Origin of the sequence: Streptomyces sp. NPDC092369, from assembly GCF_044755245.1 — a bacterium.
GTDB lineage: Bacteria > Actinomycetota > Actinomycetes > Streptomycetales > Streptomycetaceae > Streptomyces.
In genome coordinates, this window is the sequence record NZ_JBIVQP010000002.1 from 1 (window position 1) to 55,521 (window position 55,521).

55 protein-coding genes and 2 pseudogenes (1 of these 57 only partly in view) are annotated in these 55,521 nt (G+C 71.0%); 25 read left to right on the forward strand and 32 right to left on the reverse strand.

Features of this window, described 5'->3' with window-relative positions; translation table 11 throughout:
• Positions 1–475: 475 nt before the first annotated feature.
• A complete protein-coding gene (locus ACIQI8_RS09625; RefSeq protein WP_402346787.1) occupies positions 476–1,117 on the reverse strand; it encodes a DNA-3-methyladenine glycosylase in 642 nt (213 codons plus the stop codon).
• A 140-nt stretch (positions 1,118–1,257) separates the two neighbouring features.
• Here ACIQI8_RS09625 and ACIQI8_RS09630 point away from each other — a divergent pair, with 140 nt between their 5' ends.
• From ACIQI8_RS09630 to ACIQI8_RS09640, 3 genes are all read left to right on the forward strand, one after another.
• Entirely contained in the window at positions 1,258–2,040 is a 783-nt protein-coding gene (locus tag ACIQI8_RS09630) for a sporulation protein (RefSeq protein ID WP_402346789.1), read from the forward strand.
• 44 nt (positions 2,041–2,084) lie between these two features.
• A complete protein-coding gene (locus tag ACIQI8_RS09635; protein ID WP_402346791.1) occupies positions 2,085–2,624 on the forward strand; it encodes a YbhB/YbcL family Raf kinase inhibitor-like protein in 540 nt (179 codons plus the stop codon).
• Positions 2,625–2,769: 145 nt separating this feature from the next.
• Entirely contained in the window at positions 2,770–3,282 is a 513-nt protein-coding gene (locus ACIQI8_RS09640) for an HNH endonuclease (protein WP_124002456.1), read from the forward strand.
• A gap of 81 nt (positions 3,283–3,363) precedes the next feature.
• On the opposite strand, the gene ACIQI8_RS09645 is transcribed toward ACIQI8_RS09640, so the two are convergent.
• From ACIQI8_RS09645 to ACIQI8_RS09655, 3 genes are all read right to left on the reverse strand, one after another.
• On the reverse strand, positions 3,364–4,308 hold the full coding sequence (locus ACIQI8_RS09645; RefSeq protein WP_402346793.1) for an SPFH domain-containing protein: 945 nt from the start codon (positions 4,306–4,308) through the stop codon (positions 3,364–3,366).
• Between the two features lie 131 nt (positions 4,309–4,439).
• The gene (locus ACIQI8_RS09650) at positions 4,440–4,871 is read right to left on the reverse strand and encodes an NfeD family protein (protein ID WP_124002454.1); all 432 of its coding nucleotides are present in this window, start codon (positions 4,869–4,871) and stop codon (positions 4,440–4,442) included.
• A gap of 51 nt (positions 4,872–4,922) precedes the next feature.
• Positions 4,923–5,720 (reverse strand): ABC transporter ATP-binding protein, encoded by a 798-nt coding sequence (locus ACIQI8_RS09655; RefSeq protein WP_124002453.1) that lies wholly within the window; start codon positions 5,718–5,720, stop codon positions 4,923–4,925.
• Between the two features lie 142 nt (positions 5,721–5,862).
• Here ACIQI8_RS09655 and ACIQI8_RS09660 point away from each other — a divergent pair, with 142 nt between their 5' ends.
• The gene (locus tag ACIQI8_RS09660) at positions 5,863–6,645 is read left to right on the forward strand and encodes a hypothetical protein (RefSeq protein ID WP_402346795.1); all 783 of its coding nucleotides are present in this window, start codon (positions 5,863–5,865) and stop codon (positions 6,643–6,645) included.
• Positions 6,646–6,848: 203 nt separating this feature from the next.
• Here the strand turns inward: ACIQI8_RS09660 and ACIQI8_RS09665 are convergent, their stop codons facing one another.
• The 5 genes and pseudogenes from ACIQI8_RS09665 to ACIQI8_RS09685 all read right to left on the reverse strand — a co-directional run.
• Positions 6,849–7,088 carry a chaplin gene (locus ACIQI8_RS09665; protein WP_124002451.1) on the reverse strand — a complete coding sequence of 80 codons (240 nt, stop codon included), beginning with the start codon at positions 7,086–7,088 and terminating at the stop codon, positions 6,849–6,851.
• A gap of 188 nt (positions 7,089–7,276) precedes the next feature.
• A complete protein-coding gene (gene chpE, locus ACIQI8_RS09670) occupies positions 7,277–7,522 on the reverse strand; it encodes a chaplin ChpE (protein WP_402346798.1) in 246 nt (81 codons plus the stop codon).
• A 166-nt stretch (positions 7,523–7,688) separates the two neighbouring features.
• Positions 7,689–8,330: a response regulator gene (locus tag ACIQI8_RS09675; RefSeq protein WP_402346800.1), complete on the reverse strand. Its 642-nt coding sequence runs from the start codon at positions 8,328–8,330 to the stop codon at positions 7,689–7,691.
• Positions 8,323–9,042 (reverse strand): annotated as a pseudogene (locus ACIQI8_RS09680) (sensor histidine kinase); the annotation flags it as partial. The gene ACIQI8_RS09675 and the pseudogene ACIQI8_RS09680, both read right to left, overlap by 8 nt.
• A gap of 96 nt (positions 9,043–9,138) precedes the next feature.
• A pseudogene (locus tag ACIQI8_RS09685) lies at positions 9,139–9,546 on the reverse strand (GAF domain-containing protein); the annotation flags it as partial.
• A 214-nt stretch (positions 9,547–9,760) separates the two neighbouring features.
• Here ACIQI8_RS09685 and ACIQI8_RS09690 point away from each other — a divergent pair.
• The 3 genes from ACIQI8_RS09690 to ACIQI8_RS09700 all read left to right on the forward strand — a co-directional run bounded on the left by ACIQI8_RS09690 (position 9,761) and on the right by ACIQI8_RS09700 (position 12,646).
• Positions 9,761–10,462 (forward strand): SDR family NAD(P)-dependent oxidoreductase, encoded by a 702-nt coding sequence (locus ACIQI8_RS09690; protein WP_402346802.1) that lies wholly within the window; start codon positions 9,761–9,763, stop codon positions 10,460–10,462.
• On the forward strand, positions 10,459–11,595 hold the full coding sequence (locus ACIQI8_RS09695) for an S-adenosylmethionine:tRNA ribosyltransferase-isomerase (protein WP_402346804.1): 1,137 nt from the start codon (positions 10,459–10,461) through the stop codon (positions 11,593–11,595). Before ACIQI8_RS09690 ends, ACIQI8_RS09695 begins: the two co-directional genes overlap by 4 nt.
• 304 nt (positions 11,596–11,899) lie before the next feature.
• Positions 11,900–12,646 (forward strand): transglycosylase SLT domain-containing protein, encoded by a 747-nt coding sequence (locus ACIQI8_RS09700; protein WP_402346806.1) that lies wholly within the window; start codon positions 11,900–11,902, stop codon positions 12,644–12,646.
• A gap of 81 nt (positions 12,647–12,727) precedes the next feature.
• Here ACIQI8_RS09700 and ACIQI8_RS09705 read toward each other — a convergent pair whose 3' ends face one another.
• Positions 12,728–15,232, reverse strand: coding sequence for an FHA domain-containing protein (locus tag ACIQI8_RS09705; RefSeq protein ID WP_402346808.1), 2,505 nt, complete (start codon positions 15,230–15,232; stop codon positions 12,728–12,730).
• A gap of 244 nt (positions 15,233–15,476) precedes the next feature.
• Between ACIQI8_RS09705 and ACIQI8_RS09710 the strand changes: the two genes are divergently transcribed.
• Entirely contained in the window at positions 15,477–17,969 is a 2,493-nt protein-coding gene (locus ACIQI8_RS09710) for a streptophobe family protein (protein ID WP_402346810.1), read from the forward strand.
• A 627-nt stretch (positions 17,970–18,596) separates the two neighbouring features.
• Positions 18,597–19,823 (forward strand): phosphoserine phosphatase SerB, encoded by a 1,227-nt coding sequence (gene serB / locus ACIQI8_RS09715; protein ID WP_402346812.1) that lies wholly within the window; start codon positions 18,597–18,599, stop codon positions 19,821–19,823.
• Positions 19,824–19,971: 148 nt separating this feature from the next.
• Here the strand turns inward: serB and ACIQI8_RS09720 are convergent, their stop codons facing one another.
• From ACIQI8_RS09720 to ACIQI8_RS09735, 4 genes are all read right to left on the reverse strand, one after another.
• Positions 19,972–20,490 carry a SixA phosphatase family protein gene (locus ACIQI8_RS09720; protein ID WP_402346814.1) on the reverse strand — a complete coding sequence of 173 codons (519 nt, stop codon included), beginning with the start codon at positions 20,488–20,490 and terminating at the stop codon, positions 19,972–19,974.
• Between the two features lie 91 nt (positions 20,491–20,581).
• Complete coding sequence (locus ACIQI8_RS09725) at positions 20,582–20,788, reverse strand: hypothetical protein (RefSeq protein WP_402346816.1); 207 nt, start codon at positions 20,786–20,788, stop codon at positions 20,582–20,584.
• Between the two features lie 219 nt (positions 20,789–21,007).
• On the reverse strand, positions 21,008–21,124 hold the full coding sequence (locus ACIQI8_RS09730) for an SGM_5486 family transporter-associated protein (RefSeq protein WP_124002440.1): 117 nt from the start codon (positions 21,122–21,124) through the stop codon (positions 21,008–21,010).
• A gap of 68 nt (positions 21,125–21,192) precedes the next feature.
• Positions 21,193–22,533, reverse strand: coding sequence for a CynX/NimT family MFS transporter (locus ACIQI8_RS09735; RefSeq protein WP_402346817.1), 1,341 nt, complete (start codon positions 22,531–22,533; stop codon positions 21,193–21,195).
• A gap of 181 nt (positions 22,534–22,714) precedes the next feature.
• On the opposite strand from ACIQI8_RS09735, the gene ACIQI8_RS09740 reads away from it, so the two are divergent.
• Positions 22,715–23,404: a FadR/GntR family transcriptional regulator gene (locus tag ACIQI8_RS09740; protein ID WP_402346819.1), complete on the forward strand. Its 690-nt coding sequence runs from the start codon at positions 22,715–22,717 to the stop codon at positions 23,402–23,404.
• Here ACIQI8_RS09740 and ACIQI8_RS09745 read toward each other — a convergent pair.
• The 3 genes from ACIQI8_RS09745 to fabG form a co-directional block, all read right to left on the reverse strand.
• Entirely contained in the window at positions 23,385–23,726 is a 342-nt protein-coding gene (locus ACIQI8_RS09745) for a hypothetical protein (RefSeq protein WP_402346821.1), read from the reverse strand. The two genes, ACIQI8_RS09740 and ACIQI8_RS09745, sit on opposite strands and share 20 nt — an antisense overlap.
• Positions 23,727–23,900: 174 nt before the next feature.
• Positions 23,901–24,668, reverse strand: coding sequence for an enoyl-ACP reductase FabI (fabI, locus tag ACIQI8_RS09750; RefSeq protein ID WP_124002436.1), 768 nt, complete (start codon positions 24,666–24,668; stop codon positions 23,901–23,903).
• A gap of 5 nt (positions 24,669–24,673) precedes the next feature.
• A complete protein-coding gene (fabG, locus tag ACIQI8_RS09755; RefSeq protein ID WP_402346823.1) occupies positions 24,674–25,378 on the reverse strand; it encodes a 3-oxoacyl-[acyl-carrier-protein] reductase in 705 nt (234 codons plus the stop codon).
• A 282-nt stretch (positions 25,379–25,660) separates the two neighbouring features.
• Between fabG and ACIQI8_RS09760 the strand changes: the two genes are divergently transcribed.
• From ACIQI8_RS09760 to tyrS, 3 genes are read left to right on the forward strand one after another with little or no spacing between them, the layout of a single operon-like run.
• The gene (locus ACIQI8_RS09760; protein WP_402346825.1) at positions 25,661–27,184 is read left to right on the forward strand and encodes a TldD/PmbA family protein; all 1,524 of its coding nucleotides are present in this window, start codon (positions 25,661–25,663) and stop codon (positions 27,182–27,184) included.
• Entirely contained in the window at positions 27,181–28,575 is a 1,395-nt protein-coding gene (locus tag ACIQI8_RS09765) for a metallopeptidase TldD-related protein (RefSeq protein WP_402346827.1), read from the forward strand. The genes ACIQI8_RS09760 and ACIQI8_RS09765 overlap by 4 nt, the downstream gene beginning before the upstream one ends.
• 56 nt (positions 28,576–28,631) lie before the next feature.
• On the forward strand, positions 28,632–29,900 hold the full coding sequence (gene tyrS, locus ACIQI8_RS09770; protein WP_402346829.1) for a tyrosine--tRNA ligase: 1,269 nt from the start codon (positions 28,632–28,634) through the stop codon (positions 29,898–29,900).
• Between the two features lie 56 nt (positions 29,901–29,956).
• Here tyrS and ACIQI8_RS09775 read toward each other — a convergent pair whose 3' ends face one another.
• Positions 29,957–30,235, reverse strand: a complete 279-nt coding sequence (locus ACIQI8_RS09775) for a GlsB/YeaQ/YmgE family stress response membrane protein (protein WP_402346831.1) — start codon at positions 30,233–30,235, stop codon at positions 29,957–29,959.
• Positions 30,236–30,479: 244 nt separating this feature from the next.
• Here ACIQI8_RS09775 and ACIQI8_RS09780 point away from each other — a divergent pair, with 244 nt between their 5' ends.
• Together ACIQI8_RS09780 and ACIQI8_RS09785 are read left to right on the forward strand one after the other, a co-directional pair.
• Positions 30,480–30,878 (forward strand): DUF3099 domain-containing protein, encoded by a 399-nt coding sequence (locus ACIQI8_RS09780; protein WP_402350327.1) that lies wholly within the window; start codon positions 30,480–30,482, stop codon positions 30,876–30,878.
• Between the two features lie 234 nt (positions 30,879–31,112).
• Positions 31,113–31,328: a hypothetical protein gene (locus tag ACIQI8_RS09785; protein WP_402346833.1), complete on the forward strand. Its 216-nt coding sequence runs from the start codon at positions 31,113–31,115 to the stop codon at positions 31,326–31,328.
• 33 nt (positions 31,329–31,361) lie between these two features.
• Here ACIQI8_RS09785 and moaA read toward each other — a convergent pair whose 3' ends face one another.
• The 3 genes from moaA to ACIQI8_RS09800 all read right to left on the reverse strand — a co-directional run bounded on the left by moaA (position 31,362) and on the right by ACIQI8_RS09800 (position 34,530).
• A complete protein-coding gene (gene moaA / locus ACIQI8_RS09790; protein WP_402346835.1) occupies positions 31,362–32,351 on the reverse strand; it encodes a GTP 3',8-cyclase MoaA in 990 nt (329 codons plus the stop codon).
• Between the two features lie 182 nt (positions 32,352–32,533).
• Positions 32,534–34,177 (reverse strand): cation acetate symporter, encoded by a 1,644-nt coding sequence (locus ACIQI8_RS09795; RefSeq protein WP_402346837.1) that lies wholly within the window; start codon positions 34,175–34,177, stop codon positions 32,534–32,536.
• Complete coding sequence (locus ACIQI8_RS09800; protein WP_124002427.1) at positions 34,174–34,530, reverse strand: DUF485 domain-containing protein; 357 nt, start codon at positions 34,528–34,530, stop codon at positions 34,174–34,176. The genes ACIQI8_RS09795 and ACIQI8_RS09800 overlap by 4 nt, the downstream gene beginning before the upstream one ends.
• 327 nt (positions 34,531–34,857) lie before the next feature.
• Here ACIQI8_RS09800 and ACIQI8_RS09805 point away from each other — a divergent pair, with 327 nt between their 5' ends.
• From ACIQI8_RS09805 to ACIQI8_RS09820, 4 genes are all read left to right on the forward strand, one after another.
• Complete coding sequence (locus tag ACIQI8_RS09805) at positions 34,858–36,384, forward strand: S8 family peptidase (protein ID WP_402346839.1); 1,527 nt, start codon at positions 34,858–34,860, stop codon at positions 36,382–36,384.
• A gap of 157 nt (positions 36,385–36,541) precedes the next feature.
• Complete coding sequence (locus ACIQI8_RS09810; RefSeq protein WP_402346841.1) at positions 36,542–38,074, forward strand: S8 family peptidase; 1,533 nt, start codon at positions 36,542–36,544, stop codon at positions 38,072–38,074.
• 42 nt (positions 38,075–38,116) lie between these two features.
• A complete protein-coding gene (locus tag ACIQI8_RS09815) occupies positions 38,117–39,508 on the forward strand; it encodes a CoA transferase (protein ID WP_402346843.1) in 1,392 nt (463 codons plus the stop codon).
• Between the two features lie 134 nt (positions 39,509–39,642).
• Positions 39,643–40,653, forward strand: coding sequence for a CopD family protein (locus tag ACIQI8_RS09820; protein ID WP_402346845.1), 1,011 nt, complete (start codon positions 39,643–39,645; stop codon positions 40,651–40,653).
• A 64-nt stretch (positions 40,654–40,717) separates the two neighbouring features.
• Here ACIQI8_RS09820 and ACIQI8_RS09825 read toward each other — a convergent pair whose 3' ends face one another.
• The 6 genes from ACIQI8_RS09825 to ACIQI8_RS09850 all read right to left on the reverse strand — a co-directional run bounded on the left by ACIQI8_RS09825 (position 40,718) and on the right by ACIQI8_RS09850 (position 46,945).
• The gene (locus ACIQI8_RS09825) at positions 40,718–41,764 is read right to left on the reverse strand and encodes a zinc-dependent alcohol dehydrogenase family protein (RefSeq protein ID WP_402346847.1); all 1,047 of its coding nucleotides are present in this window, start codon (positions 41,762–41,764) and stop codon (positions 40,718–40,720) included.
• Positions 41,765–41,921: 157 nt separating this feature from the next.
• Entirely contained in the window at positions 41,922–42,572 is a 651-nt protein-coding gene (locus tag ACIQI8_RS09830; RefSeq protein ID WP_402350330.1) for a VIT family protein, read from the reverse strand.
• Positions 42,573–42,725: 153 nt separating this feature from the next.
• Positions 42,726–43,973, reverse strand: coding sequence for an amidohydrolase family protein (locus ACIQI8_RS09835; RefSeq protein ID WP_402346849.1), 1,248 nt, complete (start codon positions 43,971–43,973; stop codon positions 42,726–42,728).
• Positions 43,970–45,253 (reverse strand): amidohydrolase family protein, encoded by a 1,284-nt coding sequence (locus ACIQI8_RS09840; protein ID WP_402346851.1) that lies wholly within the window; start codon positions 45,251–45,253, stop codon positions 43,970–43,972. Before ACIQI8_RS09840 ends, ACIQI8_RS09835 begins: the two co-directional genes overlap by 4 nt.
• A gap of 10 nt (positions 45,254–45,263) precedes the next feature.
• Positions 45,264–46,148 carry an SDR family NAD(P)-dependent oxidoreductase gene (locus tag ACIQI8_RS09845; RefSeq protein WP_402346853.1) on the reverse strand — a complete coding sequence of 295 codons (885 nt, stop codon included), beginning with the start codon at positions 46,146–46,148 and terminating at the stop codon, positions 45,264–45,266.
• Positions 46,148–46,945, reverse strand: coding sequence for an acetoacetate decarboxylase family protein (locus ACIQI8_RS09850; protein WP_402346855.1), 798 nt, complete (start codon positions 46,943–46,945; stop codon positions 46,148–46,150). The genes ACIQI8_RS09845 and ACIQI8_RS09850 overlap by 1 nt, the downstream gene beginning before the upstream one ends.
• Before the next feature lie 194 nt (positions 46,946–47,139).
• Here ACIQI8_RS09850 and ACIQI8_RS09855 point away from each other — a divergent pair, with 194 nt between their 5' ends.
• The 5 genes from ACIQI8_RS09855 to ACIQI8_RS09875 all read left to right on the forward strand — a co-directional run bounded on the left by ACIQI8_RS09855 (position 47,140) and on the right by ACIQI8_RS09875 (position 51,937).
• The gene (locus ACIQI8_RS09855) at positions 47,140–48,132 is read left to right on the forward strand and encodes a DEDDh family exonuclease (protein ID WP_402346857.1); all 993 of its coding nucleotides are present in this window, start codon (positions 47,140–47,142) and stop codon (positions 48,130–48,132) included.
• A 106-nt stretch (positions 48,133–48,238) separates the two neighbouring features.
• Positions 48,239–48,472, forward strand: coding sequence for a hypothetical protein (locus ACIQI8_RS09860; RefSeq protein ID WP_124002417.1), 234 nt, complete (start codon positions 48,239–48,241; stop codon positions 48,470–48,472).
• Positions 48,473–48,520: 48 nt separating this feature from the next.
• Positions 48,521–49,312 (forward strand): SURF1 family protein, encoded by a 792-nt coding sequence (locus ACIQI8_RS09865; protein ID WP_402346859.1) that lies wholly within the window; start codon positions 48,521–48,523, stop codon positions 49,310–49,312.
• A 70-nt stretch (positions 49,313–49,382) separates the two neighbouring features.
• Entirely contained in the window at positions 49,383–51,176 is a 1,794-nt protein-coding gene (locus ACIQI8_RS09870) for a glycoside hydrolase family 15 protein (RefSeq protein ID WP_402346861.1), read from the forward strand.
• Between the two features lie 5 nt (positions 51,177–51,181).
• Positions 51,182–51,937, forward strand: coding sequence for an SDR family oxidoreductase (locus ACIQI8_RS09875; protein WP_402346863.1), 756 nt, complete (start codon positions 51,182–51,184; stop codon positions 51,935–51,937).
• A 593-nt stretch (positions 51,938–52,530) separates the two neighbouring features.
• Here the strand turns inward: ACIQI8_RS09875 and amaP are convergent.
• From amaP to ACIQI8_RS09900, 5 genes are read right to left on the reverse strand one after another with little or no spacing between them, the layout of a single operon-like run.
• Positions 52,531–53,118, reverse strand: coding sequence for an alkaline shock response membrane anchor protein AmaP (amaP, locus tag ACIQI8_RS09880; RefSeq protein ID WP_402346865.1), 588 nt, complete (start codon positions 53,116–53,118; stop codon positions 52,531–52,533).
• Positions 53,115–53,819 (reverse strand): DUF6286 domain-containing protein, encoded by a 705-nt coding sequence (locus tag ACIQI8_RS09885; protein ID WP_402346867.1) that lies wholly within the window; start codon positions 53,817–53,819, stop codon positions 53,115–53,117. The genes amaP and ACIQI8_RS09885 overlap by 4 nt, the downstream gene beginning before the upstream one ends.
• Positions 53,816–54,196 (reverse strand): Asp23/Gls24 family envelope stress response protein, encoded by a 381-nt coding sequence (locus ACIQI8_RS09890; protein WP_402346869.1) that lies wholly within the window; start codon positions 54,194–54,196, stop codon positions 53,816–53,818. The genes ACIQI8_RS09885 and ACIQI8_RS09890 overlap by 4 nt, the downstream gene beginning before the upstream one ends.
• Positions 54,193–54,378 carry a hypothetical protein gene (locus ACIQI8_RS09895; RefSeq protein WP_124002412.1) on the reverse strand — a complete coding sequence of 62 codons (186 nt, stop codon included), beginning with the start codon at positions 54,376–54,378 and terminating at the stop codon, positions 54,193–54,195. Before ACIQI8_RS09895 ends, ACIQI8_RS09890 begins: the two co-directional genes overlap by 4 nt.
• Positions 54,379–54,406: 28 nt before the next feature.
• Positions 54,407–54,886 (reverse strand): Asp23/Gls24 family envelope stress response protein, encoded by a 480-nt coding sequence (locus ACIQI8_RS09900; protein ID WP_402346872.1) that lies wholly within the window; start codon positions 54,884–54,886, stop codon positions 54,407–54,409.
• Between the two features lie 87 nt (positions 54,887–54,973).
• On the opposite strand from ACIQI8_RS09900, the gene ACIQI8_RS09905 reads away from it, so the two are divergent.
• On the forward strand, positions 54,974–55,521 hold the 5' portion of the coding sequence (locus ACIQI8_RS09905; protein ID WP_402346874.1) for a nucleopolyhedrovirus P10 family protein. It continues 160 nt past the right edge of the window; the window shows 548 of its 708 coding nt (coding positions 1–548); its start codon is at positions 54,974–54,976; its stop codon lies beyond the right edge, outside the window.

The window sequence follows — 55,521 nt, forward strand, 5'->3', positions numbered from 1 at the left end:
GAGCGGAACAATCGGAGGAATGATCCGACTGTTCACAGCGTCCTCGCTGTGTTTTGTTCTTCAAAGGAACCACGTCCCAACCATGATGGCCGGAGACGGGGTATCAACATATCTGGCGTTGACTTTTGGCACGCTGTTGAGTTCTCAAGGAACGGCCGCTTCCTTTGTACTCACCCGCAGAACATTCTCTGGGGCTTTCCTCCGGGCGCTTCCCTTCGGTCTTGCGTTTCCGACTCTATCAGAGCCTTTCGGCGCTGTTTCCCGGTCGGCGGGGCCTTTCGACATTCACTACGTTAGCCGATTCCCTCGGCAACTCATAATCGAGTTCCGCGAGTTCGAATTCAGGCATGCAGGCACGCCAAAATCGTCCCCGCTAAGGGAAGTCGTAGGTAGTGGTTGGCCGCTTCCGGCTGCTGGCGATTGCCGTACCCGGTTCAAGCGGCTGGAGCTACGTTACGCACGTTCCAAGAACGAGTCAACTTGAGCGACGTCGTGGTGCATGGGCCCGATACGGGCTCACCGTCGGGTCGTTGGCGATCCAGTAGCGCCAGGGGTGGACGGCTCCGTCGCCGGCGACTCCGGTGCGGGGACCGTTGCGTACCTGGTCGGCGGGTACCGGGGTACCCGTCAGGATGCGCAGCGGGGCGTCACCAGCCGCGCACGCGTCCGCGCCGTCCAGGTCGCGGGTCACGTCCAGGGCCGTGGCCAGGCGTGCGGGCCCTTTGGCCAGTTCCTTGTCATTTCGGGCCGAGAGTCGACGTTTACGTGCGAGCTCAGCACCCTCCACGACCTCGCCGGCCCGCAGCAGGACCCCGCTCGGGTTGCCCTCGGGGCCGCAGACCAGGTTCATGCAGAACCACATGCCGTAGGTGAAGTAGACGTACACGTGGCCGGGCGGACCGAACATCACGTCATTGCGGGGCGTACGACCGCGATAGGCGTGGGAGCCGGGGTCGTTCGGACCGTCGTAGGCCTCGACCTCTGTCAGGCGGACGCGGATCGGGCCGTCCGGGGTCGTACGGACGAGGACGCGGCCCAGGATGTCGGGGGCGACCTCGAGAACGGGGCGGTCGAAGAAGTGTCGGGGCAGTGGCGTAGCGTCCGGTGGCGCGATCATGGCGTAGGAGCGTAGTCCAGACCGGTTTCTGGCCAAGGGGTGGTCAAGGGTTCGTCCGCTTGCCAGGGTGTGGGCGCGGAACCGGTCGGGGCCGGATCGCGTTTGTAGGGATCAAAGGCCCACACGTACTAGGGAGAGACATGGCGTTCAAGAAGCTGCTCGCGAGCCTGGGGGCCGGCGGAGCTTCGGTCGAGACGGTGCTGACCGAGGTCAACGTCGTGCCGGGCGGCGTCGTTCAGGGTGAGGTGCGGATCCAGGGCGGGTCCGTGAACCAGAACATCGAGGGCCTGTCCGTGGGGCTGCAGGCCAAGGTCGAGGTCGAGAGCGGCGACGAGGAGTACAAGCAGAACATCGAGTTCACCAAGGTGCGGCTCGGCGGTGCCTTCGAGCTGCAGGCCGGGGCCGTGCACGCGGTGCCGTTCGGTCTGGAGATCCCGTGGGAGACGCCGATCACGACGATCGACGGACAGCCGCTGCGCGGGATGAACATCGGTGTGACGACGGAGCTGGCGATCGCGAGGGCCATCGACTCCGGTGACCTGGACCCGATCAGCGTGCACCCGCTGCCGGCGCAGAAGGCGATTCTGGACGCCTTCATCCAGCTGGGCTTCCGCTTCAAGAACGCGGACATGGAGCGCGGGCACATCCGGGGCACGCGCCAGTCGCTGCCGTTCTACCAGGAGATCGAGTTCTTCCCGCCGTCGCAGTACCGGGGGCTGAACCAGGTAGAGCTGAGCTTCGTGGCGGACGCGCAGGCCATGGACGTCATCCTGGAAATGGACAAGAAGCCGGGACTGTTCAGTGAGGGCAGTGACACGTTCCGCTCCTTCCAGGTCGGCCTGCACGACTTCCACGGCACCGACTGGGTCGGGTACCTCAATCAGTGGCTGTCCGAGGTCGGCAGCAAGCGCAACTGGTTCTAGGCTCGGAACTGCTGATTCCAGTAATCGATGCAGGAGGTACCGAGGTGACCGAGCTCAAGCGGCGACCGCTCCCCCATGACTTCCACCCGCCCGTTCCGTCGTTCAGTGTGACGAGCGAGGACGTCGAGGAGGGCGGGGCGCTCAAGGACGCCCAGGTCTACGCGGCCGGCAACATCTCGCCGCACTTGCGGTGGGAGGGCTTCCCGGAGGAGACCAAGAGCTTCGCCGTGACCTGCTACGACCCGGACGCCCCGACGGGCAGCGGGTTCTGGCACTGGGTCGTGTTCGACATCCCGGCCTCGGTCACCGAGCTTCCGGCGGGTGCGGGCAGCGGCAAGTTCGAGGGGCTTCCCGAGGGTGCCGTGCAGGCGCGCAACGACTACGGGAGCAGGGACTTCGGCGGTGCCGCTCCGCCGCCCGGGGACGGACCGCACCGGTATGTGTTCACGGTGTACGCCGTGGATCAGGAGAAGCTCGGCCCGGATGCCGATGCCTCCCCCGCCTTCGTCGGTTTCAATCTGCGGTTCCACGCGATCGCGCGAGCCCAGCTGGTCGGCGAGCACGAGGTGCCCGCCGAAGTCTGAGATTCACTGAACGTTTGCCCGCCTCTGGTCTTGGAAGTGATCAGAGGCGGGCATTTTTTATTGCGTTGTCCATCTCGGCGCGCCCGTCCAAAGTTGATCCAAGCCCGCCAGGGGGTGGGCCAGGTGCACGAAGGAGGTGGGCTGGATGCGGGACACGCTGGTGCTGAACGCGAGCTTCGAGCCGCTGTCCACGGTGACGTTGAACCGAGCCGTTGTCCTGGTGCTGCAGGACAAGGCCGTCGTCGAGCAGGCCCACCCCGAACTGCGCATGCGCGGAGCGGCGGTTGACATACCGGCCCCCCGGGTGATCCGGCTGTGCAGGTATGTGAGGGTCCCGTTCCGAAGACAAGCTCCGTGGTCGAGGCGGGGTGTGCTGGTCAGGGACCGGCACAGGTGCGCGTACTGCGGCAGGCGCGCGACGACCGTGGACCACGTGGTGCCGCGGTCGCAGGGCGGACAGGACACCTGGCTGAACACGGTGGCCTCGTGCGCGGAGGACAACCACCGCAAGGCGAACCGGACTCCGGAGCAGGCGCAGATGCCGCTGCTGCGGCCGCCGTTCGAGCCGACGCCCGCGGACGCGATGCTGTTGTCGCTGGGTAACGACGACTTCGCGGCTCTGCCGGACTGGCTTTCGCAGCCCGCGCCGGCGGCCTAGGCGGACGGAAGAGCGTGAACGAACCGGGGCCCGCCTCCTGAAGGAGGCGGGCCCCGGTGTCGTATGCGTCGTGGGAAGTCGTCAGTCGATGGACGGCTTCTCGCGTCGTTCCGGGGCCCGGTCGGAGCCCGAGTCGCTCGAACCGCCGCCGAACGGGCCCATGTTGCCCATCGCGCCGGACAGGCCCTTGAGGGCGTCGCCGATCTCGCTGGGCACGATCCAGAGCTTGTTGGCGTCTCCCTCGGCGATCTTCGGGAGCATCTGGAGGTACTGGTAGCTGAGCAGCTTCTGGTCGGCGTCGCCGGCGTGGATGGCCTCGAAGACCGTACGGACCGCCTGGGCCTCGCCCTCGGCGCGCAGGGCCGCTGCCTTGGCCTCACCTTCGGCGCGCAGGATCTGGGACTGCTTCTCGCCCTCGGCGGTGAGGATGGCGGCCTGGCGCGTGCCTTCCGCCGTGAGGATCGCGGCGCGCTTGTCGCGGTCGGCGCGCATCTGCTTCTCCATCGAGTCCTGGATGGAGGTGGGGGGCTCAATTGCCTTGAGTTCGACGCGGTTCACGCGGATGCCCCACTTGCCCGTCGCCTCGTCGAGGACTCCGCGCAGGGCCGCGTTGATCTCCTCGCGGGAGGTCAGGGTCCGCTCCAGGTCCATGCCACCGATGATGTTGCGGAGCGTGGTGACGGTGAGCTGCTCGATCGCCTGGATGTAGCTGGCCACTTCGTAGGTCGCGGCCCGCGCGTCCGTCACCTGGTAGTAGATGACCGTGTCGATGTTGACCACCAGGTTGTCCTGGGTGATCACCGGCTGCGGCGGGAACGGCACGACCTGTTCGCGCAGGTCGATGCGGTTGCGGATGGTGTCGATGAACGGGACGACGATGTTGAGGCCCGCGTTGAGTGTCCGCGTGTAACGACCGAAGCGCTCGACGATGGCGGCGCTGGCCTGCGGGATGACTTGGATTGTCCTGATCAGGGCGATGAAGACCAACACCACCAGGATGATCAGGACGATGATGACCGGTTCCATCGTCGTTCCCCGTACCCTTCTCCGCCTCGGCTCTTTCGGAAGATCTTATGGTTGTTGAAGATCTTGCTGGTCGAGCATGACAGACCGTCGCACAACTCGTGGCCTGTTCCGTTCAGTTGAGTCGTGCGAGGTCAGATGACGATCGCGGTCGCTCCCTCGATCTCCACGACATCCACTTCCTGTCCCACTTCGTAGGCACGGTCGTTGTCGAGCGAGCGGGCCGACCAGACCTCTCCGGCGAGTTTGATGCGGCCGCCCGAGCCGTCCACTCGCTCCAGCACCAAGGCCTGCTTGCCCTTCAACGCATCGATGCCGGTGCGCAGTTGAGGGCGTTGCGTGCTGTGCCGGGTCGCGATGGGCCGGACGACGGCGATGAGGGCGACCGAGACGACGACGAAGGCGAGGACCTGGACCACCACACCGAAACCCAGTCCGGCGGCGCCGGCGGCGGCGAGGGCACCCACGGCGAACATGCCGAACTCCGGCATGGCCGTGATCACCAGGGGGATTCCGAGCGCGGCCGCGCCGACGAGCCACCACACCCATGCGTCGATGTCGTTCACAAGGTCAATGGTATGACCGCGAGTCGTGCTGCGGACAGGGCGCAAAAGGGGTCAGGACATGGGAAGACCCTGCGCGGTCCAGCGTTCGCCGACCTGCTCGACGAGGAGGGGCAGGCCGAAGCAGAGGGAGAGGTTGCGCGAGGTGAGTTCGAGTTCGAGGGGGCCGGCGGCGAGCACCTTGCCCTGACGGATCATCAGGACGTGGGTGAAGCCGGGGGCGATCTCCTCGACGTGGTGGGTGACCATCAGCATCGAGGGGGCGATCGGGTCGCGGGCGAGCCGGCCGAGGCGGCGGACCAGGTCCTCGCGGCCGCCGAGGTCGAGGCCGGCGGCGGGCTCGTCGAGGAGCAGCAGTTCGGGGTCGGTCATCAGCGCGCGGGCGATGAGGGTGCGCTTGCGCTCGCCCTCGGAGAGGGTGCCGAACTTGCGCTCCAGGTAGTCGCTCATGCCGAGGCGGTCGAGGAAGGCACGGGCGCGCTGCTCGTCGATCTCCTCGTACTCCTCCTGCCACCCGGCCGTCATGCCGTACGCGGCGGTCAGTACGGTCTCCAGGACGGTCTGGCGCTTGGGGAGCTTGTCGGCCATGGCGATTCCGGCGATGCCGATGCGGGGGCGCAGCTCGAAGACGTCGGTGCCGGGCTTGCCGAGGGTCTCGCCGAGGATGGTGGCGGTGCCCTTGCTGGGGTAGAGGTAGCTGGACGCGACGTTCAGGAGCGTGGTCTTGCCGGCGCCGTTGGGACCGAGGATGACCCAGCGCTCGCCCTCCTTGACCGACCAGGAGACCTGGTCCACCAGAGCCCGGCCCTCCCGGACCACAGATACGTCCTGAAGCTCCAGAACATCGCTCATGAGCGCGTTGTCTCCCCTTGCAGTGTGGCCAGGTCTCGGCGTCTCGGCTGTCGCGTGCGCGCTGGTGTGCGCAGCCCTCGATGAAATCTACGCCACCGGCCGCCCGCTCCATTCCATCGGTCCGGTCCTTAGGCTGGGGGTCATGTTCTCGGAACCACGTTCAGGGCGCCTCGCCGCATGGGGAAACGCCCTTTTGGCCGGTCTTGTCTCGCCGGACGACGCTGTGCTCGCGATCGTCGGGGACGACGCGGTGCATCGGATGGAGGGGCTGCCCGGGGAGTCGGGGCCGGTCGGGCTCACGCTCGCGCTGGGGCGGCTGCGGACACTCGGGGCGACGGGTCTGCGCGTCGCGCTGCCGGCGCCGGGGCATCCGCTGGGGTTGAGCGGGCCGCCGGAGTTCAACGCGCGGGCGATAGAGGCCGAGGAGGCGGTGGTCTGCTACGGGACCGCGCTGGGGCTGGTGCCCGAGGTGTACGAGGCCGGGCCCGACGGCGATGTCCATGTCGAGGTCGTGTGGCACTGCCTGCCGGTGCGGGAGGCTCCGCCGGCGGACGTGCCGTCGCTGGGTGAGGCGGAGCGGGAGCTGGCGGAGGCTCTTCGGGACGCCACGGAGGTGCTGTCCCGGTTGGACGTCGCCGGGTCGGGGCCGGTGGCGGACGCGGCGATCGAGGCGTACCGGGCGCGGGCCGAGCGGGGGCGGGAGGTGTTGGCGCCGGGGTATCCGCCACGGGCGGCGCGGGTGCTGGAACTTGCCGAGCGGGTGGGGATGCTCGTCGCGCTGGCCGAGTCCAACGGGCATGGCGGCGCGGTGACTTCTGGGGAGATGGCGGCTCGGGCGTTGGCGTTGCGGCCGGTTGAGCGGACGGCTCGGCGGGCTCAGGTCGCGGCGTACAACTCCGTTGTGGAGGAGCGGGAGCGGTGGTGAGGGTCGGTTCGGTTGTTGGCCTGCGTTGACGTGAGCGTCTGGGGGCTGCCGCCCCCAGGCCCCGGCTTCGGCCTGGAAGGCCTCGTCCTCAAACGCCGGACGGGCTGAAGGACAAAGGCCCTCACGTGCTGCGAGAGCCCGGACATCAGAAGGGCCCCGCCGGTCTCCGTTGACCGGTGGGGCCCTTCTTGATGGTGCTGGCGTCAGTCGTTCGTGCCCTGGTTGCCGAACGCCGGGTTCAGCAGGCCGATGACATTGACGCTGTCGCCGACGACGTTGACGGGGACGTGGACGGGGACCTGGACCAGGTTGCCCGAGCCGACGCCCGGCGACTTCACGGCCGCGCCGTCGGCACCCGCGTCGGCGACAGCGGCGCCGGCACCCGCGCCGGCGGCGATGCCGGCCACGGTGAGGGCTACGGCGGCCTTCTTGGCGATGTTCATGAGAAGCGTTCCTCCTGCGTTTGCGTATCCGACCCGGCCGCGGGTCGTGCGCTGATCAACGAGGAAGGGAACGAGGGCGGTACGCGAATCAGACATGAACCGCCCTTTCGGATTATTCGAACGACTAGCTGACCGGCCTCCCGGGGCTACCCGGGAGGCCGGAGGTCACCGCTCGCCGTGGGGCGGAGTCAGCGGTTGATGCCGAGGTTGCCGAAGGCGGGGTTCAGCACACCGATGACGTTCACGCTGTTGCCGACCGCGTTCACCGGGACGTGGACCGGGACCTGGACGAGGTTGCCCGAGCCGACGCCCGGCGAGCTGACGGCCTGGCCGTCGGCCAGCGAACCACCGGTGGCAGAGGCCATTCCCGCACCGGCGGCGACCAGCCCGCCGGCCACCATCGTCACGGCCGCTGCCTTCTTCAGGTTCTTCACTTCTGAGTCCTCCTAGCGATGACCGCGGCAGTCGCCGCGGCACGCACTGGAGAACGGCGGAGATCCACGAAGGATGCGCCATCCGGGGGACATTCCCACGACGGTATGAATCTCAGTCCGGAGTGAGACGCTCCGAATTGCCGTGCGCCCCCTGACGCGCCGTGGATCAACCGGCCACTCCGTGACGTACCGCCCAGAGCGCGGCCTGGGTGCGGTCCGCCAGGTCGAGCTTCATCAGGATGTTCGAGACGTGGGTCTTGACCGTCTTCTCGGAGAGGACGAGGGCGCGGGCGATCTCGCGGTTGGAGCGGCCGTCCGCTATCAGGCCCAGCACCTCGCGCTCCCGCTCGGTCAGCGAACCCGCCCGCCCCTGGCCCGAGTTGGCCTCCTCCTGGGAGATCAGCGCGCCGGCCACCTCGGGCTGGAGCAGGATGTGCCCCGCGTGCACCGAGCGGATGGCGCCGGCGAGCGCGTCCGGATCCACGTCCTTGTAGACGTATCCGGCGGCTCCGGCGCGCAGGGCCGGGATCACCGTGCGCTGCTCGGTGAAGCTGGTGACGATCAACACCCGCGCGGGGTTCGCCAGTTCGCGGAGCTTGCGGAGGGCGTCCACGCCGTCCATGCCCGGCATCTTGACGTCCATGAGGACGACGTCGGGCTTCAACTCCTCGGCGCGGGCGACTCCTTCGGCGCCGTCGGCCGCCTCGCCCACGACCTCGATGTCGTCCTGCACCTCCAGGAAGGTGCGCAGGCCGCGGCGGACCACCTGGTGGTCGTCGACGAGCAGCACCTTGATTGCGTCAGCCACCGGGGACCTCCATCTCGATCGTGGTGCCCTTGCCGGGCGCCGATTGCACGGTCAGTGTGCCGCCGACGCCACTCGTCCGGTCGCGCATGGAGACCAGGCCGAGGTGGCGTCCGGCGCGGCGGGTGGTGTGCGGGTCGAAGCCGCCGCCGTCGTCGGTGACCCGCAGGACGGCTCCGCCTCCGCGCCGGGCGAGGGTCACCTCGACGTGCTCGGCGCCGGAGTGGCGGAGCGCGTTGTGCAGGGCTTCCTGCGCGACCCGCAGGACGGCCTCTTCCTGGGATGCCGGCAGCGCGCGTACGCCGCAGCTCTCGAAGGTCACGCGCGCGGTGTGGGCGCGGTCGAGGACCTGGGCCTGGGTGCGCAGGGTGGCGACGAGGCCGTCCTCGTCGAGGGCCGCGGGGCGCAACTCGACGACGGCGTCGCGCAGTTCGTCCGCGGCTTCGGCGGCGAGCGCGGCCACCTGCTGCAACTCGCCCTTGGCGCGCGCCGGGTCGCGGTCGACGAGGGCTGCGGCGGCCTGGGCGGTCAGGCGCAGGGAGAAGAGCTTCTGGCTGACGGCGTCGTGCAGTTCGTGGGCGAGGCGGGAGCGCTCCTCGACGATGGTCAGCTCCCGACTGCGTTCGTACAGGCGGGCGTTGGTGAGGGCGATCGCCGCGTGCTGGGCGAGGATGTCGAGCAGCTCCTCGTCCTCCTGCGTGAAGGCGCAGCGTCCGTCGCTCCTGGGACGCGGATGCTCCTCCGTCGCCGAGGACCTCACGGTCGCCGAGCCCCTTTCCGGCACCGAGCCCTTCTCCGTAGCCGGGCGCACCTTGTTGGCGAGGAACAGCGCGCCGATGACCTCGTCGCCGTCCTTGATGGGCAGGCCCAGGAAGTCGGACATGTTGGGGTGGGCGGACGGCCAGCCCTCGAAGCGTGGGTCCTTGCGCACGTCGGCCAGGCGCTCCGCCTTCGCCTCGTGCAGCATCGCGGCGAGGATGCCGTGCTGGCGCGGGAGCGGGCCGATGGCCTTCCACTGGGCGTCGCTGACGCCGTCGACCACGAACTGGGCGAAGCCCCCGTGGTCGTCGGGGACGCCGAGTGCCGCGTACTGCGCGCCGAGCAGCTCACGGGCCGAGGCGACGATCGTCTTGAGGACGTCGCGCACCTCGAGGTGCCTGCTCATGGCCAGCAGCGCGGAACTCACCGCGGCGAGGCCGGACCGGGGGCCTTGACTCATGTCCTCACGGTACCGGCGGGGTGTGACACCGCGGATCGGACCAGTGGCGGCCCGGACCGGGTCTGTGGACCTAGGCCGAAAGTCCCCGGAACGGCAGGCGTAGGTCGAAGGGCCTTGGCGCTTTGGGGCCCGCGTCCGACGCGGGGCGGGTGAGGCCGTTCCTACGTTGAAGGCACGCCGATCAACGGGCGGACTTTACGAGGGGACGTGTGTCATGCCGGTGGCGATCATCACGGGGGCTTCGAAGGGACTGGGGCGGGCGCTCGCCGAGGCGCTGGCCGCACGGGGCTGGGATCTGGTGCTCGACGCCAGGAGCGAGGGGGTCCTGGCGGAGACGGCGGCGGCCGTGTCGGCGTACGGCACGCGTGTGACGGCGGTGGCCGGGGACGTCACGGACGCCGTGCACCGGTCCGAGCTGGTGGCGGCCGCGTGGCGGCTCGGCGGTGCCGACCTGCTGGTGAGCAATGCCAGCGCGCTGGGCGCGGAGCCGCTGGTACGGCTGGAGAAGCTGCCCCTGGAGGGACTGCGGCGGGCGCTGGAGGTGAACGTGGTCGCCGCGCTCGGCCTGGTCCAGGAGGCGCTGCCGCTGCTGCGGGTGTCCGGGACGGGCGGCACGGTGATCGCCGTCAGCTCGGACGCGGCGGCCGAGGCGTACGAGACGTGGGGCGGGTACGGGGCGTCGAAGGCGGCCCTGGACCAGCTCGTGGCGGTGCTCGGGGCGGAGGAGCCGGGGTTGCGGGTGTGGGCGGTGGATCCCGGGGACATGGCGACGGACCTGTACGCGGCGGCCGTACCGGACGACGACGATCCGCGTCCCGCGCCGGCCGATGTGGTGCCGGCCTTCCTGCGGCTGTTGGACGAACGGCCGGTGAGCGGCCGCTACGCGGCTCCGTCGCTGCTGGTGGAGGGGCGATGACGCTGGCGATGGGGGTCCCCCCGCACGAGCGGAGCCGAGGGTGGGGGAAGGTACCGGAAGAGCTGTTCGCGAGGATCCCGGCCGAGCAGCGCGGGCCGGGGCGCGGCCGGGATTCCGTACGGCTGCTGGTGTCGCGGGGCGTCGAGGTCTCCCACCACGCCTTCGTGGAACTGCCCCGGCTGCTGCGGGCCGGGGACCTGCTGGTCGTGAACACCTCGCCGACCCTGGCCGCCGCCGTGGACGGCCGCATCGGGCACGCGCGCGTGGTGGTGCACTTCTCCACGCGCGGGGACGACGGGCGGTGGGCGGTCGAACTGCGCGACCCCGCCGGGGACGGCACCACACGCGCGCGTGCGGGTGGCCCCGCGGGGACGGAGGTGCGGCTGCCCGGCGGGGTCCGGCTGATGCTCACGGCGCCTCTGGGGCCGGACAGCGACCGGCTGTGGTGGGCGCGGGTGTCGGGGGCGCAAGCGCAGACGTCGGGAGCGGGCGTCCTCGCACTGCTCCGCGAGCACGGGCGGCCCATTCGTTACTCCTATACGGAGCGGGATCAGCCGTTGTCCGTGTATCAGACCGTGTTCGCGTTGCCGACGGCCGATGGGACGGGGAGCGCGGAGATGCCGAGTGCCGCGCGGCCGTTCACCGCGGCGCTGGTGGCGGAGCTGGTGAGCCGGGGGGTGCAGTTCGCGCCGATCACGCTGCACACCGGGGTGGCGTCGGTGGAGGCGCACGAGTCGCCGTATCCGGAGCGGTTCTCGGTGCCGGAGGCGTCGGCGCGGCTGATCAACGCGGCGCGGGCCGGGGGTGGGCGGGTTGTCGCGGTGGGGACGACGGCCGTGCGGGCGGTGGAGTCGGCCGCCGATGCGGGCGGAGTCGTACGCGCGCGTGCGGGGTGGACGGATCTCGTCGTCACACCGGAGCGCGGTGTGCGGGTGGTGGACGGGCTGCTGACCGGACTGCACGAGCCGGAGGCCTCGCATCTGCTGATGCTGGAGGCGGTAGCGGGGCGGGCGGCGATCGACCGCAGTTATGAGGAGGCGGTGCGCGGGCTCTACCTGTGGCACGAGTTCGGGGACGTCCATCTCATCCTCCCGGAGGAGGATCCTCACTCGGCGCATTGCTCCAGCAACTAACGGTGAGACTGTTACGTCCCCGATGTGAGCCCGCGCATAGGGCGCAGATCACGTACGAAGGTCGATAGGAGATAAACACTCCCCTTATGAGCGGGGCAGACAGTCCAGTCTGCCCCGTTTTGCCCTTCCTGCGTCCACTACCCAGGATCGTACGTCACACCTTTGCCTCGGCATTTTGCGGCCGCTAACAATGGCAGCCGTCGCTCAGCGCCTCGGGTTCCCCCGGGGCGTTCGTGCGGGATGGACCGGAGTCCCCCGCCGGACGAAGAGCGACCTCCGCGCTATTCGAAGAGGTCCGTCTTTCATGCCGAAGAACTTCAGTGCTCGTGGGCGCAGTCTTGCCCTGACCCGTCGCCACAAGATCGCGATCGCCGGTGTCGCCACCCTGGGCGCCGCCTCCCTCGCGTTCTCCGCCGTGCCCGGCAACGCGGAGACGACCACGAGCGAGGCCGCTTCCTCGGCGCAGGCCCAGATCGCCTACAGCTCCGAGCCGATCAAGGGCGTCAAGGCCAGCGTCACCGACCAGCTCGCCGGTGCCAGCCTGAAGGCCGAGCAGATCCAGGCCAAGGCCGACGCGAAGAAGAAGGCCGCCGCCGAGGCCGCCGCCAAGAAGAAGGCGGCCGCTCAGGCCGCGGCGAAGAAGAAGGCCGCCGCCGAGCGCAAGGCGAAGAAGACCGCGAGCCGCTCCACCAAGCGCGCCGCGCTCAAGCCGGCCGCCGCGAAGACCTACGCCAACAACCTCGACGGCTGGATCGACCACGCCCTGGCGATCATGAAGCAGAAGGGCATCCCGGGCTCGTACAACGGCCTGTACAAGAACATCATGCGGGAGTCCTCGGGCAACCCGAGCGCCATCAACGGCTGGGACGTCAACGCGGTCAACGGCACCCCGTCGATCGGCCTGCTCCAGGTCATCCAGCCGACCTTCAGCGCGTACCACGTCTCCGGTACTTCGACGAACATCTACGACCCGGTCGCCAACATCACCGCCGCCGCCAACTACGCGGCCCACCGGTACGGCTCGATCGACAACGTCAACAGCGCGTACTGAGGTCGGCGCGGACCTCGGCAGCGAACGCCGAAGGGCGGCACCCCCTGACGGGTGCCGCCCTTCGGCGTCGTACGGGACCGGCTACTTGCGCATGACCTCGGGCTCGTGGCGGCGCAGGAAGCGGGCCACGAGGATGCCGCAGATGACCGCCAGGGCGATCAGGGCGATCATGTCGATCGTCCATGCGGTGGTGGTGTGCTCCCACAGGGGATCCGTCTTGCCCGGGTTGTCCTTGTTCGGACTGAGCACGTTGAAGTCGAGCGTGGCACCCGCCGCGGCGACGGCCCAGCGTGACGGCATCAGGTACGAGACCTGGTTGACGCCCACCGCGCCGTTCAGGGTGAAGAGGCAGCCGGTGAACACGACCTGGACGATCGCGAACATGACCAGCAACGGCATCGTCTTCTCGGAGGTCTTCACCAGCGAGGAGATGACCAGGCCGAACATCATCGACGTGAAGCCCAGCGCCATGACCGGGATGGTGAGTTCGACCTTGGTCGCGCTGCCCAGGAACAGGGACTCCTTCGGCACCTCACGGGTGGCGAAGCCGATGGCGCCCACCAGCGCGCCCTGGAGCAGGGTGATCACGCCGAGCACGACGACCTTGGACATCAGGTACGCCGAGCGGGACAGGCCCGTCGCGCGTTCCCGCTCGTAGATCACCCGTTCCTTGATCAGCTCGCGGACCGAGTTGGCCGCGCCCGCGAAGCACGCGCCGACCGCGAGGATCAGCAGCACCGTGGTGGCCGTGGCGTTGCCCTGGCGACCGCGGGGCAGCAGGTCCTGGCCCGAGTCGATGAGCAGGCTGACCGAGCCCAGGACCAGCGGCAGGATGACCGTCAGTGCCAGGAAGCCCTTGTCCGACACGATCACCGACACATAGCGGCGGATCAGGGTGAGCAGCTGCGAGCCCCAGCCCTGCGGCTTGGGCGGCTTCATCGCCTGCGGCGGCGGCATCTGTACGGACTGCGGAGCAATCGCGTCGATGTCCGCGGCGTACATCTGGTAGTGCTGCGAGCCCTTCCAGCGTCCCGCCCAGTCGTAGTCGCGGTAGTTCTCGAAGGCGGAGAAGACATCGGCCCAGGTGTCGTAACCGAAGAAGTTCAGGGCCTCCTCGGGCGGTCCGAAGTAGGCGACCGAGCCGCCCGGCGCCATCACCAGGAGCTTGTCGCAGATCGCGAGTTCGGCCACCGAGTGGGTGACGACGAGGACCGTGCGGCCGTCGTCGGCGAGGCCGCGCAGCAGCTGCATGACATCGCGGTCCATGCCCGGGTCGAGGCCGGAGGTCGGCTCGTCCAGGAAGATCAGCGACGGCTTGGTGAGCAGCTCCAGAGCCACCGAGACGCGCTTGCGCTGGCCACCGGAGAGGGAGGTGACCTTCTTCTCCTTGTGGATGTCCAGCTTCAGCTCGCGCAGCACCTCGTCGATCCGGGCGTTGCGCTCGGCGCCGGTGGTGTCGGCGGGGAAGCGGAGCTTGGCCGCGTACTTGAGGGCCTTCTTGACGGTCAGTTCCTTGTGCAGGATGTCGTCCTGCGGGACCAGACCGATGCGCTGGCGCAGCTCGGCGAACTGCTTGTACAGGTTGCGGTTGTCGTAGAGGACATCGCCCTGGTTGGCGGGCCGGTAGCCGGTGAGCGCCTTGAGCAGGGTCGACTTGCCCGATCCGGAAGGACCGATGACCGCGATCAGCGACTTCTCCGGTACGCCGAAGGAGACGTCCTTGAGGATCTGCTTGCCGCCGTCGACCTCGACGGTCAGGTGGCGGGCGGAGAAGGACACCTCACCGGTGTCGACGAACTCCTCGAGCCGGTCGCCGACGATCCGGAACGTCGAGTGGCCGACGCCGACGATGTCCGTCGGACCGAGCAGCTGCGAGCCGCCCTTGGCGATCGGCTGGCCGTTGACGTACGTGCCGTTGTGCGAGCCGAGGTCGCGGATCTCCATGCGCCCGTCGGGCATCGAGTGGAACTCGGCGTGGTTGCGGGAGACCTGCAGGTCCGAGACGACCAGGTCGTTCTCCAGGGCACGGCCGATGCGCATCACGCGACCGATCGAGAACTGGTGGAACGTGGTCGGGCTGCGGTCGCCGTAGACCGGAGGTGCCCCCGCGACACCACCGGAGTTCTGCTGCGGCGGGATGTGCGCGGCCGGCTGCTGCGGTGTGGCCTGCTGCGGCTGCTGCCAGCCGGCCTGCGGTGCCTGCTGCTGCGGGGGCGCCTGCTGCGCCCAGCCTGGGCCCGCGCCCTGGGCCGCGTACGGCTGCTGCTGCGGCTGCGGCTGCGGCGTCGCGGCCGCGGCGCCGGACGCGCTGAGCAGCGGCCCGTCGGTCGCGTTGCCGAGGTGCACGGCGGAGCCCGGGCCGATCTCCATCTGATGGATCCGCTGGCCCTGCACGAAGGTGCCGTTGGTGGAGCCGTGGTCCTCGATGACCCAACTGCGGCCCCCCCAGCTGATCGTGGCGTGGCGCCAGGACACCCTGGCGTCGTCGAGCACGATGTCGCCCTGCGGATCACGTCCGAGGGTGTATGGCCTGGACTCCTCTAGCGTCCAGGTACGTCCGTTCAATTCCAGTACGAGTTCCGGCACTCCAAGCCCCACTGAGTAGTCCCCCGAATTACCCCCATCACAGGGAGTCTAGGGATGTCGAACATCGTCGGGAACTATTTCAGGCTCACCCCCCTGACCGAAAGTCGGGCGTCGTGAAGACCACGCGTCAACGCATCGTCCGGTTCCGTTGACGGGGTTGAAACCGACCCGGAGAGTGGTAATCCACGCGAGGGGGATCAGGGCGCGGCTGCTGTGCCGTGCGCTGCGGATCGGGGGGTCTGCCATGAGCGCGTCGTTGACCGTCGAGGCCACGAAGGCCGGACCGAGGCTGCCGTGGGGAGACGTCCTGCTGTCCGCGATCGCCGCCGTGAGCTGGGCGTTGATCGGGATGGCGGGCACGGCGGCGCTGGGCCTGCACCTCCTGGAGGCGGACTCGGCGAGCTCGCTGGGCCCGATGACGGCGGCCGTCGTGGCTCTCGGAGCGGGCGGTTCGATCACTCCGTCCGGTGATGTGTCCGCGTTCGGCCTGACCGGCGCCGAGGCGACCACGGCCGTGACGATCACGCCGTTGGGCGTGAGCCTGGTGGGCGCGCTGCTGCTGTCGTGGTTCTTCCTACGGTCCTTGCGCGCGGCCGGAGTTGTGATCTCACCGGCCGAACTCCTCGCCCGCGCGGGCGCCGTGATCGTCCTCTTCGTGGCCGTGCTGGGCGGCCTCGCCTGGGCGGGTCACGACGTCATCACGATCGACGGCGGCTCACTGGGCCTGGACAAGCTGCCCGGCGGCTCGGGCGGCGGCGGGGTCAGCGTGCCCGGCCTCGGCGACCTCGGGGACATCGGCGGGCTGCTGCCGGACAACGTCGGCAACCTCATCGACGCCAAGGCCGCGGTCGGCTTCACCGTCGACACCGCGCCCACCCTGCTCGGTGGCCTCGCCTGGTCGGCCGGCATCCTGCTGATCGCCCTGCTGGCCTCGCGCCGCACGCCCTTGCCGCGCGGCTGGGAGGCCGTGCACCGGATCGTCCGCCCGGCCGCGTCCGCGGTCGTGACGGTCATGCTGGTGACGGTGGCGGCGGGACTCGCGGCGGCGGTGTACGCGGCGATCGGCGACGACCACCCCAAGCGGATCTTCGGCGCGGCGCTGCTCGGCGCCCCCAACGGCACGTGGCTCGGCATCCCGATCGGCCTCTTCGTCCCCTACGACGGCCGCGCCACGGGCGAACTGGCCAAACTCCTCCCCGACCCCCTCGACGACCTCCTCACCGCCGATACCGACCAGTCGGTGACCCTCAGCCGCCTGGCCGACCTGGACGGTCGGGTGTGGCTGCTCGGGGTGGCCGCGGCCTTGATGATGCTGCTGGCGGGGGTGCTGGTGGCGGCACGGACGCCCGTGGGGATTCCGGTGGGCGGTTCGGGGAGCGGGGAGCCGCGGGCGGGTGGTGGTGCAGGGGGCGGTGCCGGGCGCGGTGCGGGACCGGGCGCGGGGCCTGACGCGGTACGGAATCCAGGTGCCCTCGGCTTCGCCGGCCGGTGTGCGCTGCGCCTCGGGATCGTGACGGCGTTGGCGTTGCCGTTACTGGGGTGGCTGACCGAGGTGTCGGTGAACGCCTCGCTGTCGGTACTGGGCTTCGACGCGTTCGGCGCCGGGATCGTGTTGCACGCGCACCTGGGGATGGCTCTGGTGCTCGGTGCCTTGTGGGGCGCGGGCGCGGGGGCCGTCGGGGCGCTCCTCGCGTGGGCGACGGGCGCGGCGGGACGACGGGCGGCACCGCTGGCGCTGGGGAGCGTGGGGGCGGGCGGCGCGCCGGTCGCGGGGGCGGTGAGCGCCGGGTACCCGCAGTACTCGCGGGATGCGGGGGCGGGGGCTGGTCCGTATGCCGGTGAGTCGGGGGCGTACGGGCGAGGGGCTGGGCCGTACGCGGGCGAGCCGGGGACATACGCGCAGGGAGCCGGGCAGTACGCGAGCGAACCGGGGGCGCAGGCGCCAGGGGCGGGACCGTATCCGAGCGAACCGGGGACCTACCCGCAGGGCGGCGGCCCACATGCGAGCGAACCGGGGAGGCATCCTCAGGGGGCGGGAGCGTATCCAGGTGAACCAGGAACGCACCCTCAGGGATCGGGGCCCTACGCGAGCGAACCGGAGCCGCACGCGCCGGGGCAGAGGCCCTACGCCGGTGAACCGGCCGGGCACTCCGGTGAGTCCGGGCCGTACGTGCCCGGGTCGCCGTACCGGCCACCGAATCCCGCCACGAACCCGTATCTGCGCGTGCCGGACGAGGTGCGCGAGCCGGAGGACGCGCGGCCCTCGGACCGTGGGCGGCCCGGAGGCGAGGGCGCACAGTCGCAGGACCAAGAACGCTCCGGACGGGGAAGCGCGCCGCCGCAAGATCCGAACCGCTCCAGGGACGGAAGCCCACCGCCACAAGGCCGGGGTCGCCGCGGGACCGAAGACCCACAGTCACAAGATCGAGCACGGCCTGGGGCCGAGGGACCGCCGGACGAGCGGGCGCGGCGATCCGGTGGCCCGGCCGGCGCCCGGCCGCCCGGCGACGCGCGCGGTCCGCGCAATGCACCGCCACCCGGTGGCGGCAACCGTGACATGTACGGCGCGCCCACCGAGGTCGGGCCGATCGGCGGCCCGCCTCCGCGGTCGCCGCGCCGGCCTCCCCGGCCACCGTCCGGCAACCGACCCCAGTCCCCGCCACCGGACGACGGCCCTCCCCCGCCTCCGCCTCCTCCCCCACCGGCGCCACCAAGGAGGCCGTCGGGCGGGCAATGAGGTGTCCGCAGACAGGACGGCGCTTCGGCCCGCGCACAGCGGATGCCGCAGGTTGACGGGCGCGAGACGCCGACAACCGCCGCAGGCTGGACGGGCCGGGCTTCTCAGCTGACGCAGGATGCCCACACACCTCCGGAAGTAGGGCGCGCCTGCTCTCTCCAGTAGGCGTAAGGCACCTACAGACCTCCGAGGCCGGACGCAACCGAACTCCTCACCCGGAGCGAGGAGCCCGCAGGCCACGCAGACCGGACGCGGCGAACCCCCTCAACCGACGACGCCACACGCCCGCAGATGTCTCCCGGTCAGGGCGCAGTCGGCCCCGCCAGCCGGCACAAGGCACCCGCAGGCACAACGCGGCCCGCGTCCTCACCAGCGCAAGACGGCCCCCGAACTCCCCGAAGCAGGACGCGGCCGACCCCGCCAACCGGCGCAGGGCGACCGCCGACTGTCGGAGGCAGGACGCGAGCCGCCTCGCAATCGGCGTCACGCACGACCCGCGCTCCTGCGGAGGAGACACGTGGCCGACAGGTAAGGCACACGCAACCCACCCGACACCCACTGTTCCGTGTCCGCTAGGCGGACCGCGGCGGCGGGCGACACTGCGTGCCGGATACGGTGGGAGGCACCATGAGCGCTGAGCAGACCTCGTCCTTCGACGTCCCCGCCGACCTCCCCACTCTCCTCGTCAAGATCTTCGGCAAGGACCGGCCCGGCATCACCGCGGGCCTCTTCGACACCCTCGCCGCCTTCTCCGTCGACGTGGTCGACATCGAACAGGTCGTCACGCGTGGCCGGATGGTGCTCTGCGCGCTGGTGACGGAGCCGGAGCGTGGGCTGGAGGGGGAGTTGCGCTCCACCGTCCACAGTTGGGCGGAGTCGATGAAGATGCAGGCGGAGATCATCTCCGGCCTCGGCGACAACCGGCCCCGTGGCCTTGGCCGTTCCCTCGTGACGGTGCTCGGGCACCCGCTGACCGCGGAGGCCACGGCCGCCGTCGCCGCCCGGATCACCAAGGCCGGCGGCAACATCGACCGTATCTTCCGACTCGCCAAGTACCCAGTCACAGCAGTCGAGTTCGCGGTGTCCGGCGTGGAGACCGAGCCGCTGCGCACCGCCCTGGTGACCGAGGCGGCGGCACTCGGTGTCGACATCGCCGTCGTGGCGGCCGGGCTGCACCGGCGTGCCCAGCGGCTGGTCGTCATGGACGTCGACTCGACGCTCATCCAGGACGAGGTGATCGAGCTGTTCGCCGCGCACGCCGGTTGCGAGGACAAGGTCGCCGAGGTGACCGCGTCGGCGATGCGCGGGGAACTGGACTTCGAGCAGTCGCTGCACGCGCGCGTGGCACTGCTGGCGGGTCTCGACGCCTCGGTGGTGGACAAGGTGCGCAGCGAGGTACGGCTCACGCCGGGCGCGCGCACGCTGATCCGCACGCTGAAGCGGCTCGGCTACCAGGTCGGCGTCGTCTCCGGCGGCTTCACCCAGGTCACCGACGATCTGCGCGACCGGCTCGGGCTGGACTTCGCGCAGGCCAACACGTTGGAGATCGTCGACGGGAAGCTGACCGGCAAGGTCACCGGCGAGATCGTGGACCGGGCCGGCAAGGCGCGGCTGCTGCGCCGCTTCGCCGCCGAGGCGGGCGTACCGCTCGCCCAGACCGTCGCGATCGGCGACGGTGCCAACGACCTGGACATGCTCAACGCGGCCGGTCTCGGTGTCGCCTTCAACGCCAAGCCCGTCGTCCGACAGGCCGCGCACACGGCGGTGAACGTGCCGTTCCTGGACACCGTGCTGTATCTGCTGGGCGTGACCCGCGAAGAGGTCGAGGCTGCGGACACGCACGACGAGGAGTGAGCGTCCGCAGCCGACGGACGGGCGGCGCGGGCTACGCGGGCCGAGCGGATTGCTCGGGCGCAGGCTGTTCGGGCTGCGCGGGTTGTTCGGGCGCAGGTCGTTCGGGCCGCGCGAGTTATTCGGGCGCGGGTTGTTCGGGCCGCGCGGGTTACTCGGACGGAGCCCAGTAGTCGGTCAGCTTGGCGACGCTCGGCTCCAGGCTCTTCCAGGACCCGTCGAAGGACAGGACCGCGAACGCGGCGGCGGGAAAGCCGCGACGGTTCATCCGCTCGCGGGCGTCGCCCTCGGCCGTGCCGGCGAGCACGTCGGCCAGGCCCTGGATGCCGGGGTTGTGGCCGATCAGGACGACGTCCCGCGCGTCGTCGGGGGTCTCGTTCAGCAGCGCGATCAGCTCGCCGGGAGAGGCGTCGTAGATCCGCTCCTCGTAGACCGTTTTCGGCCGGTGCGGGAGCTCGTGGACGGCCAGCTTCCAGGTCTCGCGGGTCCGGGTCGCCGTGGAGCACAGGCCCAGATCGAAGGGAATGCCGGTGTCGGCCAGCTTGCGTCCGGCGACGGCGGCGTCCATGCGGCCCCGCTCAGCGAGTGGGCGCTCGTGGTCGGTCACCTCCGGCCAGTCGGCTTTCGCGTGCCGGAAAAGGACGATCCTGCGGGGTTCTGCGACGCTCATGGAACCCAGCTTCGCATGAAAACAGGCCACGAGGAGGGGGAGTTGACGGGCGGCGGGAGCACGGTGCGGCCCGCTGTGGGCGGAGCCGTGTTCAGCCCGCTATGAACTGCTGCGCCCGCTCGAAGAGGTGGGTGATCACGGGGTCGCTCGCCGCCGCCTGCGCGTCCGTCGGGTTGAGCATCAGGGCCAGCAGCACGATGAAGGCGAGAGCCGGCAGGGCGAGGGCCCACCAGGGCAGACGGATGTCGACGCCACCGGAGGTCGCCGGGTGGGGCCGGGTGTGCGTGGTGGCCGACATGGCGTCCTCCGTGGTCTTCGAGTCCTCCGTGATCCGCCCCTCGCGGTCACACTTCGAAGTTACGGAATCCGGCGGCCTCAACCCATCCGGAGATCCACCCACTTGACCCTGACACCCACCCCCTAGGGGATGGTGGTGCTAGCCCCACCATCGACCCCGAATCCGGCTCGCGGGGTCACGGCGAGGGGTTCGTCGGGTCACACGGAAGGGCTCATCGCCTCACGGCGAGGCGATCGTCGCGATGACGGCGATGATCACGAAGATGGCGAAGAAGGAGCCGAAGACGATCAGCATCTTCTTCTGGCCGTTCTGGGGGTTCGGATCGAGCACTGGCATGCGGCAAGTCTCGCACCCCTCCCCCGTGTCGGAGCCGCCGGGGTGAGTCCGACCCGGGTGGGTGGGGGTCAGCGCGCCACCGCTTCGTCCTCCACCGTGCGGTCGCGTCCCGCCAGCACGCCGACCACCATCTGCGGGATCATCAGCCCGGCCATGAGGGCGATGGGCAGGCCCCAGCCGCCGCTGCTCTCGTAGAGCACGCCCACCAGGAGCGGTCCCGGGATGGAGATCAGGTAGCCGATGCTCTGCGCGAAGGCCGACAGCTGGGCGACGCCCGCGCCCGTCCTGGACCGCATGCCGACCATCGTCAGGGCCAGCGGGAATGCGCAGTTGGCGATGCCGAGCAGCAGCGCCCAGGCCCAGGCACCGGCGGCCGGCGCGAGGTACAGGCCGGCGTAACCGGCGAGGCCGCACAGACCGAGCGCGATCACGATCGGTCCCTGGTGCGGGAGTCGGGTGGCCAGTCGGGGGATGACGAAGGCCAGCGGGACGCCCATCACCATCGTCACGGCGAGCAGCAGCCCCGCGGTGCCGGCGCTCACGCCCGCGTCCCGGAAGATCTGCGCCATCCAGCCCATCGTGATGTAGGCGGCGGTGGCCTGGAGCCCGAAGAAGACGGCGAGTGCCCAGGCGGTACGGCTGCGGGTGATCCGCAGTTCGGGCTTCGGCTCGGTCTCCCGCGCGCGTGCCTCCGGCGCGGGTGCCCCCGGCGCGGATGCCCCCGGCGCGGATGCCTCCTGGCCGTCGGGCGCTTCCCGGTGTCGTACGAGCGCGATCCACGGCACTATCGCCGCGGCGGCCAGGAACGCCCATGCGGCCAGGCCGGAGCGCCAACTGTCGCCCAGCGCCTGGGCCATGGGCACGGTGACGGCGGCCGCGGCGGCGGTGCCCAGGGCGAGGCCCATCGAGTAGAGGCCGGTCATGGAGCCGACCCGGTCCGGGAACCAGCGCTTGACGATCACCGGCATGAGGACGTTGCTGACCGCGATGCCCATGAGGGCGAGAGCGCTGCCGGCCAGGAAGCCTGGCGTACCGCCGATGTAGGGCCGGATGAGCAGGCCCGTGGTGATGGCCACCATGCCCGCGCAGACGACGGCGCTCGGGCCGAAGCGGCGGGCCAGGCGCGGGGCCATGACGCCGAAGACGGCGAAGCACAGCGGGGGCACGGAGGTGAGCAGTCCGGCGACGCTGCCGCTCATGCCGAGGCCGTCGCGGACGTCTTCGAGGAGGGCGCCGAGGCTGGTGATGGCGGGGCGGAGGTTCAGGGCCGACAGCACGATGCCGACGACGACCAGCCGCATCGTCCACGCGCGCGCGGCGGCTCCTGCGGGCGGCTCCGGGGAGGCGCTCGCGGTCGGGTCGCCGATGTTCGTCGTGGACTTCAGTGTCCGGGTCTCCTCGCTTGCCATGTGGCCCATCATAGAATCATGGGATGATTGGTTGTCCATCCCCGGGTCGCGCCGGTCGCTCCCGCCCGTCCTGCCTGTCGCCGGCGTCCCGCTCGGCCCGCCCGTCCTGCCTGTCGCCGGCGTCCCGCTCGGCCCGCCCGTCCTGCTCGTCGTTCCCGCCCTTCCCGTGCGAAGGTGTGCCATGCCCCTGAGCCATCCCCGTCGCTCCGCGCTGTCCGAGCAGGTCATCGCCGCGCTGCGGAACCAGATCACTTCGGGCGAGTGGGCGGTCGGCTCGCGCATCCCGACGGAACCGGAGCTGGTCGAGCAGCTCGGTGTCGCCCGCAACACGGTCCGCGAGGCCGTCCGCGCGCTCGCGCACAACGGCCTGCTGGACATCCGCCAGGGCTCCGGCACCTACGTGCTGGCGACCAGCGAGCTGGCCGGCGTGATGCAGCGGCGCTTCGCCGGCGCCGATCCGCAGCACATCGCCGAACTGCGCGCCGCGCTCGAGTCGTCCGCCGCGAAGCTGGCCGCCGGGCGGCGCACCGAGAAGGACCTCAAGCAGCTCGACGCGCTGCTGGTGCGGCGCGAGGAGGTCTGGGAGTCCGGTGACACCGAGGCCTTCGTGACCGCCGACGCGACCTTCCACCTGGCCGTGGTGGCCGCGTCCCACAACGACGTGATGACGGCGATGTACGCGGACCTCGGCGAGGTGCTGCGGGACTGGCTGCGCGAGGACGTCGGCCAGGAGCTGACGCCCGAGACGTACATGGATCACGCGCGCCTGGTCGACGCGATCCGCGCGGGGGACGCCGAGGCGGCCGGCACGGAGGCGGCGAGCTATCCGTTCCTGTGCCGCCCGGGGCGCTTCACCGCTTCTGGTGGCTGACCCAGGCCGAACCGACGTCCTTCCAGCACCGCCCGGTGAGCCGTACGGTCATCGCCGGGCCGGTGTCGACGGGCGCGCCGTCGGTGTCGAGGTCCCACCACCGGTCGCACTCGACGTGCAGGCGGACGCGGTCGGTCCCCGGATAGGGGTTGTGGCAGTACGCGGTCACATGGGAGCCGGTCACCTTGGTGCGGCACTCGGCGCCGAACGGCTGTGCCGGAGCGGGCTTGTGCCCGCGCGCGTGGGGCACCGCCTCGTACGGCAGGGACAGCACGAGCGCGACGGCGACGGTCGCTGAGGCCAGGCTTCGGGACAGACGCACAAGGCAGACCTCCTCGGCCGAGCTCTGGAGGGAATGGCGTGGTGAACCCGTATTCCAGGGTGCGCAGTTGTGGCCCGCCCCCGCCCGGCCAGCGGGGCCGAACGGGTGACGCGAAGAGGGCCCGCGTCCAGGGGATGCGGGCCCTCTTCAAGAGGTCGAGCCTCAGCGGCGGCGTCAGGCGCCGATGGCGTGCAGGCCGCCGTCCACGTGGACGATCTCGCCGGTGGTCTTCGGGAACCAGTCGCTCAGGAGGGCGACGATGGCCTTGCCGGCCGGCTCCGGGTCGTTCAGGTCCCACTCCAGGGGGGAGCGGTTGTCCCACACGGAGGCCAGCTCGCTGAAGCCCGGGATGGACTTCGCGGCCATCGAGCCGAGCGGGCCCGCGGAGACGAGGTTGCAGCGGATGTTCTGCTTGCCCAGGTCGCGGGCGAGGTAGCGGCTGGTGGCCTCCAGGGCGGCCTTGGCCGGGCCCATCCAGTCGTACTGCGGCCAGGCGAAGGACGCGTCGAAGGTGAGGCCGACGACCGAGCCGCCGTTCTGCATCAGCGGCAGGCAGGCCATGGTCAGCGACTTCAGGGAGAATGCCGAGACGTGCATGGCCGTGGCGACCGACTCGAAGGGCGTGTTGAGGAAGTTGCCGCCCAGCGCGTCCGGCGGCGCGAACCCGATGGAGTGCACGACGCCGTCCAGGCCGCCCAGCTCCTCGCCGACGACGTCGGCGAGACGCGCGAGGTGCTCGTCGTTGGTGACGTCGAGCTCGATGACCTTGGTGGGCTTGGGGAGCTTCTTGGCGATGCGCTCGGTCAGCGTGGGCCGCGGGAACGCGGTGAGGATGATCTCCGCGCCCTGCTCCTGGGCCTGCTTGGCGGCGTGGAAGGCGATGGAGGACTCCAGCAGCACACCGCTGATCAGGACGCGCTTGCCCTCGAGAATTCCGCTCATGGTGTTCAGTGACCCATTCCCAGTCCGCCGTCAACGGGGATGACGGCTCCAGTGATGTACGAGGCGTCGTCCGAGGCGAGGAACCGCACCGTCGCGGCGACCTCCTCGGGCTGCGCGTAGCGGCCGAGCGGCACCTGCTTGACGATGTTCTCGCGCTGCTCGTCGGTGAGCACCTTGGTCATGTCGGTGTCCACGAAGCCGGGCGCGACGACGTTGAAGGTGATGTTGCGCGAGCCCAGCTCACGGGCGAGGGAGCGCGCGAAGCCGACGAGGGCGGCTTTGGAGGCGGCGTAGTTGGCCTGCCCGGGTCCGCCCATCAGGCCGACGACCGACGAGATCAGGATGACGCGGCCCTTCTTGGCGCGCAGCATCGCGCGGTTGGCGCGCTTGACGACCCGGAAGGTGCCGGTGAGGTTGGTGTCGATGACCGAGGTGAAGTCGTCCTCGGACATGCGCATCAGGAGCTGGTCCTTGGTGACGCCGGCGTTGGCGATCAGGACCTCGACCGGGCCGTGCTCGGCCTCGATCTCCTTGTAGGCCTGCTCCACCTGCTCGGTGTCGGTGATGTCGCACTTCACGGCCAGGAAGCCGGCCGGCGGCTCTCCCGAGCGGTAGGTGATGGCGACCTTGTCGCCGGCGTCGGCGAACGCGCGGGCGATGGCGAGGCCGATGCCCCGGTTGCCTCCGGTGACGAGAACCGAGCGGCTCAACGGATCACCCTTTCGATAGCGGTCCTGGTATCCCCCGCCCGAACACCTGGATGACAGGCGGCTTCCTCTGAAACCTATCGGTCGCGTCCGGTGCGCGGACAATCGGGCACCGACAGTGGCTTAGGGGACTCCCTGTCGGGTCCCTACAGAAAGTTCCCCGCACCGGACCGAAACCTGTGGTCCGCGGGCCCGGCCGCGCGACATGATCGGAGCAGCCGCCGCTTCGACCACGCGTCACGTCAGCCGGGCAACCGGTCAACCGAGCAACAAGGAGAGACCTCGGTGCCTCATACCATCGACGAAGCCTTCACAGCACTGCCGCTACCTGCCCTCGCCGACGCCGCGCTGGCACGCGCGCGTGCGCTGGGGGCGGAGCACGCGGACTTCCGGTTCGAGCGGGTGCGCAGCGCGTCCTGGCGGTTCCGGGACGCCAAGCCCGCCGGATCGTCGGACACCACCGATCTCGGGTACGCGGTCCGGGTCGTGCACGGCGGCACCTGGGGCTTCGCGTCGGGCGTGGACCTGACCATGGACGCGGCCGCCAAGGTCGCCTCGCAGGCGATCGCGATGGCGAAGCTGTCCGCCCAGGTGATCAAGGCCGCGGGCTCGGACGAGCGGGTGGAACTGGCCGACGAGCCCGTGCACGCCGAGCGGACCTGGATCTCGTCGTACGAGATCGATCCCTTCTCCGTGCCCGACGAGGAGAAGTCGGCGCTCCTTGGCGACTGGAGCGCGCGGCTGCTGGCGGCGAACGGGGTCAATCACGTCGACGCCTCCCTGCTCACCGTGCACGAGAACAAGTTCTACGCCGACACCGCGGGGACCGTGACCACGCAGCAGCGCGTGCGGCTGCACCCGCAGCTGAACGCGGTGTCGGTCGACGAGTCGAGCGGCGAGTTCGACTCGATGCGCACGATCGCGCCGCCGGTCGGGCGGGGCTGGGAGTACCTGACGGGCACCGGCTGGGACTGGGACTCCGAACTGGAGCGGATCCCGGAACTGCTCGCCGAGAAGATGCGCGCGCCGAGCGTCGAGCCGGGCCTGTACGACCTCGTCGTCGACCCCTCCAACCTGTGGCTGACCATCCACGAGTCGATCGGCCATGCCACCGAGCTGGACCGCGCGCTCGGCTACGAGGCCGCGTACGCCGGCACCTCCTTCGCCACCTTCGACCAGCTGGGCAAGCTGCGCTACGGCTCCGAGCTGATGAACGTCACCGGTGACCGCACCGCCGAGCACGGCCTGGCGACCATCGGCTACGACGACGAGGGCGTGGCGGGCCAGTCCTGGGACCTGGTGAAGGACGGCACCCTCGTCGGCTACCAACTGGACCGCAGGATCGCCAAGTTGACCGGCTTCGAACGCTCCAACGGCTGCGCGTACGCCGACTCCCCCGGGCACGTGCCCGTGCAGCGCATGGCCAACGTGTCGCTGCAGCCGGACCCGGCGGGGATGGGGACCGAGGACCTGATCGGTGGGGTCGACCGCGGGATCTACGTCGTCGGGGACCGGTCCTGGTCGATCGACATGCAGCGCTACAACTTCCAGTTCACCGGCCAGCGGTTCTTCCGGATCGAGAACGGGCGGATCACCGGTCAGCTGCGGGACGTCGCCTACCAGGCGACGACCACCGACTTCTGGGGCTCGATGGCCGCGGTGGGCGGTCCGCAGACGTACGTCCTCGGGGGCGCCTTCAACTGCGGCAAAGCCCAGCCGGGCCAGGTCGCCGCCGTCTCGCACGGCTGCCCCGCCGCGCTCTTCAAGGGCGTCAACATCCTCAACACCACGCAGGAGGCCGGTCGATGAGCGCGCGTACGAGCAAGCCGCACGAGATCGTCGAGCGGGCCCTGGAGCTGTCCACGGCCGACGGGTGCGTGGTGATCGCCGACGAGCACTCGACCGCCAACCTGCGCTGGGCCGGGAACGCGCTCACCACGAACGGCGTCACGCGCGGGCGCACGCTCACCGTCGTCGCGACCGTCGACGGCAAGGAGGGCACCGCCTCCGGTGTCGTCTCCCGCTCGGCCGTCACCCCGGACGAGCTGGAGCCCCTGGTGCGGGCCGCCGAGGCCGCCGCGCGCGGCGCGGGTCCCGCCGAGGACGCGCAGCCGCTGGTCACCGGTGTGACGCGGGCGCCCGACTTCACGGACGCGCCCGCCGAGACCACCTCCGCCGTGTTCGCCGACTTCGCGCCGGCCCTCGGCGAGGCCTTCGCACGCGCGCGTGCGGGCGGACGTGAGCTCTACGGCTTCGCCAACCACGAGCTGGTGTCGAGCTACGTCGGTACGTCGACGGGGCTGCGTCTGCGGCACGACCAGCCCAACGGGACGCTGGAGCTCAACGCCAAGTCGCCCGACCGTACGCGCTCGGCGTGGGCGGGCCGCTCCACACGCGACTTCAAGGACGTCGACCCGGCCGCGCTGGACGCCGAACTCGCCGTACGCCTCGGCTGGGCCGAGCGGCGGATCGAGCTGCCCGCCGGGCGGTACGAGACGCTGCTGCCGCCGACCGCGGTCGCGGACCTGCTGATCTACCAGATGTGGTCGGCGTCTGGCCGGGACGCGGTCGAGGGGCGCACGGTGTTCTCCCAGCCGGGCGGCGGCACGCGCGTGGGCGAGCGGCTCACCGAGCTGCCGCTGACCCTGCGCAGCGACCCGAACGAACCGGGCCTGGAGTCGGCGCCGTTCGTGATCGCGCACTCCTCCGACGGCGACCAGTCGGTCTTCGACAACGGTCTGCCGCTCACGGCCACCGACTGGGTGCGCGAGGGGGAACTGGCCCGGCTGACGACCAGCCGCAACACCGCGGCCCGGACCGGGCTCGCGGTGGCTCCCACGATCGACAACCTCATCCTCGACGGCGGCGACGACACCTCGCTGGAGGAGATGGTCGCGAACACCGAGCGCGGGCTGCTGCTGACCTGCCTCTGGTACATCCGCGAGGTCGACCCGGCGACGCTGCTGCTCACCGGTCTGACCCGGGACGGCGTCTACCTGGTGGAGAACGGCGAGGTGAGCGGCGAGGTCAACAACTTCCGCTTCAACGAGTCGCCGGTCGGTCTGCTGGGCCGGGCCACCGAGGCCGGGCGCACGGAAAAGACGCTGCCGAGGGAGTGGAGCGACTGGTTCACTAGGGCTGCGATGCCCGCGCTGCGGGTGCCCGACTTCAATATGAGCTCTGTCAGTCAGGGCGTATAACCTCGTAGCCGTGGTCGCTCGACCGCTCGAAGATCATCCAAGGAGATACGAGAACCGTGACGGACATCGTCGACGAACTGCAGTGGCGTGGGCTGATCGCCCTCTCCACTGACGAGGACGCATTGCGCAAGGCGTTCGCGGACGGTCCCGTCACGTTCTATTGCGGTTTCGACCCGACCGCGCCCAGCCTGCACCTCGGCAACCTGGTGCAGATCCTGACGATGCGCCGGATCCAGCAGGCGGGCAACCGCCCGCTGGGCCTGGTCGGGGGCGCCACCGGCCTGATCGGCGACCCGAAGCCGAACGCGGAGCGCACGCTGAACGCGCCGGAGGTCGTCGCCCAGTGGGTCGAGCGGCTGCGCGCGCAGATCGCCCCGCTGCTGGACTTCGAGGGGCCGCACGCGGCGGTCATGGTCAACAACCTGGACTGGACCCAGGGCCTGTCGGCCATCGAGTTCCTGCGGGACGTCGGCAAGCACTTCCGCGTGAACAAGATGATCGCGAAGGAGGCCGTCTCCCGGCGCCTGGAGTCCCAGGAGGGCATCAGCTACACCGAGTTCAGCTACCAGATCCTGCAGGGCATGGACTTCCTGGAGCTGTACCGGCGGTACGGCTGCACGCTGCAGACCGGTGGCAGCGACCAGTGGGGCAACCTCACCTCGGGCACGGACCTGATCCACCGGGTCGAGCCCGAGGCCGCGGTGCACGCGCTGGGCACACCGCTGATCACGAAGGCGGACGGCACCAAGTTCGGCAAGACGGAGTCCGGCACGATCTGGCTCGACGCCGAGATGACCACGCCGTACGCCTTCTACCAGTTCTGGCTGAACGCGGACGACCGGGACGTCTCCAAGTTCCTGCGCATCTTCTCCTTCAAGTCCCGTGCGGAGATCGAGGAGTTGGAGCGGCAGACCGAGGAGCGGCCGCAGGCGCGGGCCGCGCAGCGGGCGCTGGCCGAGGAGCTGACGACCTTGGTGCACGGGGCGGACCAGACGGCCGCCGTGACCGCCGCGTCCAAGGCGCTGTTCGGCCAGGGCGAGCTGGCGGAGCTGGACGAGAAGACGCTGGCCGCGTCGCTCTCCGAGGTGCCGCACATCCAGGTCGCCGAGCTGGTGCCGGTCGTGGACCTGCTCGCCGAGGTCGGTCTGGTCGCCAGCAAGTCCGCGGCGCGGCGGACGGTGAAGGAGGGCGGCGCCTACGTGAACAACGCGAAGGTCGCGTCCGAGGACACCGTCCCGACGCCGGAGGACCTGCTGCACGGGCGCTGGCTGGTGCTGCGGCGGGGCAAGAAGAACCTGGCCGCCGTTGAGGTGACCGGGTCGTAAGCGCCGTAGGGGCGTGGGGTTCACACAGCCCCGCGCCCCTGTCGGGGCGCTGTCGCTTACGCCCGCTGCCTACGCTTCCCCAGCGTCGCCATGTACAGCATGTCTCCCACGGCCACGATGATGATCGCGGCGACGAGCTGGAAGGCGTGGCGGCTCCAGTCGATGCCCGACGTCTCGTCGACGCCCGCCGCGCGGGCGATGGCATTGCCCGCGATCGCGCCCAGCATGCCGAAAATGGTGGTCAGCCAGAGCGGACTGTGCTGTTTGCCCGGGAGGATCGCCTTGGCGATCAGACCGAGCACGAATCCGACGATGATCGCCCACAACCAGCCCATGGCTGCCTCCTAGTACGGCTCAACGTGAGCATTACGTCGAGTGTCGGCCCGTGCGCCGTACGGCGCACGTCGGGTACGCCCGTACGTGCTCCGGCTGAGCCCGGTCGCCCAGGCCGGAGGTGCCCCGCTCTCGTAGCCGACGCAGGCGGGGCGTACCGTGGAACGAGTCCGGGTGCCGCCTCCCGAGCGGGGTGTACCGGACGGGGGCCGGGGAGTGTCCGATGCGGGCGGATGGTGGGATGGGATGCGGAAGCAGCACGCCGGTGGCAACGGTCAGGTGTTCCGGATCACCGGAGCTCGGACCGGCCTCGAAGAGGACGTACGCGGCCGGCAACGGCGTTACGTCATTTCGATGTCCATCCGCACGGTGGCGGTGATCCTCGCGGCCACGCTGTGGAACGTCGAACGGCACGTCGCGATCGTCGCGTTGGTGCTCGGCGTCGCGCTGCCCTATGTCGCGGTGGTGATCGCGAACGCCGGACGGGAGAACGCGACCTCGCTTCCGACGACGTTCGTGACCGTGCCGATGCGTCCGATGATTGCCTCGCCGCGGACGAATGACGGTTTCGCGGAACCCGTCCCGGAAGATGTCGCGACCGAGTCCGCGCCGGGCGCACGAAGCGAACCGCACGACCGGTCATGACCTCGGTGAGCGGCCCCTAAGCGGAATTCCGCTCCGCGCCAAGCTCAAGAAAAGCTCAGATCAATCATGTTGTTCCAGTGCCGGGCGGCGGGTTACCCGTGACATACTTCGTAGGCGCTCCGCATCCCCCGTCGGAGCGACAGACCGACGCCGGGCAGCTCCCCCCGTGGCTGCTCGGCGTCGCCTTGTTTGCCGGCCGCAGCGCCTTGTTCAGCCCCTTTGCGAGACGAACCTGTGAGTGACGAGACCCCCATCTGCTCCGCCAAGGGATGCCGCGACGACGCCGTGTGGGTGCTCGTGTGGAACAACCCCAAGGTCCACACGCCGGACCGGCGCAAGACGTGGGTGGCGTGCGAGGGGCACCGGGAGCACCTGTCGCAGTTCCTCGGGGTGCGGGGCTTCCTGAAGGACGTCGTGCCGCTGGCGGAGTGGGAAGCCCAGCAGGCCTGAGCGGTTCTCGCCCGTCACCGTCGCCACCCCGACTCAGCCGCCGATGGCGGACATCGGGCGCTCGGGCTGCAGGAAGGTGGGATCGTCCAGACCGGAACCGGCCTTCTTTCCCCACATCGCCAGGCGCCAGATGCGGGCGATCTCCTCGTCCGGGGCGTCCGCGCGCAGGGCGGCGCGCAGATCGGTCTCCTCGCGGGCGAACAGACACGTCCGTATCTGACCGTCGGCGGTGAGCCGGGTGCGGTCGCAGGCCGCGCAGAACGGGCGGGTGACGGAGGCGATGACACCGACGCGATGCGGGCCGCCGTCGACCAGCCAGCGCTCGGCGGGCGCCGAGCCGCGCTCGTCGGCCTGCTCGGGGGTGAGGTCGAAGCGGGTGCGCAGCGAGGCCAGGATGTCGCCGGCGGTGACCATGCCCTCGCGCTTCCAGCCGTGCTGGGCGTCCAGGGGCATCTGCTCGATGAACCGCAGCTCGTAGTCGTGCTCGACGGCCCAGGCGAGCAGGTCCGGGGCCTCGTCCTCGTTCAGGCCCGGCATCAGGACCGCGTTGACCTTGACCGGGACCAGACCGGCGGCCGAGGCGGCCGCGAGGCCCTCGATGACGTCCTTGTGGCGGTCCCGGCGGGTGAGGGTCTTGAAGACGTCGGGGCGCAGGGTGTCCAGGGAGACGTTGACCCGGTCCAGGCCGGCCGCCTTCAGGGCCGCCGCCGTGCGCTTGAGACCGATGCCGTTGGTGGTGATGGACATCCGGGGCCGCGGGGCCAGGGCGGCGACCCGCTCCACGATGCCGACCACGCCCGGGCGCAGCAGGGGCTCCCCGCCGGTGAAGCGCACCTCGGTGATGCCCAGGGAGGTGACGGCGATGTCGATCAGGCGGACGATCTCGTCGTCCGTCAGCAGATCCGGCTTGCCCAGCCACTGCAGGCCTTCCTCGGGCATGCAGTACGTGCACCGGAGATTGCACCGGTCGGTCAGGGAGACTCTCAGGTCGGTGGCCACCCGGCCGTAGGTGTCGATGAGCACGTGGGCCCCCTCCCTCACTTGTCGATGAATCGTTTTCCGTCACCTGCGAGCCTACGCGACCGCACTGACATCGACAGGTCCCGATCCGACGAGGTACGACGCGGCCGCGTCGTAGGGACCTACGACGCGGCCGCGTTCCAGGGGGCGGTGCGGGGGTCTTGCGGGGGTCGGTGCCGGAGTCGTCAGTGGGCTCCGGTGCCGGTCAGCGACCTGACCTCCAGCTCCGCGTACTTGCCCGTGTCCGGCTCCTCCTTGGACAGGTAGGTGCCGAGGATGCCCAGCAGGAAGCCGACCGGGATCGAGATGATTCCGGGGTTCTCCAGCGGGAACCAGTGGAAGTCGACGTCGGGGAACATCGACGTGGGCTTGCCCGAGACGACCGGTGAGAACAGCACCAGGCCGACCGCGGTGACCAGGCCGCCGTAGATCGACCAGAGCGCTCCGGAGGTGGTGAACCGCTTCCAGAAGAGGCTGTAGAGGATCGTGGGCAGGTTGGCGGAGGCGGCGACCGCGAAGGCGAGGGCGACCAGTCCCGCGACGTTCAGGTCGCGCGCGAGGGCGCCCAGGAGGATGGAGACGGCGCCGATGCCGACCGTGGCGTAGCGAGCCGCGGACATCTCCTGCTTCTCGGTGGCCGTGCCCCTCTTGATGACGTTGGCGTAGATGTCGTGCGCGAAGGACGAGGACGACGCCAGGGTCAGACCCGCGACAACCGCGAGGATCGTGGCGAAGGCGACGGCCGAGATGGTGGCCAGGAGGATGGCGCCCCAGTTGGAGTCGACGCCGCCCAGATGCAGGGCCAGCAGGGGCGCGGCCGTGTTGCCCGCCTTGTTCGACGCGATGATCTCGTCCGGCTTGATCAGTGCCGCCGCGCCGAAGCCGAGCGCGAGGGTCATCAGGTAGAAGGCGCCGATCAGGCCGATGGCCCAGATGACCGACTTACGGGCGGCCTTGGCGGTGGGCACCGTGTAGAAGCGGATCAGGATGTGCGGCAGGCCCGCGGTGCCGAGGACCAGGGCGATGCCGAGGGAGATGAAGTCCAGCTTGGTGGTGCCGGTGGCGCCGTACTTGAGGCCGGGCTCCAGGAAGGCTGAGCCCTTGCCGCTGTTGCTGGCGGCGGTGCCGAGCAGGTCGGAGACGTTGAAGTCGAACTTCAGCAGCACCAGGAAGGTCAGCAGCAGCGCGCCCGCGATGAGCAGCACGGCCTTGACCATCTGGACCCAGGTGGTGCCCTTCATGCCGCCGATGGTCACGTAGACGATCATCAGGACGCCGACCAGGGCGACGATGCCGATCTTGCCGCCGTCGCTGGTGATGCCGAGCAGCAGGGAGACCAGGACGCCCGCGCCCGCCATCTGGGCCAGCAGGTAGAAGATCGACACGACGATGGTGGAGGTGCCGGCCGCCGTGCGGACCGGGCGCTGGCGCATGCGGTACGCGAGAACGTCACCCATGGTGTAGCGGCCGGAGTTGCGCAGCGGTTCGGCGACCAGGAGCAGGGCGACCAGCCAGGCGACCAGGAAGCCGATGGAGTACAGGAAGCCGTCGTAGCCGAAGAGGGCGATGGCGCCCGCGATGCCGAGGAAGGACGCGGCGGACATGTAGTCGCCGGAGACGGCGAGGCCGTTCTGGAAGCCGGTGAACTGCCGCCCGCCGGCGTAGAAGTCGGCGGCGTCCTTGGTCTGGCGGCCCGCCCATACGGTGATGACGAGGGTCGCCACGACGAAGATCGAGAACAGGATGATGATCAGCGTCCGGTGCTCGCTGGCCTCACCTGCCGCGAGCGTGACCGTGGGGTTGATCGCGGAGTTGATCGCGGGGCTCATTCGCCGCCCTCCATCCGGGACTTGATCGCCTCGGCCTTGGGGTCGAACTTGGCGGCGGCGGTACGCGCGTACCACCAGGCGATGAGGAACGTGGTCAGGAACTGGGCCAGGCCCAGCACGAGCGCGACATTGATGTTGCCGAACAGCTTGGTGCCCATGAAGTCGCCCGCGTAGTTGGACAGCAGGACGAACAGCAGGTACCAGGCGATGAAGGCGACGGTCAGCGGAAAGGCGAAGCCGCGGTAGGAGCGGCGCAGTTCGCCGAACTCCGCACTCTCCTGCACCGCGACGAACTCCTCGGTGGAGGGGAGTTGGGCTGGGGTCTTCGAGGGGGGCGGTGTCTCGGTGGCCACGGAGTCTCCTCGCGTTGCGGGTGCTGTTGCGACGGTTGACGGGTGCTGCTCGGGGGGTGGGGACGGGTCGGGTACGGCGGACATGACGGCTCTGTTCCTCATCGAGTGGTCGGGAGGCTCGATCGTGCTCGGGCTTCCTGCCCAAGGTCACGGCGCCACGCGAGGGCCGGTTCAACTCCCGTGCCGTCTTTCCGAAGTCGGCTTCAGTAGGTCATTGCTGGCCAGCGACTTCGGGCGATAGCTTCAGGTCTGCACCACCCGTCATGTACCTGCCCGAGCACCACCTGTGTCCCGGGCGGATTCTTATCCGGATGATGTGGAGACCCCATGGCTCATCTGCGTTCCAGACGCCGGCTCGCCCTCGCCGTGCCGGTCGCGCTGTCGCTGACCGCCTCGCTCGGCTTCCTGCCGGCGGCTGCGCAGGCCGCCCCCTACGCGGAGCCCACGGCCCAGGCGGCCAGTGCGGACAGCTTCGCGTATCTCGTCAACACCAGGACGGACCGTCACACCATCAAGTCGGTCGAGAAGGCGATCGCCAAGGCCGGCGGCAGCGTCGTCGTGTCGTACGACAAGATCGGTGTGATCGTCGCCCACTCCGCCAACCCCGACTTCGCCACCCTGATACGCAAGGTGCGCGGAGTGCAGTCGGCGGGCGCCTCGCGCACCTCGCCGGTGACCGCGGCGGGCACCACCGACGAGGGTGCGGTGCAGTACCTCTCGAAGGCCCAGGCGGCGAAGGCCGCGAAGGGTTCGGCGGCCGGGGAGGAGCCGCTCGAGGCCGACCAGTGGGACCTGAAGGCGATCGGCGCCGACAAGGCCGCGAAGATCGACCCGGGCAGCAAGAAGGTGACGGTCGCCGTCATCGACACCGGCGTGGACGACACCCACCCCGACATCGCGCCGAACTTCTCCGCCTCGCAGTCGGCGAACTGTGTCAGCGGCAAGCCGGACACCACCTACGGCGCCTGGCGGCCGGTGGACGCCGACCACTACCACGGCACGCACGTGGCCGGCGAGATCGCCGCTGCCCGCAACGGCATCGGTGTCGCGGGCGTCGCGCCCGGCGTGAAGGTCGCGAGCATCACCGTGGCCCAGCCGGACGCGAACTCGCTGTTCTTCCCGGAGAGCGTCGTGTGCGCCTTCGTGTTCGCCGCCGACCACGGCGTCGAGGTCACGAACAACAGCTACTACGTTGATCCATGGCTGTACAACTGCATGGACGACCCCGATCAGCGTGCCATCGTTGATTCGGTCAACAGGGCCCAGCTGTACGCACAGCACAAGGGCACGCTCAACGTCGCCTCGGCGGGCAACTCCAACGACGACCTCGACTCGGACGCCCTGGTCGACGACTCCAGCCCCGACGACTCGACCCCCGTCACCCGTACGGTCGATCCGCACGAGTGCTTCGACGTGCCGACCCAGCTGCCGGGTGTCGTCACGGTCAGCGCGACGGGCGTCAAGGGCACCAAGTCGTACTACTCCAGCTACGGCAACGGCGTGGTCGACGTCGCGGCGCCGGGCGGCGACAAGTACCAGATCCCGGACACGCCGTCGGCCAACGGACGCATCCTCTCCACCCTGCCGAACAACCAGTACGGCTTCCTGCAGGGCACCTCGATGGCCTCGCCGCACGTGGCCGCCGTCGCCGCGCTCCTGAAGTCGACCCACCCGCACGCCTCCCCGGCCCAGCTGCAGGCGCTCCTCAAGGCGCAGGCGAACAACCCGGGCTGCCCGACCGAGCCCTACGACGGGGACGGCGACGGCATCGTGGACGCCAAGTGCGTCGGCGGCAAGCGCGTCAACGGGTTCTACGGCTTCGGCATCGTCAACGCGCTGCGTGCGGTCAAGTAGTGACGGTCGAGCACTGACGGTCGAGTAGTGGCGGTGCCGCGATCACGGTGAAGTGGTCCTCGTGATCGCGGCCCGCCCGCCCGGAGGACAGGACACCGTGCCTCCCGGCTTCCCGCACAGTCCGCGCGAACCGCGAACGAACTGGAGAACCTGACACATGACAGCGCCTCACCCGCGCTTCCGTCGCGCCCTCGCGATCCCGCTCGGGATGGCCATGGCGACGGGCCTCGCGTTCCTGCCGAACGTCACCGCCACCGCCGCGCCGGCCGCCTCGGACACCCCGTCGGCCACCGTCCCGGCCGACGCGACCGCGCTCAGCTACGTCGTCAACATCCGTCCCGGACACGGCCCTTCGGCTCACCTGAAGAAGGCGATCGCCGCGGCCGGCGGCACGATCGTGACGTCGTACGACCGGATCGGCGTGATCGTCGTCCACTCCTCGAACGCCGATTTCGCGAAGACCATCCGCGAGGTGCGCGGGGTCGAGTCGGCCGGCAACACCCGCAACGCGCCGCTGCCCGCCCAGTCGACGAACGACGAGGGCACGCCGAAGGCGCTCACCGCCGACGAGCTGGCGAGTGTCCAGGCCGTCGACGGGCAGGACCCGCTGGAGCCCCTGCAGTGGGACCTGCCGGCCATCAAGGCGGACAAGGCGCACGAGAAGTCGCTGGGCAGCAAGAAGGTCACCGTCGCCGTGATCGACACGGGCGTCGACGACACCCACCCGGACATCGCGCCGAACTTCGACCGCCAGGCGTCGGTCAACTGCGTGACGGGCAAGCCCGACACGGCCGACGGCGCGTGGCGGCCGACCGCCGCGGAGAGCCCGCACGGCACGCACGTGGCGGGCGAGATCGCCGCCGCGAAGAACGGCGTCGGCATGACGGGCGTCGCGCCCGGCGTGAAGGTCGCCGGCATCAAGGTGGCCACCACCGCCGGCTACTTCTACACGGAGGCCGTGGTCTGCGGCTTCGTATGGGCGGCCGAGCACGGCGTCGACGTCACGAACAACAGCTATTACACCGACCCGTGGTACTTCAACTGCACCGACGACCCGGACCAGAAGGCGCTCGTCGACGCCATCACCCGGGCCTCGCGGTACGCGGAGAAGAAGGGCACGGTCAACGTCGCGGCGGCCGGCAACGAACACTACGACCTCGCCGCCGACCAGATCACCGACCCGGTCTCCCCGAACGACGGCACGCCATCGGACCGGGTGATCGACCCGTCCGAGTGCTTCGACATACCGACCCAGCTACCGGGTGTCGTGACGGTCGCGGCCACGGGCGCGAAGGGCCTCAAGTCGTCCTTCTCCAACTACGGCCTCGGTGTCATCGACGTCGCCGCGCCCGGCGGCGACTCGACCGCCTACCAGCCCCCGGCCCCGCCGGCCACCAGCGGCTCGATCCTGGGCACGCTGCCCGGCGGCAGGTGGGGCTACATGTCCGGTACGTCGATGGCGTCGCCGCATGTCGCCGCGGTGGCCGCATTGATCAAGTCAACCCATCCGCACGCCTCCGCCGCCCTGGTCAAGGCCCTCCTGTACGCCGAGGCCGACGCCACGGCGTGCACGGACCCGTACGACATCAACGGCGACGGCAAGGTCGACGCGGTGTGCGAGGGGTCGAAGAACCGCAACGGCTTCTACGGCTGGGGCACTGTTGACGCACTGGACGCGGTGACGAGGTAGCACCTATCCATATTGATTCAGTCAATACTGCATAGTGCAGTCATGACTGGATTGACGTTCGCATGGTCCGCGCTGGGCGGTGATCCCGCCCTGCTCCCGCGGGTGTCGACCGTCGTGCGGGAGGGCGCTCTCCATGGGCGCCTTCCCGTACGGGAGTTGGCGCGGGCCTGTGTCGGAGCATGCGCGCTGGCCGCGGCCGAGCTGGCGGCGCGGCGGTCCGGAACGACTGACATGCCACGCGTGCGGGTGGACGACGGGGCCGTCGCGACGGCGTTCGTCAGCGAACGGCATCTGCTCGTCGACGGCCGCGCACCGCAGACCTTCGCACCGCTGTCCCGCTTCTGGCGGACCTCGGACGGTTGGGTGCGCACACACGCGAACTATCCGCACCACCGGGCTCACCTGCTGACCGCGCTGGGCGTGCCGGCGGACGTCGACGCCGTGGCGGCGGCGCTCGCCGAACGGTCCTCGGCGGAGGTCGAGGAGGCCGTGTACGCGGCGGGCGGCCTGGCCGTCGCCCTGCGCACGGCGAGGGAGTGGGCCGCGCACGAGCAGGCGGTCGCAGTTGCCGCACGTCCCTTGGTCGAGCGCGAGCGGCTCGACGCCGCCCACGCACGCGTGCTCGCCCCGATCACGGGCACTCCCCCGCTCCCCGCAGCGGGACTACGCGTCCTCGACCTCACCCGGGTCATCGCAGGCCCCGTGGCCACCCGCACGCTCGCCCTGCTCGGCGCCGACGTGCTGCGCGTGGACGCCCCGCGGCTGCCCGAACTCCCCGACCAGCACACCGACACGGGCTTCGGGAAGCGGTCGACGAAGCTGGACCTGGCCGCCGACCGGCGCACCTTCGAGGAACTGCTCGCGGCGGCGGACGTGGTGGTCACCGGGTACCGGCCGGGCGCCCTCGACCGGTTCGGTCTTTCGCCCGAGGCGCTCGCGGAACGGCGGCCCGGGGTGGTCGTGGCGCAGTTGTCGGCGTGGGGCGCGTACGGGCCGTGGCGGGGGCGGCGGGGCTTCGACAGCCTGGTGCAGGTGGCCACCGGGATCGCCGCGCTGGAGGGTTCGCCGGAGCGGCCGGGCGCGCTGCCCGCGCAGGCGCTGGACCACGGGACGGGCTATCTGCTGGCGGCGGCCGTGCTGCGGGCGCTGACCGAGCAGTCGTACGAGGGCGGCAGTCGGTGCGTACGGCTGTCGCTCGCGCGAACGGCCGAGTGGCTCGTGCACGGCGTCGGGGCGGGTGACGCAGGGGGTGCCGTGGACGTCCGCACGGAGGATGGCCTCGCGTACGACGATCCGGGGCCCTGGCTCGCCGAGAGCGACAGCGCGCTCGGGCGGCTGCGGTACGCGCGGTCGCCGGTGTCCTTCGCGGGCGGGCCGACCGACTGGGCCCGGCCTCCGGCGCCCTGGGGGACTGATCCGGCGCGGTGGGTCTGAGGCGGGGGCGGCCCTTGGGCGACCGGCGGTCATGAGCCCGGGGCGACCGAAAACGTACCCATCGGGCGAATACCGTACCGCCAGTTGTTTTACTGCAGTTGCCCGGTTCTGCGACGGCTGGTGAAGATCGTGAGGTGACCTTGATACGACCTACGTCCGAGGTGGCCGACGCGAGCGGACCGGTACGGCGTCCTGGTGTCGGCCGGGCCGTCGCCGTCCTCGTCCTCGTGACGCTCGCCGCGCTCGTACCGCTGCTCGGCCCGTCGACCGCGCTGCACGGCACCGGCGAGGCCGCCGCGCCCGGCGCCGGAGGCATCGGGCTGCTGCGGGCGGTGCTGTTCGCCGCGCTGTGCGTGCAGGTGGGCGAGGTGTTCGTGAACCGGCTTGCCCGGCGGCTGCCCGGCGCCCCCGCCGACGCGCCCCGCAGCTGGGCGCCGTACGCGGCCGGCGCCGGTTTCGTCGCCGCGCTGGGCCTGGCCTCGGTCGTCGCCACCGGCAACCTGGTGCCGCACAGCCTCGCCGAGATCGACCTCGGCGGCCTCTACGACTCACGCGACGGCAAGCTCGCCCTGGTCGAGGTCAACGCCTTCCTGCTGGCGGCCCTGTTCGCCCGTTCGCTCCGTCCGCTGACCCAGGTGTGGCCCTTGGCCGCCGTGGTCGTGGCGGAGGCCCTGCGCGCCCATCCCACGACCGAGCACGATCCCCTGCTCGGGTCGGGGCTGACGCTGGTGCATCTCACGTGCGCGACGCTGTGGGTGGGCGGCCTGCTGCACGCGCTGCGGACGCTGCGGCGATGGGGACCCGGTGCGCCGGGTGCGGCCCTGCTGGGGCTTTACGCGCGCGTGGCGGCCGTGCTGCTCGCCGCCATCACCGCGACCGGGGTGTGGAGTTCGCTGCGCCGCATGCCCTCGCACACGATCCTGGACCAGCTGACGACGACGGCCTACGGGCGCACCCTGCTCGCCAAGGTGATCCTCGTGGCCGCCGTCGCCGTGCTCGCCCTCTGGGCGCGCTACCGGCTGCGCCGCGCCACCGATCCACTGACCGCGTGTTCGCCCGCGCGGGCGGAGGTCGTCGCCCTGGGGGTGGTGGTCGCGCTGTCGGGGCTGCTCACGGCGCTGCCGTTGCCGATTCGATGGTTGTGACGTTGATGGGTTGACCGGGCCGATCAAGTCGACGGGACCGATCAACTGTTGACAGCATGCACCGTCAGTTGTTGACGACGAGCACCTTCAGCGCCGTCCGCTCGTCCATCGCCTTGTAGCCGTCGGGAACGCCCTCGATCCCGACCGTCAGGTCGAAGACGGGCGAGGCGTCGACCGTGCCGTCCAGGACGTCGGGCAGCAGCTCGGGGATGTACGCGCGGACCGGCGCGACACCGCCGCGCAGCGCGATGTTCCGGTCGAACATGACGCCGAGGTCGAGACCGGTGCCGCTGCCGTGCGGCACGCCGACGTAGCCGATCGCGCCGCCGTCCCGCGTGATGCCGACGGCCGTCCGCATGGACTGCTCCGTGCCGACGGCCTCGACGACCGCGTGCGCGCCCTGTCCGCGCGTGAGTTGACGTACCGCCTCGACGGCCGCCTCACCGCGCTCCGCGACGACGTCGGTGGCGCCGAAGCGGCGTGCGATGTCGGTGCGGACCTCGTGCCGGCCGAGCGCGATGATCCGCTCCGCGCCGAGCCGCTTGGCGGCGAGCACCGCGCACAGGCCGACGGCTCCGTCGCCGACGACGGCGACCGTGGCTCCCGGGCGGACGCCCGCGCCGAGCGCCGCGTGGTGGCCGGTGCCCAGGACGTCGGAGAGGGTCAGCAGGGCGGACAGCAGGTGGTCGTCGGAGGCGGCCTCCTTGGGCAGCTGGACGAGGGTGCCGTCGGCGAAGGGCACGCGCACGGCCTCGCCCTGGCCGCCGTCGTAGCCGACCGCGCCCCAGAAGCCGCCGTGCTCGCAGGAGGTGGTCAGGCCCTCGCGGCAGTAGTCGCAGACGCCGTCGGACCACATGAAGGGCGCGACGACGAGGTCGCCGACCCGGACGGTGCCCACCTCGGAGCCGGTCGCCTCGACCACGCCGAGGAACTCGTGCCCGATCCGCTGCCCCGGCTGCCGGGCCGACTCGCCGCGGTAGGCCCACAGGTCGCTGCCGCAGATGCAGGCGCGCAGCACCCGCACCACGGCGTCCGTGGGCAGCTGCACGATCGGCTCGGGCACGTCCTCCACGCGCATGTCGAACGGGGCGTGGATGGTGGTGGCGCGCATGGCGAGGGTCCCTCTCGTGCGGATGTGCGGTGCGTGCGCCCGGGGGGGTGGTCGGGCGCACTTCACGGTACGCCGACCGGGTGGCGCGCCGCGCATCGAGGGTCGCCGACCAGCGGTTTCCCCTCGGGATAAGGCGCCCGTGGTCACGCGCCGGCGGTCACACTCCCGCCGCCCCCAGCAGCGTCCCGACCGCGTAGGTGACCCCCATCGCCAATGCTCCGCCCAGGACGTTGCGCAGCACGGCCCGGCCGGGCTCGGCGCCGCCCGTGCGCGCGCTGCTCCAGCCGGTGAGGACGAGGGCGGCCAGGACCGACACCACGGTGACGAGGAGCCGCAGGCCGGTCGGTGGCAGCACGATCGCGAGCAGCGGCAGCAACGCCCCCACCGTGAACGCCAGAAAGCTCGCCCACGCCGCGTGCCACGGGTTGGTCAGTGCGTCGGGGTCGATGCCGAGCTCCACGCGTGCGTGGGCGTTGAGGGCGTCGCGTTCCGTGAGCTGGACGGCGGCCTCGCGGGCCACCTCTCGGGTCAGACCACGCCCCTGCAGCAGTTCCGTCAGCTCCTCCAGCTCGGCCTCCGGCTGCTCGCGCAGCTCGCGTTTCTCGTAGTCCAGGGCGGCCTTCTCCGAGTCGCGCTGGGTGGAGACGGAGACGTACTCGCCCGCGGCCATCGACATCGACCCGGCGAGCAGGCCCGCGAGGCCCGCCGTGAGCAGCGTGGAGCGGTCGTCGGTCGCGCCGGCCACGCCGACGACGAGACCCGCGGTGGACACGATGCCGTCGTTGGCGCCGAGGACCGCGGCCCGCAGCCAGTTGAGCCGCGAGCCGAGCGCCCCGCCGTGTGCTTCCTCGTGCGCCTCGTCCCGCGCGTCCGCGTTCGCGTCGTCGGGCTCTTCGGCCTTCGCGCCGTTCCTCGGTTCCGTCACACGGGGAGGATGCCACCCCGGATCACGCCGTACGCGTCACCACACCCGCACCGACGCCCCCTTGGCGAACACCGGGCTCGTCGCGTCCGCCGGGGGCTCGGCGAGCGGCTGCGCGAGCTCCTCGACCGTCGGTCCCACCTTCGCCGCGATCGCGTCCAGTTGGTCGAGGTCGAAGCCGTACACGCGGGCCGCGTTGCCGCCCAGCATCGCCGCGACCTCCTCGCGGGGCACGCGTGCGTAGGCGTAGCGCAGGCCTTCGCGGGAGTACGGGTAGGTGCCCTCGTCGTGCGGGTAGTCGCTGCCCCACATGATCTTCTCGACGCCGATGCGGTCCCGTAGCGGCACTTCGTGGGGGCGCATGAAGCTGGCGCCGACGAAGCAGTTGTCGTGCCACACCTCGGAGGGGGGCTTGCCCATGCGGGCGGCGAGTCCCGCACCGAACTTGGACTCCGCGGTGGCCGCCTTCGTCGCGGCCCTGACCAGCCGCCCGTGGTAGTAGTCCAGCATGTCGAGGACCCCCGGGATCCAGCCGGAGCCCTGCTCGGTGAGGACCAGCCTGAGGTCGGGGTGGCGGCGGAAGGCGCCGCCGAAGACCAGGTGCCACAGCGCGCGGTGCGAGAACCACGTCGTCTCCACCATGAAGACCGCCCGGGCCGCCGGTTCCTCGCCCAGCGGCGGGGAGGCCGAACCCGCGTGGTGGTTCACGGGGACGCCGAGTTCGGCGCAGACGGCCCAGATCGGGTCGTACGCCGAGGAGTACAGCTCGGGCAGGCCGGAGCCCGGTGGGGTGCCGGGCAGCAGCAGGCCGCCCGTGAGGCCCGCCGTCACGGCCCACCGGATCTCGCGCACCGCCTCCTCGGGGTCGTTGAGGAGGATCTGGAAGACGCCCGCCCTGCGGCCCGGTGCCGCCGCGCAGAAGTCGGCCAGCCAGCGGTTGTGGGCGCGCAGTCCGGCCCAGCGCCGTTCGAGGTCCTCGGCGGTCGGGGCGGGCGCCATCAGGGAGCCGGACGGGAAGAACGGCGGGATGGTGTTCGGGAAGACGACCTCGGCGACGATGCCGTCCTCCTCCAACTCCGCGATCCGGCGAGCGGAGTTCCAGTTCCGGTCGGCCGTGTCGGCGAGCAGGTCCTCGTACGGGTTGACGTAGCCGGCCGCCCACGCGTCGAACTCGTCGTGGAAGCGCTGCTCCAAGTAGGGCTTGTAGTCGAGGAGATCGGCGCCCGCGTGGCAGTCCGCCGAGATGACCGTGTACCGCTCCTCGTTCGCGGAGCCCGTGGAACTCACGGCGTCACCCCCAGGACGGGGAAGTCGTGGTCGGTCAGCCAGTGCCGGCCCACCTCGCGCGAGCGCGCCCAGGAGGCTGTCACGGCCCTCTGGTCGGCGGGCTGGCCGAGGTCGGCCGGGGTGGGGCCGATGCGGTGGGCCAGCGGGGTCAACTCGCCCACGTCGAAGCCGAAGACGTCGGCCGCCGCCAGGCCCAGCATGCGGCGGGTCTCGTCGACGGGGATGTCGTGGAAGGTGCGTGTCAGCCACGCGCGCGTGTCCGGCCAGGTGCCCTCGGGGTGCGGGAAGTCGCTGCCCCAGAGGATGTTGTCGACGCCGATCTCGTACCGCTGGGCCAGTTCGCGGCGCTTGGTGTTGGTGGCGCAGATGAAGACCTGGCGGTCGAGGTATTGGTGCGGCGGCCGTTTCAGCTCCCCGAAGGGTGACAGCTTCTTGCCGCCGTGCGCGCCCAGGTAGAGGCGGTCCATGAACCAGAGGAGGTTGGGCAGCCACCAGCAACCCGACTCCGCCACCCCGAACCTGAGGCCCGGGTGGCGTTCGAAGACGCCCGACCAGAGCAGGAACCACAGCGGCCTCGCGGGCCACCACGTGACCTCGGAGACATAGATCCCGAGGTGGTCGCCGTACTCGTGGCGCGGGGCCGCCCCGGAGTGCGTCAGGACCGGCATCGCGCACTCGGCGGCGGCCGCCCACACCGGGTCGTAACGGCGGTCGTGGTAGGGCTCCTTGTCGACCCACATGGACGGGATCATCAGGGCGCCGAGGCCGGACTCCTTGGCCCGGTGGATCTCCGCGACGACCTTCTCCGTGGGGGCCGTCACCGGTAACAGGGCGACCCCGCAGTGCCGTTCGGGGTTCTCGGACACGAAGTCGGCGAGCCAGCGGTTGTGTGCCTGCGCGCCCGCCATCCCCAACTCCGGGTCCTGGTCCCCGGAGAGACCGAGTCCGACCCCGAAGGGTGCGGCCGTCCGGCTGTCCACGGCGTCGGCGTCCGGGAAGACGACCTCGGCGGCCACCCCGTCGCCGTCCAGCTCCTTGAGCCGCTGCGCGCTGTCCCAACCCCCGCGCAGGCCCTCCTCGTTGTCCTGGAACCACTTCGTGGCGAAGGCCTCGTTGCGGATGCCGAGCCGGGTCATCTCCTCCCGGCGCCGCTCGCGCCCGGCGAGGAAGTCGTCGAAGTCCCGGTGGAAGCGGGCGTCCAGATAGGGCCGGTACTCCTCGGTGGGCAGTCCGGCGTGGCAGTCGGAGGAGATGATCAGGTACGGGTCCTGGTCGGTCACAACAGCCCCCTCAGTCCAGGATGAAGCTTTCGAGGTACGACGGATTCGCGCGGTCGAGCATCGACTGCGCCCGGGCCCGGATCTGCGCGTCGCTGCGCTCGCTCTCGGGCAGCAGCCAGAACCGGTCCGCGCGGATGCCGTCGACGACGAGCTCGGCGACCTCCTCGACCGGCGTGAACTCGACCTCCCGGCCGGCCGCCCGCATCGCCGCCTCCCACTGGTCGAGGCTGCGGTACGGGGTCCTGCGGGGGCGTTCCTTGGCGTACCGGGCGGGCCGGTTGCGGTGCGACTCCCACAGGCCGGTGCGCAGCATGTGCGGTCCCGGGAAGAGGACGGAGGCGCCCACGCGTGCGTGCTCCGCCTTGAGATGGGCGTACAGGGACTCGGTCAGCGTCACGACGGCCGCCTTGGTGACGGCGTACACGGAGGCGGTGGGGAGTGGGGCGATGCCGCCGTCGCCGGAGGACGTGTTGACGACATGACCGGGTTGACCCGACTTGATCATCCTGGGCACGAACGCCTGGACGCCGTGGAAGACGCCCCACACATTGACGGCGAAGGCCCACTGCCAGTCGTTCGGTTCGTGTTCCCACATCCGGCCCTCGGCCCCCGAGCCGACGCCGGCGTTGTTGCACAGCACATGGACGGCGCCGTACGTCTCGTACGCCGACTCGGCCAGATCCAGCACCTGTTGGCGCTCACTGACGTCCACCACGCGTGCGTGCACCTCGGCGCCCTCGTCCCGCAGGAGAGCCGCCGCCTTGTCGAGGGCGCCCTGTTCGACGTCGGCGAGGACCACCTTGAGCCCGTCGGCGGCGAACCGCCGCGCCATCGCCAGCCCGATCCCGCTCGCCGCCCCGGTGACGACGGCGACCTGTCCCGTCCGCAGCTCCACTAGACGCTCCCCTCGGGCGGCCCGTCCAGGATCTGGCGCGGGTCGTCGTAGCGCTGGTGGACATACGGCAACAGGGCCTGCGCGTCGACCCGTTCGACGACCTTGCCGCGCTGGTCGCTGGTCTTCTCGCCGAGGGTGATCTCGACGAGGCGGCGCACGGGGAGGTCGGCCACCGGGTCGTACATCGACTCGCGCAGGACGACGTCCCCGGTGACCCGCTCCAGTCTGCGCACCTTCTCGTGGCGCACGCAGTGCACCAGCACCGGCTCGGTGTCGAAGCCCGAACCGTCCACCGCGGGAAGGAACTTGAAGTAGAAGTCGGTCTTCCGGCTGGGCTCCGGCAGGGGCAGCCGCCCGGTGACCGCGCCGCGCACCTCCACGAAGGCGATGCCGTGCCGGGCCAACGTGGCGCGCACCACGAGGCCCTCACGTTCGACGACGACCTCGCCGAGCTTCTTGGGCTCGCCGAAGACCTCACGGCCACCGGTGAGGGCCCGCTCGTGGGTCATCGGCATGACGAGCGGGTACCAGCCCTCGACGCCGTCGTGGGCCGCCGCGACCGCGAACGAGCCCGCGCCCAGCGGGTATCCGGGCAGCTGGACCTTGCTGATGTTCACCCGGACCAGCGGCTGTCCGGTGGGCTTCAGCGGTGGTGGCAGCACCGCGGCGACCGCGTCCGGGTCGCTCTCCCACAGGGCCACCACTCCGGTGGACCAGATGTCGGGGAGTTTCGCGCTCGCCGTCCGCGCGGCGGCGATCTCCGCCTCGGTCCGTGCGCCGTACCGTACGCGTGCCATCCGCCGTACCGCCCTTCCGTCGACCGTCACACGCCGGGCGGGCAGCACGCTTGCACCGGGCGGCGAAAAGGTCCATAGCCGTGGGCGCACGCGTTCGGGGCCCCGGTCGTGCTCGAACACGTGGGCCCGGTACGGGAGCTGACGGACAGGGGGCCGGACGGGAGTGTCAGTAGCGGCCCGTATCCTCAGGGACCATGCTCGATGACCAGACGACCGCAGTGTCCTCCCCCACTTCGTGGCCGTCCGCGTATCCCCAGGGCTACGCGGTCGTCGACGTGGAGACCACGGGCCTGGCCCGGGACGACCGGATAATCTCCGCGGCCGTCTACCGCCTGGACGCGCGCGGCGAGGTCGAGGACCACTGGTACACGCTGGTCAATCCGGAGCGCGATCCGGGCCCGGTGTGGATCCACGGTCTGACGAGTGACGTACTGGAGGGCGCGCCCCTCTTCGAGGACATCGCCGAGGAGTTCTCGACCCGTCTGGAGGGGCGGGTGCTCGTCGCGCACAACGCGGTCTTCGACTGGCAGATGATCGCCCGGGAGTACGCGCGTGCCCGGCGCGAGGCGCCGGTGCGGCAGCGGCTGTGCACGATCGTGCTCTCCAAGGAGCTGCGGCTGCCGCTGCCCAACCACAAGCTGGCGACCCTGGCCGCGCACTTCGGCGTCGTGCAGCGGCGCGCGCACCACGCGCTGGACGACGCGCGCGTGCTCGCGGAGGCGTTCCGGCCGAGCCTGCTGGCCGCGGCGGCGGAGGGCGTACCGCTGCCGTTGCACGAGTGCCGGCCGCTGACCGAGTGGACGGACCGGCCCGTGCCGCACATCGGGCAGCAGGCGGGCGGCGGGTACGGCAGCTACCGGCCGACGAGTTGGCGCCCCGCACGCAGGCGGCCGGCGTGCCCGTATCCCAATCCCGGTCGCTACGAGGACGGCAAGCCGCTCAAGCAGGGCATGCGGGTGGCGTTCTCCGGGGACACCTCGATCGAGCGCGACCTGCTGGAGGACCGCGCGGTCGAGGCGGGGCTGCACGTCGCCACGAGCCTGTCCCGACTGACCAGTCTGCTCGTCACCAACGACCCTGACTCGGGCACCTCGAAGGTGGTCAAGGCCCGCCAGTTCGGCACGCCGGTCGTCGACGAGGCGGCGTTCGGGCAGCTGCTGCGGGACGTCGAGGACGCCGACGGGTGAGCCGTACGGACGGGTGATCGCCGTACGACGTACGGACGGGTGATTGCCGTGCGACGCGCCCGCCGCCCGCTCGCCCGCACGGCGGTGACGGCCCACCCTGTGGCGCATGGCGAGATGTGAAGTGTGCGGCAACGACTACGGCATGTCCTTCGAGGTGCACGCGCAGGGCGCGGTCCACGTCTTCGACTGCTTCTCCTGTGCGATCCATCGCATGGCGCCGATCTGCGAGCACTGTCGGGTGCAGATCATCGGGCAGGGCGTCGAGGTCGAGGGCCACTGGTACTGCGGCGGCCACTGCGCCCGCGCCGAGGGGAGGGCCGGCATCGTCGACAAGGTCTGACCACACCCCTGCGAAAACACCCCGCGGCCCGAGTTGTACGGTCGTGGGGTGTACCGCTTCCTGATGACCCGGCAGTGGGTGATCCTCACCCTGATCGCCCTGCTCCTGATCCCCACGATGATCAGGCTGGGCATCTGGCAGATGCACCGCTACGAGATGCGCACCGCCCGCAACGACCTCGTCTCCCACGCCCTGCACGCCGACCCGGTCCCCGTGGAGCGGGTGACCACCGCCGGCCACGCGGTGACCCGCGGCGAGAAGTACCGCACCGTCACCGCGACCGGCACCTTCGACACCGCGGACGAGGTCGTCGTGCGGCGGCGCACCAACTCCGACGACGAGGTCGGCTTCCACGTCCTCACGCCGTTCGTCCTCGACGACGGCAAGGTGCTGCTGGTCAACCGCGGCTGGATCCCCGCGAACGGAATCCAGACCGCCTACCCCAAGGTGCCCGCGCCCCCCGAGGGCCACGTCACCATCAAGGGGCGGCTGATGGCCGACGAGACGACCGCGGCCAGCGGCATCAAGGACCTCAAGGGTCTGCCGGACCGCCAGATCATGCTGATCAACAGCGAGGACCAGGCCCGCCGACTCGGCAAGGTGGTGCTCGGCGGCTACATCCAGCAGACCGGCCCCGAGCCCAAGGGCGGCAGCCCGGAGCAGATCTCGAACCCGGGCAGCGAGGACGCCCCGCTGAACTACGCGTACATGATCCAGTGGTGGCTGTTCGCCGCGGCCGTCCCGGTCGGCTGGTGGTTCCTCGTCCGCCGCGAGGTCCGCGACCGCGCGGAGGCCGCCGCAAAGGAGAACGCGCCGGAGGCCGAGCCCGCCGCGGTGTAGCCGCACAACCCGTCACTCCCCCGGCCCTCCACCTTGATTGCCGGGCCCTCCGGCCGGGAACCCGCACCCCGTGCACCCCCGTATCGAGGATTACGCGCTCATCGGCGACGAGCAGACCGCCGCCCTCATCGGCAGGGACGGTTCGGTCGACTGGCTGTGTCTGCCCCGCTTCGACTCGGCCGCCTGTTTCGCCAGACTGCTCGGCGACGAGGACAACGGCCACTGGCGCGTCGCCCCCAAGGACGCCGACGGCGCCTGCACCCGGCGCGCCTACCGGCCGGGGACGCTCGTCCTGGACACCGAGTGGGAGACCGACGAGGGGACGGTCCGGGTCACCGACCTGATGCCGCAGCGCGACCGCGCCCCCGACCTCGTACGCATCGTCGAGGGCGTCAGCGGGCGCGTGACCATGCGCAGCAGCTTGCGGCTGCGCTTCGACTACGGCTCGGTCATACCGTGGGTGCGCAAGGTGCACGGCCACCGGGTGGCCGTCGCGGGGCCGGACTCGGCGTGGCTGCGCAGCGAACCGCCGGTGCGGACCTGGGGCGAGGACTTCAGCACCGTGTCGGAGTTCACCGTCGAGGCGGGCGAGCAGGTCGCGTTCGTCCTCACCTGGCACCCCTCGCACGAGCGCCGCCCGGACCTGATCGACCCCTACGAGGCGCTGCGCGTCAGCGTCGCCGACTGGCAGGCGTGGGCCGACCGCTGCCGCTACGAGGGGCCGCACCGGGACATCGTGCTGCGCTCCCTGATCACCCTCAAGGCCCTGACGTACCGGCCGACCGGTGGCATCGTGGCGGCCCCGACCACCTCCCTGCCCGAGGAGCTGGGCGGGGTCCGCAACTGGGACTACCGCTTCTGCTGGCTGCGCGACTCCACGCTCACCCTGGGCGCGCTGCTGTCGGCCGGCTACCAGGAGGAGGCCGAGGCCTGGCGCAAGTGGCTGCTGCGCGCGGTCGCGGGCGACCCGGCGGACCTGCAGATCATGTACGGGCTGGCGGGCGAGCGCCGGCTGCCCGAGTTCGAACTGCCCTGGCTGTCCGGGTTCGGCGGCTCGGCGCCCGTACGCATCGGCAACGAGGCGGTCGACCAGCTCCAACTGGACGTGTACGGCGAGGTGATGGACTCGCTGTGGCTGGCCCGGCACGCGGGTCTGACCACCAAGTCGCACATGTGGGCGCTCCAGCGCACCCTGATGGAGTTCCTGGAGACCGCGTGGCGCCAGCCCGACGAGGGGCTGTGGGAGGTGCGCGGCGGCCGGCGCCACTTCGTGCACTCCAAGGTGATGGTGTGGGTGGCCGCCGACCGGGCCGTGCGCACGCTGGAGGAGAATCCCGAGCTCCCCGGTGACCTGGACGGCTGGCGCGCGATGCGGGACGAGGTCCACCGCGAGGTGTGCGAGAAGGGCTACGACCCCGCACGGAACACGTTCACCCAGTCCTACGGCTCGGCCGAACTCGACGCCTCGCTCCTGCTCATCCCCCGCGTCGGATTCCTGCCGCCCGACGACCCGCGTGTGATCGGCACCGTGGACGCGGTGCGCGACGAACTGGGCCACGACGGGTTCATGCGCCGCTACAGCGCGGAGGAGTCGCCGGTCGACGGCCTGCCGGGCGGCGAGGGCACCTTCCTGGTGTGCTCGTTCTGGCTCGCGGACGCGCTGCATCTGACGGGCCGTACGAAGGAGGCGCGGGAGCTGTTCGAACGGCTGGTGGGACTCGCCAACGACGTGGGACTGCTGGCCGAGGAGTACGACCCCGCCTCCGGCCGCCTGCTCGGCAACTTCCCGCAGGCCTTCAGCCACATCGGTCTGGTGAGCACCGCCATCTCCCTGTTCGGGAGCGAAGCGGAGGAGGCAGGATAGGGGCCATGGATCTTGGACTGAAGGACCGGGTGTACGTCGTCACCGGGGCCACCCGCGGCCTCGGCAACGCCACCGCGCGCGAGCTCGTCGCGGACGGGGCGAAGGTGGTCGTCACCGGGCGGGACGAGAAGCGGGCCGTCGACGCGGCGGCCGAACTGGGGCCCGACGCGGCCGGTATCGGCGTCGACAACTCGGAGCCGGACGCGGCCGAGCGCCTGATCGCGTTCGCGCGGGAGCGGTTCGGCCGGTTCGACGGGGTCCTCATCAGCGTGGGCGGGCCGCCGGCCGGGTTCGTCGCCGACACCACGGACGAGCAGTGGCAGACGGCGCTCGAGTCGGTGTTCCTGGGCGCGGTCCGGCTGGCCCGGGCCGCCGCCGCGCAGCTGCCGGAGGGCGGTGTCATCGGGTTTGTGCTGTCCACGTCGGTGCACGAGCCGATTCCGGGGCTGACGATCTCCAACGCGCTGCGGCCCGGCCTCGCCGGTTTCGCGAAGTCGCTCGCGGACGAGCTGGGGCCGCGGGGCATCCGGGTCGTGGGGCTGCTGCCGGCCCGTATCGACACGGACCGCGTGCGCGAGCTGGACGGGCTGTCGGCGGACCCGGCGGCGACCCGGGCCGCCAACGAGTCACGGATCCCGCTGCGCCGGTACGGGCGGCCGGAGGAGTTCGGGCGGGCCGCCGCGTTCTTCCTGTCGCCGGCCGCTTCCTATCTGACCGGGGTCATGCTGCCGGTGGACGGAGGCATGCGACACGGCTTCTGAGTCCCACGCGCCCGCCTTGCGCGTCCGCGTGAGGCTGGTGCGGGGGCGCGGGTCGGCTGCAGGGGCGTGGGTCGGTGCACGGTTGCCAGGGGTGGGGGCAGCGCCCGCCGCTTCACGCTGCCGCCGGACTGGATCACGCCCCGCGGCACGGCTTCTGAGTCCCGCGCGCCTGCCCTGCGCGTCCACGTGAGGCTGGTGCGGGGGCGTGGGCCGGCTGCAGGGGCGTGGGTCGGTGCACGGTTGCCAGGGGTGCGGGCAACTCCCGCCGCCTCACGCTGGCGCTGGACTGGATCCCGCCCCGCGGCACGGCTTCTGAGTCCCGCGCGCCTGCCCAGCGCGTCCACGTGAGGCTAGTGCGGGGGCGCGGGCCGGCTCCAGGGCCGTGGGTCGGTGCACGGTCGCCAGGGGTGTGGGCAACTCCCGCTGCCTCACGCTGCCGCCGGACTGGGTCCCGGCCCCGCCGCACCGCTTCCGAGTGCCGCACATCCTGCGAGTCCGCGTGAAGGTGGTGCGGAGGCGCGGGCCGGTGCTCGGGCTCCGGTGGTGTAGGCGGCGCTCGGTCGCCGGCGGCGTGGCCGGCTGACCCGGCTGCCTCAACTGACCCGTTCCGCCCGGTGCTTGACCGCGCTGAGGCGGACCTCGGCCGGCAGCTTCTCCAGCCCTGCCGAGTTGCGGGCGTGGGACAAGGCCTCGTCCGTGAGGTGGTGGAGGGCGGTGGCCGGGTCCACGTGCGGCTCCAGCAGGAGCTGTACGCGGGCCTGCGGCGCCGTCCGGGTGCCGGTGAGGTGGACGTGGGCGTGTGCCACGCCGTCCGGGGCGCCCGCGTCGCTCGCGAGCACGCCCTCCAGGGCCCGGCCCCGCAGCAGCGCGCCCTCGCCGTCGCCGGTGTCGACGAGGACCTCGGCGAGCCGGTGGCGGCGCAGGTTGGCGCTGATCCACCACAGGGCGAGCAGGACGACGACGGCGAGCACGGCGATGACGGTCGGCCACCACCAGCCGGAGTCCCGCCAACGGGTGCGGTCGGCGTCGCTGAGCAGGACGTCGTGCCGGCCGTCGTGGATCCACCAGGACGGCGGCTTCACGCCCAGTCCGACGGCGAGCACGGAGCCGCCGCCGACGACCAGCACCAGACCGACCAGGCCGAGGAGTACGCGGTTGACGATCCTGAGCATCGCGGTCATCCCTTCTTTCCGGGGCGCCGTACGTGCACCGACAGAAGCGGCGTACGGGCCAGCCCCAGACCCTTGACCGCCTCGTCTAGGGCGGTGTCCAGGTCGTCGTGCACGTCGTCCAGTTCGCGGAAGTGGGAGACGGCGTAGACGTCCGCGCGGTGGCGGCGTACACGCACGCGTGCCGACTGGACGCCGGCGACCTCCATGGCGCGGTCGCGCAGGACCAGGGCGGCGGCATTGCGGTGCAGTCCGGCGCTCACGTCGGTGTGCACCCGACGCATCGGCAGCACCGCGCGCAGGCCGGGAGTGGTGGCGAGGACAATCAGCCAGAGGCCGAGGGCCGCGGCGACGCCGGCGCCGACGAGCACCGCGGTGTCGTCCAGGGGGCGTTCGGCGAGCTGTCGGGCGAGTTCCCGGCGCCAGTGCATGGCGGGCCGGTTCGCGCGTACGGCCGCGATGTCGTAGAGGAAGAGGCCGGTCGCGGCGAGGAGGAGCAGGGCGACGACGGTCGCGGGGACGCGCCGCGCCGACCAGAAGCGGCCCTGTCCACCGCCCTTGCCGTCGACCTCCTTGCCCGTGTCCTCGCCGGCGGGCAGGGGTGGTGGCCAGTGTTCGGCCGCCGAACCGTCGCCGTCGGTGCCGGGTGCCTTCTCGATCACCGGCAGTCGCTGTGTGGTTCCTTCGCTCTCGGAGCCTTGAGGCTCGCTCATCGCGTCCTCCCCTGTCCCACGCCGTGGGGTGTCGGATGCAGCCGTTCCACGTGCACGGCGACCTCGGGCACCTCCATGTCCACCAACGCGACTACCCGCTCGACCACGTTGTGACGCACATCCGCGCATCGGGTCCCGATGTCGCTCGGATAGTCGAGTTCGACGTGCACGCGTACGTGGGCGACGTTCTGCCGGACCACGACGGTGGCGTGCGGGGACACGGCGTCGGGCGGCAGCGGGCCGATGGCCTCGCGGGCCGCCTGGGCGGCGATCTTCGAGACCACCCGGTCGGCGATCCGGGTCGCCCCACGCTCACCGGGCGGGACGGCCGCCCGTCCGCCGCCGACGGACTCGGTCCCCGCGCCCATGGACGTCACCGCCGCCGGTCGTCACGCGTGCGGAAGAAGTCCCCGATCTCCAGGTCCCCCTCCAGGAACCGGCCGACGACGAATCCGATCGCGCCCAGGGCGGCCACCAGGAGGAAGGCCCCGAATCCGCCGAAGTACCCGGCGAAGCCCAGTGCCATCCCGGCGATCATGCCCACCACGGCCATGCTCATGGTGTTCTCCTCCGCTCGTCCGCCCCCGTCACTGGATCCGGGGTTCCGGCTCGTCGTCCTCTTCGTCCGGCAACTTCACATCGCTCACGGCGATGTTGACCTCGACGACCTCGAGGCCGGTCATCCGCTCCACCGCGGCGACCACGTTCTCCCGTACGGCCCGTGCGACATCCGCGATCGACACGCCGTACTCGACGACGATCTCCAGGTCGAGCGCGGTCTGCACCTCGCCGACCTCGGCCTTCACTCCGCGGCTCACCGATTTGGACCCACCGGGCACCCGGTCGCGCACCGCCCCGAAGGTCCGGCTGAGCCCGCTGCCCATCGCGTGGACGCCCAGGACGTCCCGGGCGGCGAGCCCGGCGATCTTCTCCACCACGCCGTCGGCGATGGTCGTCCGCCCCCGCGACCCCGGATCGCCGCCACCGCGCCTGGTGGGCTTGCGGGTCTGCACCTGCCCCGAGTTCTCCCCGGCCTGCACCCGGGCCGGCTCCGTCATGTCGGTCATGGCCGTACGTCCCTTCCGGTCATCGTCCTTGAACCACCGTATGTGGGGTTGCGCCACCGCGCCCCGGGGATGCGGCAGGCTGGGGCAATGACGGCGGATCAGTGGGCGCAGGCGGTACGGCATCGGCTCGGGCTCGGCAGGCTGCTGCCCCTGGGCGGCCCGCGCGACGGCGCGTGGATCACGGAGGAGGCGGCCGGGGCGGTACTGCGACGCGCCGCCGGCGGCCTGCGCGGGGTACGGCTGGAAGGGTTGCGGATCGCGCTCGCCGATCCGGCGGAGGCGTACGACAGTGCCGTACCGGCGCCCCCGAGCGCGCTGCCGCCCGGTCCGCTGCGGGTGACGGCGGAGTTCGCGGCCACGGCGGCCCAGGCGCTGCCGTCGGCGGCGGACCGGCTGCGGGAGGCGCTGGCGACCGCGGCGACCGAGCGGCTCGGTCTGACGGTCGTGGAGGTGGATCTGCGGGTCACAGCCTTGCTGGACGAGGAGCCGGAGCCCGCGCCGGCGCCTGAGCCGGCCGTACCGGCGGCGCCGGAACCCTCGGGCGCGGACGAGGAGCGCGTGGCCGCGGCCGCCCTGGCCGTCGCGGGCGTGGTCCGCCTGACCCGGGGCCTGGGCCGGGCGGTGCACATCGAGGA

Coding starts and splice junctions, on each gene's coding strand:
- ACIQI8_RS09765 (WP_402346827.1), top strand. CDS start 27,181: ATGAGCGCGCGTACGAGCAAGCCGCACGAGATCGTCGAGCGGGCCCTG.
- ACIQI8_RS09660 (WP_402346795.1), top strand. CDS start 5,863: ATGTTCTCGGAACCACGTTCAGGGCGCCTCGCCGCATGGGGAAACGCC.
- ACIQI8_RS09850 (WP_402346855.1), bottom strand. CDS start 46,945: ATGGCACGCGTACGGTACGGCGCACGGACCGAGGCGGAGATCGCCGCC.
- fabI (WP_124002436.1), bottom strand. CDS start 24,668: ATGAGCGGAATTCTCGAGGGCAAGCGCGTCCTGATCAGCGGTGTGCTG.
- ACIQI8_RS09700 (WP_402346806.1), top strand. CDS start 11,900: ATGCCGAAGAACTTCAGTGCTCGTGGGCGCAGTCTTGCCCTGACCCGT.
- ACIQI8_RS09740 (WP_402346819.1), top strand. CDS start 22,715: ATGCCCCTGAGCCATCCCCGTCGCTCCGCGCTGTCCGAGCAGGTCATC.
- ACIQI8_RS09630 (WP_402346789.1), top strand. CDS start 1,258: ATGGCGTTCAAGAAGCTGCTCGCGAGCCTGGGGGCCGGCGGAGCTTCG.
- ACIQI8_RS09825 (WP_402346847.1), bottom strand. CDS start 41,764: ATGCGCGCCACCACCATCCACGCCCCGTTCGACATGCGCGTGGAGGAC.
- ACIQI8_RS09645 (WP_402346793.1), bottom strand. CDS start 4,308: ATGGAACCGGTCATCATCGTCCTGATCATCCTGGTGGTGTTGGTCTTC.
- ACIQI8_RS09875 (WP_402346863.1), top strand. CDS start 51,182: ATGGATCTTGGACTGAAGGACCGGGTGTACGTCGTCACCGGGGCCACC.
- ACIQI8_RS09655 (WP_124002453.1), bottom strand. CDS start 5,720: ATGAGCGATGTTCTGGAGCTTCAGGACGTATCTGTGGTCCGGGAGGGC.
- ACIQI8_RS09805 (WP_402346839.1), top strand. CDS start 34,858: ATGGCTCATCTGCGTTCCAGACGCCGGCTCGCCCTCGCCGTGCCGGTC.
- ACIQI8_RS09860 (WP_124002417.1), top strand. CDS start 48,239: ATGGCGAGATGTGAAGTGTGCGGCAACGACTACGGCATGTCCTTCGAG.
- ACIQI8_RS09895 (WP_124002412.1), bottom strand. CDS start 54,378: ATGAGCATGGCCGTGGTGGGCATGATCGCCGGGATGGCACTGGGCTTC.
- ACIQI8_RS09900 (WP_402346872.1), bottom strand. CDS start 54,886: ATGACCGACATGACGGAGCCGGCCCGGGTGCAGGCCGGGGAGAACTCG.
- ACIQI8_RS09885 (WP_402346867.1), bottom strand. CDS start 53,819: ATGAGCGAGCCTCAAGGCTCCGAGAGCGAAGGAACCACACAGCGACTG.
- ACIQI8_RS09735 (WP_402346817.1), bottom strand. CDS start 22,533: ATGGCAAGCGAGGAGACCCGGACACTGAAGTCCACGACGAACATCGGC.
- ACIQI8_RS09725 (WP_402346816.1), bottom strand. CDS start 20,788: ATGTCGGCCACCACGCACACCCGGCCCCACCCGGCGACCTCCGGTGGC.
- ACIQI8_RS09690 (WP_402346802.1), top strand. CDS start 9,761: ATGCCGGTGGCGATCATCACGGGGGCTTCGAAGGGACTGGGGCGGGCG.
- ACIQI8_RS09710 (WP_402346810.1), top strand. CDS start 15,477: ATGAGCGCGTCGTTGACCGTCGAGGCCACGAAGGCCGGACCGAGGCTG.
- ACIQI8_RS09695 (WP_402346804.1), top strand. CDS start 10,459: ATGACGCTGGCGATGGGGGTCCCCCCGCACGAGCGGAGCCGAGGGTGG.
- ACIQI8_RS09810 (WP_402346841.1), top strand. CDS start 36,542: ATGACAGCGCCTCACCCGCGCTTCCGTCGCGCCCTCGCGATCCCGCTC.
- ACIQI8_RS09815 (WP_402346843.1), top strand. CDS start 38,117: ATGACTGGATTGACGTTCGCATGGTCCGCGCTGGGCGGTGATCCCGCC.
- ACIQI8_RS09780 (WP_402350327.1), top strand. CDS start 30,480: ATGCGGAAGCAGCACGCCGGTGGCAACGGTCAGGTGTTCCGGATCACC.
- serB (WP_402346812.1), top strand. CDS start 18,597: ATGAGCGCTGAGCAGACCTCGTCCTTCGACGTCCCCGCCGACCTCCCC.
- amaP (WP_402346865.1), bottom strand. CDS start 53,118: ATGACCGCGATGCTCAGGATCGTCAACCGCGTACTCCTCGGCCTGGTC.
- ACIQI8_RS09625 (WP_402346787.1), bottom strand. CDS start 1,117: ATGATCGCGCCACCGGACGCTACGCCACTGCCCCGACACTTCTTCGAC.
- ACIQI8_RS09720 (WP_402346814.1), bottom strand. CDS start 20,490: ATGAGCGTCGCAGAACCCCGCAGGATCGTCCTTTTCCGGCACGCGAAA.
- ACIQI8_RS09665 (WP_124002451.1), bottom strand. CDS start 7,088: ATGAACATCGCCAAGAAGGCCGCCGTAGCCCTCACCGTGGCCGGCATC.
- ACIQI8_RS09730 (WP_124002440.1), bottom strand. CDS start 21,124: ATGCCAGTGCTCGATCCGAACCCCCAGAACGGCCAGAAGAAGATGCTG.
- ACIQI8_RS09775 (WP_402346831.1), bottom strand. CDS start 30,235: ATGGGCTGGTTGTGGGCGATCATCGTCGGATTCGTGCTCGGTCTGATC.
- ACIQI8_RS09640 (WP_124002456.1), top strand. CDS start 2,770: ATGCGGGACACGCTGGTGCTGAACGCGAGCTTCGAGCCGCTGTCCACG.
- ACIQI8_RS09855 (WP_402346857.1), top strand. CDS start 47,140: ATGCTCGATGACCAGACGACCGCAGTGTCCTCCCCCACTTCGTGGCCG.
- ACIQI8_RS09795 (WP_402346837.1), bottom strand. CDS start 34,177: ATGAGCCCCGCGATCAACTCCGCGATCAACCCCACGGTCACGCTCGCG.